The sequence below is a fragment of the Collinsella sp. CLA-ER-H10 genome (assembly GCF_040092475.1).
Lineage (GTDB): Bacteria > Actinomycetota > Coriobacteriia > Coriobacteriales > Coriobacteriaceae > Collinsella.
This window is the reverse complement of the sequence record NZ_JBBNLM010000004.1, coordinates 1-57671: the sequence shown is the minus strand read 5'-3', so window position 1 is coordinate 57671 and position 57671 is coordinate 1. Positions and strand designations below refer to the sequence as shown.

Annotated in this window: 52 protein-coding genes and 2 tRNA genes (1 of these 54 running past the window's edge); 11 read left to right on the top strand and 43 right to left on the bottom strand. The window is 59.8% G+C overall.

Annotated elements, in window-relative coordinates; all coding sequences use genetic code 11:
- The 14 genes from AAAX36_RS03190 to rpsP all read right to left on the bottom strand — a co-directional run.
- Window positions 1-29, bottom strand: the 5' portion of a protein-coding gene (locus AAAX36_RS03190) for a DNA-processing protein DprA (RefSeq protein ID WP_138374170.1). 907 nt of this gene lie to the left of the window's left edge; 29 of the gene's 936 nt are visible here — the first part of the coding sequence; its start codon is at window positions 27-29; its stop codon lies beyond the left edge, outside the window.
- A complete protein-coding gene (locus tag AAAX36_RS03185; RefSeq protein ID WP_138374169.1) occupies window positions 26-1549 on the bottom strand; it encodes a YifB family Mg chelatase-like AAA ATPase in 1524 nt (507 codons plus the stop codon). Before AAAX36_RS03185 ends, AAAX36_RS03190 begins: the two co-directional genes overlap by 4 nt.
- Complete coding sequence (locus tag AAAX36_RS03180; RefSeq protein ID WP_055285132.1) at window positions 1549-2034, bottom strand: YraN family protein; 486 nt, start codon at window positions 2032-2034, stop codon at window positions 1549-1551. The genes AAAX36_RS03185 and AAAX36_RS03180 overlap by 1 nt, the downstream gene beginning before the upstream one ends.
- Window positions 2035-2223: 189 nt before the next feature.
- Window positions 2224-3012, bottom strand: a complete 789-nt coding sequence (locus AAAX36_RS03175) for a ribonuclease HII (protein ID WP_138374168.1) — start codon at window positions 3010-3012, stop codon at window positions 2224-2226.
- 93 nt (window positions 3013-3105) lie between these two features.
- Window positions 3106-3447 (bottom strand): 50S ribosomal protein L19, encoded by a 342-nt coding sequence (rplS, locus tag AAAX36_RS03170; protein ID WP_006236098.1) that lies wholly within the window; start codon window positions 3445-3447, stop codon window positions 3106-3108.
- 209 nt (window positions 3448-3656) lie between these two features.
- A complete protein-coding gene (gene ppdK / locus AAAX36_RS03165; RefSeq protein ID WP_138374167.1) occupies window positions 3657-6407 on the bottom strand; it encodes a pyruvate, phosphate dikinase in 2751 nt (916 codons plus the stop codon).
- Between the two features lie 343 nt (window positions 6408-6750).
- Entirely contained in the window at window positions 6751-7626 is an 876-nt protein-coding gene (locus AAAX36_RS03160) for a pyruvate, water dikinase regulatory protein (RefSeq protein ID WP_349073944.1), read from the bottom strand.
- Window positions 7627-7660: 34 nt separating this feature from the next.
- Window positions 7661-9757 carry a glycine--tRNA ligase subunit beta gene (glyS, locus tag AAAX36_RS03155; protein WP_138374989.1) on the bottom strand — a complete coding sequence of 699 codons (2097 nt, stop codon included), beginning with the start codon at window positions 9755-9757 and terminating at the stop codon, window positions 7661-7663.
- Window positions 9758-9760: 3 nt separating this feature from the next.
- A complete protein-coding gene (locus AAAX36_RS03150) occupies window positions 9761-10672 on the bottom strand; it encodes a glycine--tRNA ligase subunit alpha (RefSeq protein WP_138374988.1) in 912 nt (303 codons plus the stop codon).
- 59 nt (window positions 10673-10731) lie between these two features.
- Window positions 10732-11295, bottom strand: a complete 564-nt coding sequence (gene lepB, locus AAAX36_RS03145; RefSeq protein ID WP_138374987.1) for a signal peptidase I — start codon at window positions 11293-11295, stop codon at window positions 10732-10734.
- Window positions 11296-11297: 2 nt separating this feature from the next.
- A complete protein-coding gene (gene trmD / locus AAAX36_RS03140; protein WP_349073942.1) occupies window positions 11298-12056 on the bottom strand; it encodes a tRNA (guanosine(37)-N1)-methyltransferase TrmD in 759 nt (252 codons plus the stop codon).
- 10 nt (window positions 12057-12066) lie between these two features.
- Window positions 12067-12558 (bottom strand): ribosome maturation factor RimM, encoded by a 492-nt coding sequence (gene rimM / locus AAAX36_RS03135; RefSeq protein ID WP_226812527.1) that lies wholly within the window; start codon window positions 12556-12558, stop codon window positions 12067-12069.
- Between the two features lie 34 nt (window positions 12559-12592).
- Window positions 12593-12838: a KH domain-containing protein gene (locus tag AAAX36_RS03130; protein ID WP_171021534.1), complete on the bottom strand. Its 246-nt coding sequence runs from the start codon at window positions 12836-12838 to the stop codon at window positions 12593-12595.
- A 42-nt stretch (window positions 12839-12880) separates the two neighbouring features.
- Window positions 12881-13222, bottom strand: a complete 342-nt coding sequence (gene rpsP, locus AAAX36_RS03125; protein WP_022094749.1) for a 30S ribosomal protein S16 — start codon at window positions 13220-13222, stop codon at window positions 12881-12883.
- A gap of 240 nt (window positions 13223-13462) precedes the next feature.
- On the opposite strand from rpsP, the gene dinB reads away from it, so the two are divergent.
- The gene (gene dinB, locus AAAX36_RS03120; protein WP_349073940.1) at window positions 13463-14677 is read left to right on the top strand and encodes a DNA polymerase IV; all 1215 of its coding nucleotides are present in this window, start codon (window positions 13463-13465) and stop codon (window positions 14675-14677) included.
- A 221-nt stretch (window positions 14678-14898) separates the two neighbouring features.
- On the opposite strand, the gene AAAX36_RS03115 is transcribed toward dinB, so the two are convergent.
- From AAAX36_RS03115 to AAAX36_RS03020, 20 genes are all read right to left on the bottom strand, one after another.
- Complete coding sequence (locus tag AAAX36_RS03115; RefSeq protein WP_349073938.1) at window positions 14899-15648, bottom strand: transposase; 750 nt, start codon at window positions 15646-15648, stop codon at window positions 14899-14901.
- A 228-nt stretch (window positions 15649-15876) separates the two neighbouring features.
- Complete coding sequence (gene rsfS, locus AAAX36_RS03110) at window positions 15877-16332, bottom strand: ribosome silencing factor (protein WP_195192294.1); 456 nt, start codon at window positions 16330-16332, stop codon at window positions 15877-15879.
- Between the two features lie 27 nt (window positions 16333-16359).
- The gene (gene yqeK / locus AAAX36_RS03105; RefSeq protein ID WP_193221482.1) at window positions 16360-16893 is read right to left on the bottom strand and encodes a bis(5'-nucleosyl)-tetraphosphatase (symmetrical) YqeK; all 534 of its coding nucleotides are present in this window, start codon (window positions 16891-16893) and stop codon (window positions 16360-16362) included.
- An 87-nt stretch (window positions 16894-16980) separates the two neighbouring features.
- Window positions 16981-17658 (bottom strand): nicotinate-nucleotide adenylyltransferase, encoded by a 678-nt coding sequence (gene nadD / locus AAAX36_RS03100; protein ID WP_055285119.1) that lies wholly within the window; start codon window positions 17656-17658, stop codon window positions 16981-16983.
- 3 nt (window positions 17659-17661) lie between these two features.
- Window positions 17662-19128, bottom strand: a complete 1467-nt coding sequence (gene obgE, locus AAAX36_RS03095; protein ID WP_349073937.1) for a GTPase ObgE — start codon at window positions 19126-19128, stop codon at window positions 17662-17664.
- Between the two features lie 85 nt (window positions 19129-19213).
- The gene (rpmA, locus tag AAAX36_RS03090; protein ID WP_006236075.1) at window positions 19214-19471 is read right to left on the bottom strand and encodes a 50S ribosomal protein L27; all 258 of its coding nucleotides are present in this window, start codon (window positions 19469-19471) and stop codon (window positions 19214-19216) included.
- Between the two features lie 33 nt (window positions 19472-19504).
- Window positions 19505-19879, bottom strand: coding sequence for a 50S ribosomal protein L21 (gene rplU / locus AAAX36_RS03085; protein WP_035138585.1), 375 nt, complete (start codon window positions 19877-19879; stop codon window positions 19505-19507).
- Window positions 19880-19946: 67 nt separating this feature from the next.
- The gene (locus AAAX36_RS03080) at window positions 19947-20759 is read right to left on the bottom strand and encodes a TIGR03936 family radical SAM-associated protein (RefSeq protein WP_349073936.1); all 813 of its coding nucleotides are present in this window, start codon (window positions 20757-20759) and stop codon (window positions 19947-19949) included.
- Window positions 20756-22633 carry a TIGR03960 family B12-binding radical SAM protein gene (locus tag AAAX36_RS03075; RefSeq protein ID WP_349073934.1) on the bottom strand — a complete coding sequence of 626 codons (1878 nt, stop codon included), beginning with the start codon at window positions 22631-22633 and terminating at the stop codon, window positions 20756-20758. The genes AAAX36_RS03080 and AAAX36_RS03075 overlap by 4 nt, the downstream gene beginning before the upstream one ends.
- Before the next feature lie 10 nt (window positions 22634-22643).
- A complete protein-coding gene (locus AAAX36_RS03070) occupies window positions 22644-23573 on the bottom strand; it encodes a hypothetical protein (RefSeq protein WP_349073933.1) in 930 nt (309 codons plus the stop codon).
- 18 nt (window positions 23574-23591) lie between these two features.
- Window positions 23592-24818: an FtsW/RodA/SpoVE family cell cycle protein gene (locus AAAX36_RS03065; RefSeq protein ID WP_055285114.1), complete on the bottom strand. Its 1227-nt coding sequence runs from the start codon at window positions 24816-24818 to the stop codon at window positions 23592-23594.
- Window positions 24819-24827: 9 nt separating this feature from the next.
- Entirely contained in the window at window positions 24828-26897 is a 2070-nt protein-coding gene (gene mrdA / locus AAAX36_RS03060; protein ID WP_161144679.1) for a penicillin-binding protein 2, read from the bottom strand.
- A gap of 13 nt (window positions 26898-26910) precedes the next feature.
- Window positions 26911-27477 carry a hypothetical protein gene (locus AAAX36_RS03055; protein ID WP_138112715.1) on the bottom strand — a complete coding sequence of 189 codons (567 nt, stop codon included), beginning with the start codon at window positions 27475-27477 and terminating at the stop codon, window positions 26911-26913.
- An 11-nt stretch (window positions 27478-27488) separates the two neighbouring features.
- Window positions 27489-28430: a rod shape-determining protein MreC gene (mreC, locus tag AAAX36_RS03050; RefSeq protein WP_138112717.1), complete on the bottom strand. Its 942-nt coding sequence runs from the start codon at window positions 28428-28430 to the stop codon at window positions 27489-27491.
- A 78-nt stretch (window positions 28431-28508) separates the two neighbouring features.
- Window positions 28509-29540 carry a rod shape-determining protein gene (locus AAAX36_RS03045; RefSeq protein WP_006236061.1) on the bottom strand — a complete coding sequence of 344 codons (1032 nt, stop codon included), beginning with the start codon at window positions 29538-29540 and terminating at the stop codon, window positions 28509-28511.
- A gap of 127 nt (window positions 29541-29667) precedes the next feature.
- Window positions 29668-30972, bottom strand: a complete 1305-nt coding sequence (locus AAAX36_RS03040) for a tetratricopeptide repeat protein (protein ID WP_349073931.1) — start codon at window positions 30970-30972, stop codon at window positions 29668-29670.
- An 11-nt stretch (window positions 30973-30983) separates the two neighbouring features.
- The gene (locus AAAX36_RS03035) at window positions 30984-31526 is read right to left on the bottom strand and encodes a peptidylprolyl isomerase (RefSeq protein WP_006236059.1); all 543 of its coding nucleotides are present in this window, start codon (window positions 31524-31526) and stop codon (window positions 30984-30986) included.
- A gap of 107 nt (window positions 31527-31633) precedes the next feature.
- Window positions 31634-32776 carry a zinc ribbon domain-containing protein gene (locus AAAX36_RS03030; RefSeq protein ID WP_175406049.1) on the bottom strand — a complete coding sequence of 381 codons (1143 nt, stop codon included), beginning with the start codon at window positions 32774-32776 and terminating at the stop codon, window positions 31634-31636.
- 103 nt (window positions 32777-32879) lie between these two features.
- On the bottom strand, window positions 32880-35603 hold the full coding sequence (locus tag AAAX36_RS03025; protein WP_138112721.1) for an HAD-IC family P-type ATPase: 2724 nt from the start codon (window positions 35601-35603) through the stop codon (window positions 32880-32882).
- A gap of 76 nt (window positions 35604-35679) precedes the next feature.
- Window positions 35680-35756 (bottom strand) — tRNA-Arg (locus tag AAAX36_RS03020).
- Between the two features lie 204 nt (window positions 35757-35960).
- On the opposite strand from AAAX36_RS03020, the gene aroF reads away from it, so the two are divergent.
- From aroF to aroQ, 8 genes are all read left to right on the top strand, one after another.
- Window positions 35961-36983, top strand: a complete 1023-nt coding sequence (gene aroF, locus AAAX36_RS03015; RefSeq protein ID WP_035138595.1) for a 3-deoxy-7-phosphoheptulonate synthase — start codon at window positions 35961-35963, stop codon at window positions 36981-36983.
- 3 nt (window positions 36984-36986) lie between these two features.
- A complete protein-coding gene (locus AAAX36_RS03010) occupies window positions 36987-37901 on the top strand; it encodes a prephenate dehydrogenase/arogenate dehydrogenase family protein (RefSeq protein WP_138112725.1) in 915 nt (304 codons plus the stop codon).
- 36 nt (window positions 37902-37937) lie between these two features.
- The gene (gene aroB / locus AAAX36_RS03005; protein ID WP_138112727.1) at window positions 37938-39044 is read left to right on the top strand and encodes a 3-dehydroquinate synthase; all 1107 of its coding nucleotides are present in this window, start codon (window positions 37938-37940) and stop codon (window positions 39042-39044) included.
- Complete coding sequence (gene aroA, locus AAAX36_RS03000) at window positions 39038-40357, top strand: 3-phosphoshikimate 1-carboxyvinyltransferase (protein WP_138112729.1); 1320 nt, start codon at window positions 39038-39040, stop codon at window positions 40355-40357. The genes aroB and aroA overlap by 7 nt, the downstream gene beginning before the upstream one ends.
- 1 nt (window position 40358) lies before the next feature.
- Window positions 40359-41456: a chorismate synthase gene (gene aroC, locus AAAX36_RS02995; protein ID WP_138112731.1), complete on the top strand. Its 1098-nt coding sequence runs from the start codon at window positions 40359-40361 to the stop codon at window positions 41454-41456.
- A 53-nt stretch (window positions 41457-41509) separates the two neighbouring features.
- Window positions 41510-42655 carry a prephenate dehydratase gene (gene pheA / locus AAAX36_RS02990; RefSeq protein WP_195404119.1) on the top strand — a complete coding sequence of 382 codons (1146 nt, stop codon included), beginning with the start codon at window positions 41510-41512 and terminating at the stop codon, window positions 42653-42655.
- Window positions 42656-43906, top strand: a complete 1251-nt coding sequence (locus AAAX36_RS02985; RefSeq protein ID WP_138374971.1) for a shikimate kinase — start codon at window positions 42656-42658, stop codon at window positions 43904-43906. It begins immediately after the preceding gene.
- 64 nt (window positions 43907-43970) lie between these two features.
- Complete coding sequence (aroQ, locus tag AAAX36_RS02980; RefSeq protein WP_099431841.1) at window positions 43971-44408, top strand: type II 3-dehydroquinate dehydratase; 438 nt, start codon at window positions 43971-43973, stop codon at window positions 44406-44408.
- 104 nt (window positions 44409-44512) lie between these two features.
- Here aroQ and AAAX36_RS02975 read toward each other — a convergent pair.
- The 3 genes from AAAX36_RS02975 to AAAX36_RS02965 all read right to left on the bottom strand — a co-directional run bounded on the left by AAAX36_RS02975 (window position 44513) and on the right by AAAX36_RS02965 (window position 46268).
- A tRNA-Arg gene (locus AAAX36_RS02975) sits at window positions 44513-44589 on the bottom strand.
- A gap of 54 nt (window positions 44590-44643) precedes the next feature.
- Window positions 44644-45411 (bottom strand): ABC transporter ATP-binding protein, encoded by a 768-nt coding sequence (locus AAAX36_RS02970; protein WP_006236046.1) that lies wholly within the window; start codon window positions 45409-45411, stop codon window positions 44644-44646.
- An 11-nt stretch (window positions 45412-45422) separates the two neighbouring features.
- Window positions 45423-46268, bottom strand: a complete 846-nt coding sequence (locus tag AAAX36_RS02965; RefSeq protein ID WP_022094778.1) for an ABC transporter permease — start codon at window positions 46266-46268, stop codon at window positions 45423-45425.
- Between the two features lie 160 nt (window positions 46269-46428).
- On the opposite strand from AAAX36_RS02965, the gene AAAX36_RS02960 reads away from it, so the two are divergent.
- Window positions 46429-47400, top strand: coding sequence for a glycosyltransferase family 2 protein (locus AAAX36_RS02960; protein WP_117654851.1), 972 nt, complete (start codon window positions 46429-46431; stop codon window positions 47398-47400).
- A 102-nt stretch (window positions 47401-47502) separates the two neighbouring features.
- Here the strand turns inward: AAAX36_RS02960 and AAAX36_RS02955 are convergent, their stop codons facing one another.
- The 5 genes from AAAX36_RS02955 to rfbA form a co-directional block, all read right to left on the bottom strand.
- Window positions 47503-48957, bottom strand: coding sequence for a sugar nucleotide-binding protein (locus AAAX36_RS02955; RefSeq protein WP_349073929.1), 1455 nt, complete (start codon window positions 48955-48957; stop codon window positions 47503-47505).
- Window positions 48958-49080: 123 nt separating this feature from the next.
- Window positions 49081-50100 (bottom strand): dTDP-glucose 4,6-dehydratase, encoded by a 1020-nt coding sequence (gene rfbB / locus AAAX36_RS02950; RefSeq protein WP_055310686.1) that lies wholly within the window; start codon window positions 50098-50100, stop codon window positions 49081-49083.
- A 75-nt stretch (window positions 50101-50175) separates the two neighbouring features.
- Window positions 50176-51150, bottom strand: coding sequence for a hypothetical protein (locus AAAX36_RS02945; protein ID WP_117840298.1), 975 nt, complete (start codon window positions 51148-51150; stop codon window positions 50176-50178).
- Window positions 51151-51159: 9 nt separating this feature from the next.
- A complete protein-coding gene (locus AAAX36_RS02940; RefSeq protein ID WP_022094783.1) occupies window positions 51160-51597 on the bottom strand; it encodes a DUF4869 domain-containing protein in 438 nt (145 codons plus the stop codon).
- A gap of 95 nt (window positions 51598-51692) precedes the next feature.
- Window positions 51693-52592: a glucose-1-phosphate thymidylyltransferase RfbA gene (gene rfbA, locus AAAX36_RS02935; RefSeq protein ID WP_217107898.1), complete on the bottom strand. Its 900-nt coding sequence runs from the start codon at window positions 52590-52592 to the stop codon at window positions 51693-51695.
- 156 nt (window positions 52593-52748) lie between these two features.
- Between rfbA and AAAX36_RS02930 the strand changes: the two genes are divergently transcribed.
- A complete protein-coding gene (locus AAAX36_RS02930; RefSeq protein ID WP_349073928.1) occupies window positions 52749-55220 on the top strand; it encodes a glycosyltransferase family 2 protein in 2472 nt (823 codons plus the stop codon).
- 287 nt (window positions 55221-55507) lie between these two features.
- Here AAAX36_RS02930 and AAAX36_RS02925 read toward each other — a convergent pair whose 3' ends face one another.
- Window positions 55508-57046 (bottom strand): DUF2142 domain-containing protein, encoded by a 1539-nt coding sequence (locus tag AAAX36_RS02925; protein WP_117797731.1) that lies wholly within the window; start codon window positions 57044-57046, stop codon window positions 55508-55510.
- Window positions 57047-57671 lie beyond the last annotated feature (625 nt).

The window sequence follows — 57671 nt, the reverse complement described above, 5'->3', positions numbered from 1 at the left end:
TGCAGCTCGAAGGTCCCCTCAGCTATCATTGGTCCCTCCTTCCCTGGTACATCGCCGCCTCGAGCACGTGGTCCTGCGTCACTTGCTCGCTCTCGGCGACGTCAGCGATTGTACGCGCGATACGCACCAGGCGTACGATGCCGCGGCCCGTGAGATGCGTGCGTTTGGATAGGCCAAGTACGCATTTCTCGGCAGCATCATCGAGCTCGAAGGTCGAAACGACGCCGTCAATAGACCGCGTCTCGTCATCCTCGGCCTCGGCATCCGCATCGTCCATACGGAACTCGCGCCAGGCGCGAAAGGCACGACCGCGCACAACGTAGTCACGTAACTCGGCCGACGACATACCCTCCGCACCCTCGATAATCACTTGAGGGTCGGGACGGGTCACATCGATCATCATGTCGATACGGTCGGCCAAGGGACCGCGCAGTTTAGACCGATAGCGCTCGACCATCGCCGCCGAGCAGCGACACGGTACCTCGCGATCGCCCAAAAAGCCGCAGGGGCAGGGATTGCTCGCAGCCAGCAGCTGAAAGCGCGACGGGAAGGTAAAAGCCCCGTCGACGCGTACGATCCTCACGTAGCCGCGCTCGATGGGCTGACGCAGCGTCTGCAGCACGCCAGTGGGAAACTCGGCAAGCTCGTCCAAAAAGAGCACGCCGCCATGAGCAAGGCTGATCTCACCCGGGTGCACCGGGCGCCCGCCGCCGATAAGGCCTGCGGTCGAAATACTGTGGTGGGGACTGCGGAAGGGGCGGTGCCCCGCCAACAAGCCATCAATGTTCTCACCCAAAACCGAATGGATGCACAGTGCCTCCTGCTGATCCTCAACGGAAAGCTCGGGCAGGATGCCGGTCATACGGCGTGCGAGCATCGTCTTGCCCGATCCCGGAGACCCGATCATGAGCAAGCCGAGTTCTCCTGCCGCCGCAAGCGCCATGCCGCGTTTAGCGACTTCCTGCCCCAGCACGTCTGCATAGTCGAGCTCGGGCTCAAAGGTCGCCTCGACACCCTCGGAATCCAAGTAGTGCCGTGCGGCATCGCCCATGCCGTGAGCAAGCTGAGACAGATGGTCGATAAAGCCGCAATCTACGCCCGCGAGTGGCACATGCTGGTCGGACCTGCCGGCGATAAAAGACAGCCCCATGTCGCGAGCCAATAGCTGAAACGCCACCTCGCCCTTGACGGGAAGCACCGTACCGTCCAGACCAAGCTCACCTGCGATAAGGCAGCGATCGAGGTTGTCACGGGGAATCTGCTCATCGGCCGCTAGAACCGCGATGGCGATGGGCAGGTCAAAGCCGCTACCGGTCTTGCGGATATCGCCGGGTGCCAGGTTAACGGTAATGCCCGAGCGCGGGATCTCGAACCCGGCGGAGCGCATCGCGCAGCGAATACGACCGCGTGACTCCATCACCTCCATACTCGGGATGCCGAGCATCTGAATGCCCGGAACGCCGCCGGCAAGCGAGACCTCGACCGTGACGTGAATCGCCTCGACGCCGCGGATGCAGGCCGCGTGAACGGCAAACGTCTCGAACGCCATCACGACACCTGCCAATCGAACGCGTTGTACTGATGCTCGATCTCGGCGATATGCCCGCCGCGAATGGTGACACCCACTGCATCGAAGCGGATCGCCTTGAGCGGATAGTGCTCCATGAGATAGCAACTTGCGATACGGCGATACCGACGCTGCTTTTGGGCATCCACGGCCTCCTCGGGAAAGACCCGCGTGGTGCAATCCAGGGCGACGCGCCTGGTCTTGACCTCGGCCATCACCACGACATCGTCAAGCTCATCGAGCAGCACCAGATCGGCCTCGCCCTCGGTGCAACGATAACCCTGCTCCAGCAAGGTGTAGCCGCGCTCGTTAAAGTAGTCGATGGTGATCAGCTCGCCCAGCATGCCCAGCTCACGGGGACTGAGTCCCTTGATAAACTCGGGCGTCATCGCCCCGCAGTCGAGCTCGCCGTTTTCCCAACGCTCCTTGAGCTGCTGCGTCTTGCTCTTTTTGCTTGCGGCACTCATGGGGTCTCCTTTCCCGCACACTGCATTGCCCCGATGATGAGGGCACCTTTCATGCGGGTAAGTACAGGAAGCAAACCAAAAGCTGACCAAATGCCGTCAAAAAAAGGGCCGTACGCAGCAATGCTGTTGCATACGGCCCGCTACCAGCAGGTTTATAAAACCCTAGAGGTCCCTGTCTCCACAATTGACCTAGAAAAGGCGCTCAGTCTGCAGAAAGTTTCCGCAAAAGCTCACACGATGCAGTGGACAAAGTCCATGTTTTCGAATGGCCTCGATGTGCTCGGGGCTCGCATAGCCCTTCGATTCGGCCAGATGGTACTCGGGGTACTCGGCGTCGTACTCGACCATCATCTCGTCACGCGTGACCTTTGCCATGATGGATGCCGCGGCGATACAGGCGATCTTGGCATCGCCCTTCACCACGTCGCGCTCATTGGGAACGGCGCCCAAGGGGTTGCCATCCATGAGGACGCAGTCGGGTTCAAGTCCCGTATCGGCCACCGCACCCGCAACGGCAGCGCGGATGGCGCGGGCCATACCCATCTCATCGATATCTGCAGGAGCGATATGGCAAAAGCCGATAGCAGTCGCCACCTCGGCAATCTTAACCGAGAGCAGCTCGCGGCGCGCCGGCGTGAGCTTTTTGGAATCGTTGATGCCCCAGATGCGCGGCTCCATCGGAAGGCACACGGCACACACGGTCAAGGGCCCCGCTACCGAGCCACGGCCCACCTCGTCGACGCCCACGACCACGCCATCACCGCCGAGCTCATGCATAAGCTCGTACATGCCGTTGACGCGCTCGCGCTCGGCAAGCTCCTTGGCATGGCGCTTGAGGGCGCGTTCGCAAGCCTTGATCACCTGCTGGCGCGGATCCTCGCGATAATGCTCCACGAGGGCGGGAATCTCCTCGAACGTGGCACTCGCCAGCTCGCCGGCAACCTGCGATGCCGAAACCGAGCTCGTCATATTGGCCATACCAGGCCCTCCTTGCATGCAAATCAGATAAAAAGAAGGGCCACCCGAAGGTGACCCTTACGTCCAAACGAGTGGACAGACGCTGCGATCTTCTTAGCGCTTCTCGGGGATGCGAGCAGCCTTGCCCACCTTGTCGCGGAGGTAGTACAGTTTGGCGCGACGGACGCGACCATGACGAACGACCTCGAGCTTGGCGATCTTGGGGCTGTGAAGCGGGAAGGTACGCTCAACACCGACACCGAAGGACATCTTGCGGACAGTGAAGGTCTCGCGGGCACCGGCGCCGGCCATGCGGATGACGTCGCCCTGGAAGACCTGGATGCGCTCGCGGTCGCCTTCCTTAATGCGGTAGTGAACCTTGACGTTGTCGGCGACGCGAACCTGAGGAATGTCCTCGCGGATCTGCTGACGCTCGATTGCGCGGATGTAATCCATGTGCAATTCCTTACTCTTCTAGAGGTGCCGTACCACCTTGGCCGGCACGTAGTTGAACAAACGTATTCGAGTATACACGCGCGGGTTTCTGCTGCAAGAACAATTTTTTACGCAGACAAAAAGACAAAACCCGCACATGATAACCGCCCGCCTCGCGAATGAGACGGGCGGCATGAAGGGGGCTACGCTAGGCGTCTAAACCCAAAACGTTAGGCGGAGCGCTTCGCCTCGAGCTTGGCCTGAGCGGCCGCCAGGCGCGCGAGGGGCACGCGATAGGGCGAGCAGGACACGTAGTCCACATCGGCCACGTTGAACAGGCCCTTAATGGATTTGGGGTCGCCGCCGTGCTCGCCGCACACGCCAAAGTGCATGTCGGGGTTGGTGGCGCGACCCTTCTCGACGGCCATGCGCACGAGCTCCAGCACCGCCGAGTCGATGGTCTCGAAGGGGTTGTCCTTCAAGATCTTCTTGTGCATGTACAGCGGGATGAACTTGGCCTCGGCATCGTCACGAGAGAAGCCGAAGGTCGTCTGGGTGAGGTCATTGGTGCCAAAGCAGAAGAAGTCAGCATGATGGGCGATCTCGTCGGCAACCATGCAGGCACGCGGCAGCTCGAGCATCGTGCCCACGGGAATATTGAGCTCGACGCCCTCCTCGACGGAAACCTCGGCGATCACGCGCTCGATGACCTCGCGGGTCTGGACATGCTCCGCCGTGATGGAGACGAGCGGAACCATGATCTCGGGACGCGGATCGACGCCCTCCTTGATGAGGCGAGCGGCAGCCGTGGCGACGGCGCGAACCTGCATGAGTGGCAGATCGCTAAAGACAACGGACAGGCGCACGCCGCGCAGGCCGAGCATGGGGTTCGACTCGACCATGCCATCGATACGGCGCAGGCGGGCACGCAGGACGGCAAGCTCTTCCTCGCTGGCGCCAGCGGCTTCCTTCTTGGTGATGGCGACCTCGAGCTCGCGAGGATTATCCAGGAACTCATGAAGCGGCGGATCGAGCAGGCGAACAACTACGTCGCGACCGGACATGGTCTTGAACATCGCCAGGAAGTCCTCGGTCTGAACCTTAAGCAGGTCCGCCAGGGCCTGCTGCTTCACGGCCTCATCATCGGAGAGGATGAAGCTCTGGATGATGTTCTTGCGGTCGCCCAGGAACATGTGCTCGGTGCGGCACAGGCCGATGGCCTCGGCGCCAAACTCGAGCGCGAGCGCGGCATCCTCGGGGTTGTCGGCGTTGACGCGCACATGGTTGGCGTGGCCGCCGGTCTCGTCCAGGCGAATCTCGTCGGCCCAGGACAGGATGGTGTCCAGGTCGCCGGTGAGCTCGGCCGAAACCAGATCAACGGCGCCGTCGACGACGATACCCTGGGTGCCGTCGATGGAGATGACATCGCCCTCATGCAGCACGCGGTCGCTGCCCTCGATGCGCACGACCTTCTCGGCGGCGTCGATATGGAAGCGCTCAACGCCGCAGACGCAGGGCGTACCCATGCCGCGGGCAATAACGGCGGCATGGCTCGTCTTGCCACCGTGGCTGGTCAGAATGCCCTCGGCGGCGACCATGCCCTTCAGGTCGTCGGGGTTGGTCTCCCAACGAACCAGAATGACCTTGTGGCCCTCGTTGGCGCGCGCGACGGCGTCGTCGCTCGAGAACATGACCTCGCCCACGGCGGCACCGGGGCTGGCATTAAGACCGCTGGCGAGAGCCTCGTACTTCTTGGAGGCGTCGAACTGTGGGTGCAGGAGCTGGTCGAGCTGCGCGGGATCGATGCGGCTCACAGCCTCATCGCGGGTGATCAGACCCTCCTCGACCATCTCGATGGCGATGCGCAGGGCGGCGGTGGCAGTTCGCTTGCCCACGCGGGTCTGGAGCATCCAGAGCTTGCCCTGCTCGATGGTGAACTCAATGTCGCACATGTCGCGATAGTGATCCTCGAGCGTCAGGAAGACGCGCTCGAGCTCCTTGCCTGCGGACTCGAGGCCCGGGGTGGCCTTGAGGTCGGCGATGGGCTCGGTGTTGCGGATACCGGCGACGACGTCCTCGCCTTGGGCATTAACCAAAAAATCACCGTAGAACTCCTTGGTGCCGTCGGCCGGATTGCGCGTGAAGGCAACGCCGGTCGCAGATGTCTCGCCCTTGTTGCCAAAGGCCATGGCCTGTACGTTGACGGCGGTGCCGAGTTCGTCGGAAATGCCATGCTGCTTGCGGTAGATGCAGGCACGCTCGTTCATCCAGCTGCCAAAGACGGCCTGAATTGCAAGGCGTAGCTGAAGCTCCGGGTCGTGCGGGAAAACGGGCTTGCCGTCAGCGACCTCGAGCTCGGGATACAGGGAGGCATCGACGTTCTCGGAGAAGATGCCCTTAAAGGTCTCGACGAGCTCCTGCAGATCCTCGGCCGAAAGCTCGGAGTCGACGCGGACGCCGGCGACCAGGCGTGCCTGGGTCAGCGCGTTCTCGAACAGGTCGGCGTCAACGCCCATAACGACGTTGGAGAACATCTGAATAAAGCGGCGGTAGCTATCCCAAGCAAAACGCGGATTTTGCGTCTGGGCGATGAGCCCCTGAACGGAGTCGTCGTTGAGGCCTAAGTTGAGGACCGTGTCCATCATGCCGGGCATGGAGAACGGAGCGCCCGAACGAACCGACACGAGCAGCGGATCGGAGGCGTCGCCGAGCTTCTTGCCGCAGCGGGCCTCGAGGTCCGCCTCGGCAGCAACGATCTCATCGAGTGCACCCTCGGGCCACACGTTGCCGGCACCGGAGTACTCGACGCAAGTCTGGCAGGTAATAGTAAAGCCACCGGGAACCGGCAGGCCGATACGGCTCATCTCGGCAAGGTTAGCGCCTTTGCCGCCAAGCGCGAAGTTCATGGACTTGTCGCCCTCGGTGACACAGGTGCCCTGGGCGTCGGTTCCAAAACGGTAAACCCTCTTGCAATCGCTCACGACACTTCCCCTTCCATGCGCTCTCGCGCACGACCGTGGTAACGAATCGACCCGCCGAATGCGGGCCGTGAGGGAACTATACGGCGGGTTTTGGGCAGGCTTGAGCAGAGGGTGCGCGGTTTGGTAAACGTGCTAAAACTGGCGGTAAACGGTAGGTAAAGGTGGTTACCTTATGAAGGTACCACCAAAGGAAATTGCAGGTCAGATGCAAGAAATACTGCTAAATCGCTTTATCATAAGTAGCTAATTTGGGACGGGGCTTTTTTAGCTGCCCCCGCAGGCAATCGGCCAAAGAGCTCGCGACCTCAGCCGGGGTAGCTAAAAAAGCCCCGTCCCAAATTAGCTACTTTTGTTGGGCGCGGCGGGCGGCACGGCGGGCTCTTGCCTCTTGAATCTCTTCGAGGTGAGCGATGATCTCGGAGGCGCTCTCCTCGATGGCCTTGCCGTCGGTACGCACCACAAAGCAGCCTAGGCGTTTCATGAGGGCACGAGCTTCCTCAAGCTCGCTGCGCACGCTCTCGGGCTCGGCATAGGAGCCGGCAACGGCACGAGCGTAGTCATCGCCCAAGCGGCTATCGCGAATTTCGGAAATCACATCGACGGTCGAAATCAGGCCGAACAGGCGCATCGGGTCGACCTCGTAAATCGACTTCGGCGGCTCCATGCCATGGGCCAACGGAACATTGGCAACCTTGTAGCCCTGATAAGCCAGATACATCGACAGCGGCGTCTTGGACGTGCGCGATACGCCCAGCAGCACGATATCGGCACCCGACAAATCGTCGCAACCGCGCCCGTCATCGTGCTCAACGAAATATTCCATGGCCTCGATACGATGGAAATAGCGGTCATCGGTCCTGTGAATCACGCCCGCGACGCCTTTGGGCGGCACACCGATGAGCGACGATAGCACGGCGAGCGTCGGACCGATCAGGTCGACCGAACGGATATGCAGCATGCCCAGGTAATCGAGCACGCGGGCGCGAAGCGCCGGATCGACAATGGTGTGAAACACGGCAATATCGCGATGGTCGGCATCGACGCGCGGGCCCACAAACGACTCCACCTGCTCCACCGAGGTCACCTTGGGCAGGCGCAACAAACGAAAAGCCCCTTCATCAAATTGCCCGGACGCCGCAAGCACCACCTCACAAGCGGTATCACCGAGCGAGTCGGAGATAACGATAACGGTGGGACGAGCGGTGACCGGGCAATCCATGCGGGGCTCCTTTTGCGCTTACGCGCAGGCTGGCTTACTTTTTACGAGCAAGCTCACCGATGTTGGCGATGCCGGAGAAAACGGCCTCGAAGCGGTTGAGCAGCTTAAGGCGATTATCGCGGAGCTGCTCGTCCTTGTCCATGACCATGACCTCGTCGAAGAAACGGTCGATGGGCGCGCGCAGGGCGGCGAGGGCAGCAAATGCGGCCGGATAATCCTCGGTAGCAAGGGCGGCATCGACAGCGGTCTGAGCAGCCTCGGAGGCGTCGGCGAGCGCAAGCTCGACCTCGCCCATCAGTCTGCGGTCGTACTCCACGCCCAGCTCGGGCTTGGAGATATGCGCGGCGCGAGCATAGGCGGTCGCAAGGTTGTCGAACGTCTCGGCGTCGTTCTTGCGGGCCTCGTCGAGGGCGGCGCAGCGGGCGAAGAAGACGGACGGAGCGATGATGTGCACCGCGGAGACGGCGGCAACGGTATCGGCCGGGATCTTTTCGTCGCGGGCCATGCTCACCAGGCGGCCATGGAAGAAGTCACGAACCTGCTGGGCGACCTCGGCGGCGTCGAACTCAATGCCCTGCTCGCTATAGAGCTCGAGGGCGAAGTCGATGAGCGACGTGGGGTCGATCGGCAGGCGGTCGCGCAGGATGTTGATGATGCCGATAGCGGCACGACGCAGCGCGTAGGGGTCCGAAGAGCCGGTCGGGGGCTCGCCGATGGCAAAGATACCGGCGATGGTATCGAGCTTGTCGGCACAGGCCACGATGCAGCCAGCGGTGCCCTCGGGCAGCTCGTCACCGGCAAAGCGAGGACGATAGTGATCGCGAATAGCATGAGCGACCTCGTCGTTCTCCCCCATCGCGATGGCGTAGTAACCGCCCATCACGCCCTGCTGGCTCGTGAACTCGACGACGGCGTTAGACACCAGGTCGGCCTTGCACAGGTGCGCGGCGCGAGCAGCGTCGGCGGCCAGGTGGGCGCCCAGATGGGCCTCGCGAGCGATGGCAAGCGCGAGTTGCTCAATGCGCTCGGACTTGGCGAGCACGCTACCGAGCTTCTCCTGGAAGGCGACCTTGGCCAGACGCTCGCGGAACTCGTCGAGGGAGATCTTCAGGTCCTCCTCGTAGAAGAACTTGGCGTCGTCCAGACGGGCGCGCACGACGCGCTCGTTGCCGTCAATCACGCGCTCGGCATTCTCGGGCTTGCTGTTGGAAACGACCACGAACTCACGCGTGAGCTTGCCCTCGCCGTCATAGATCGGGAAGTAGCGCTGGTTGGTGAGCATGGACTCGCAGATAATCTCGTGCGGGACCTTGAGGAACTCCTCATCGAAGGTACCGACGAGCACCGTCGGCCACTCGCAGAGGTTAATAACCTCCTCGAAGACCTTCTTGGGCGTATCGACATGGCAGCCGGGACGGGCGGCCTCGACCTCGGCGATACCGGCGAGGATGGCCTCACGACGGCGCTCGGCAGAAAGCACGCCGGCGTCCTCGAGCACCTGCTCGTAAACGGCGGGGCTGGCAACCACATGGTCACCAGGGCCAAGTACGCGATGACCGCGCGTGGTGTTGCCACTCGTCACGTCGGCAAACGACACGGGCACAACATCCTCGCCCAGAAGGCAGCAGATCCAACGGACCGGACGCACGAACGTCGCGTGCTCGTGGCCCCAGCGCTGGCTGCGGTAGTTGGGCCACTGCAGGCCGGCGATGGTCTTCTCGCACAGAGCAGTCAGAATCGGCGTAGCCGGTGCGGAGGGAATATTCTTCTCGGCGAACACATACTCGCGACCGTCGGTGTCCTCGCGACGGACCAGGTCCTCGGCAGCCACACCGCACTTGCGGGCAAAGCCCTGGGCGGCCTTGGTGGCGTTACCGTCAGCGTCGAAGGCAATGTTGGCCGCGGGGCCACGCTTGACCTCGTGAACCTCATCGGTCGCGGTGGCGACGTTAGCCACGAGCGCAGCCAGGCGACGCGGGCTCGAGATCACGCGGACCTCGCCGTGGGCCAGACCGGCCTCGTCGAGACCCTTGGCGATCATGGTGCCAAGCTGCTTGACGGCATTGTTCAGCGGCGCGGAGGGCATCTCCTCCGTACCGATCTCAAACAGGAAATCCTTAGCGTCTGCCATGGCTTACGCCACCTCGCCTTCCTGATCGGCATTCTCGTTGACTTCGGCGACCTCGGCCATATAGGCCTCGCAGCACGCCTTAGCGACGGCGCGGACGCGCAGGATGTAGTTAGCGCGCTCGACCGCGGACAGGGCGCCACGGGCATCGAGCAGGTTGAAGGCGTGGCTGCACTTCATGACGCAGTCATATGCCGGCAGCGGCAGCTTGCGCTCCAGGCAGGAGTGGCACTCGGCCTCGTAGTCGTCAAACTTCTGACGCATCATCTCGACGTTGGCGACCTCAAAGTTATAGGCACTGAACTCGCGCTCGTTCTCGAGGAACACGTCGCCATAGGTCATGGGCGTTCCGTCGGGCAGGTAGCTCCACACCAGGTCGTAGACGGAGTTGACGCCCTGAGCGTACATGGCAATGCGCTCCAGGCCATAGGTGATCTCGACGGGCACGGGATCGACCTCGATGCCGCCCACCTGCTGGAAGTACGTAAACTGCGTGACCTCCATGCCGTTGAGCCAGACCTCCCAGCCAAGGCCCCAGGCGCCGAGCGTCGGGCTCTCCCAGTCGTCCTCGACAAAGCGGACGTCATGGTCGTTGGGATCCAGGCCAATGGCGGCCAGCGAACCTAGGTAGAGCTCCTGGGCGTTGACCGGCGACGGCTTGATGAGCACCTGGAACTGATAGTAGTGCTGCATGCGGTTGGGGTTCTCGCCGTAGCGGCCGTCGGCGGGACGGCGGCAGGGCTGCGCATAGCAGGTGCGCCACTCGGCGGGACCGAGCGAGCGCAGCGTGGTCGCGGTATGGAAGGTACCGGCACCGACCTCGGAGTCATAGGGCTGCATAATGACGCAGCCCTGCTCGCCCCAGTACTGCTGGAGGCGCAGGATGATGTCTTGGAAGGAAAGCGATGAAGCGTTCATGCCTCTAATATCCCCTCGTCGAAACGATTACACGGTTAGGTACTGTACTATAGCGGTTTTTAGTCGATAGCGCCGATGCGGTTGAGCGGCCAGTAGCGCACAAGCGCCACAGCGATCAAATCAGAGCGATCGACGGGACCAAAGTAGCGTGAGTCGGCAGAGTTTTCGCGGTTGTCGCCCATCACCCACACGCACCCGTCGGGAACGGTGTAGGGATAGCTTACCTGAGCGCCGGGCGCTTGGACCGAAAGTGGCCAGCTCATGCCCGTCGTATAGTCCTCGTCGAGCGCTTGGCCGTCAACGACCACCTTGCCATCCTGCAGGTCGACCGTCTGGCCGGCCGTGGCAATAACGCGCTTGACAAGAACATCATGCTCGGAGGTGCCATCGGGGTTGTGAAACACCACGATATCGCCCTGCTTGACGGGCTGACCGAGCTCGAGGCTCACCTTTTGCGCCAGGATCTGGTCGCCAATCTCGATTGTGTCCTCCATAGAGCCGGTGGGCACCACAAAGGGCTCGACCACAAACGAGCGAATCAAGAAGGTGGCGACCAGTGCGATCGCGATGACCGCGATCCACTCAAAAGCACCCCTCAACGCGGAATGTTGCGTAGGAACCATTCTCACTCCTCGCTCTGCGAATACGAAGCGTCCAAAATCTCCTGCGCGTAAGCGCGCTCCTCGGGCGTGAGCCGCGCTGTCTCGATCAGATCGGGACGCCAGCGGCAGGTGCGCTCGATGGCGTTCTTACGACGCCAGGCATCGACCTTGGCGTGATCGCCGCTTACGAGCACTGGAGGCACGCCCTCGCCATTAAACTCGGCGGGGCGGGTGTACTGCGCGTACTCGAGCAGGCCACCGTCCTCGGCGGTCGAGAAGGACTCGTCCACGTTGCTCATCTCGTCGCCCAAGGCTCCGGGAATGAGCCGTACGACGGCATCGGCTACGACCATAGCGGGCAGCTCGCCGCCCGTGAGCACGTAGTCGCCGATCGACAGACGCTCATCGGCATACGCATATGCACGCTCATCGACGCCCTCGTAACGGCTGCACACAAACAGCAGGCGCTCGCTTTTGAGCAGGCGCTCGGCCACATGCTGCGTAAAGGGCTCGCCGCAGGGGGTGAAGAACACCACGGTGGGCCTGGGACCCTCGGAGCTGATGGCCTCAATTGCCTCGGCAATGGGCTCGACCTTCATGAGCATGCCCTGCCCACCGCCATACGGCTCGTCATCGACGGTGCGATGGCGGTCGTGCGTCCAGTCGCGCAGGTTATACGCCTTAAAATCAAAAAGGCCGGCCTTGCGGGCGCGGCCCAAAATCGACGTGGACATGACGGGCTCAAACATCTCCGGAAAGACCGAAAGGGTCTCAATCAGCATGCTGTCCTCCCTACTTGTCCATATCGATCAAGCCGTCCATAACGTGGACGGAAATTGTTCCTGTGTCGGGAAGATCGAGCACAACCTGCTCGATTACGGGAATCAGCACCTCGCCGTACCGATCGCCCTCGACAACCCAAACATCGTTGGCGGGCGTCGACATGATCTCGACAATCGTGCCGAGCGAACCAAAGCGCTCGTCGACCACCTCGCGACCCATGAGGTCGGTATAGGCGGCGTCGAGCGAATCGAGCTCGAAGTCGTCACGATTAGCCAGCACATAGCATCCGGTGATGCCCTCGGCGGCCGTCAAGTCGTCTATGCCCTCAAACGAGACCAGATCGCCATCGCCCGTATCGGTGACGGACACGACCGTGCAAAAACGGTCGCGCTTGAGCGCCGGCGGCGTCAAGGCGACACGCATACCCGGCTCCAATACAGAAGGAAGCCCCCGCAGCGGCTGCGCGAGGACCTCCCCCTTCCTTCCGTGCGGCTTGACCACACGGGCGATGTTTTTGTACTGGGACCTCAAGGTCCTAGCCCAGAACCTCTACCTCGACAGCAGTGTCGAGGCGAGCGGCCAGTGCACGGGCGAGCGTGCGAATGGCCTTGATGGTACGGCCACGACGGCCGATGACCTTAGCAACGTCATCCTCGGCAACCGAGACCTCAATCGTGGAGGCGTCGTCGCCATCGATGACCTCAAGGCTCACGGAATCCGGGTCGTCGACGATCTGAACAACGAGATATTCGACGAGATCGGCGATGCGATCTGAGAGCATTGCCTCACCCTCGAGCTGTGCAGCGTCAACCTCAGGCACGATTTACTCCTCGGCGCCCTCAGCGGCCTCAGCGGCAGCCTTAGCGGCCTCGGCCTCTTTGGCGAGCTGCTTCTTGGACTTCTTGACGACGGTCTCGGTCTTCTCGCCCTCGTTGGCGGCCTTGACCAGAGCGGCGACGGCGTCGGTGAGCTGAGCGCCCTTGGACTGCCAGTCGGCGATCTTCTCGAGGTCGAGGTTGATGGTCTTGGGGGCGGTCATCGGGTTGTAGCGGCCAACCTCCTCGATGATACGACCGTCACGCGGGGCGCGGGAATCGGCGACGACGACACGGTAGTACGGACGCTTCTTAGCGCCGTGACGAGCAAGGCGAATCTTGACTGCCAAAGGAAACTCCTCCAACCAAGCAGCTTTAGGCTGCAACTACAAACAAACAGTTGAACATAATACGCCATCGACGCGGGCAGGTGAAGTCCGTGAGACCAACTTCTTCGGTGTAGTCGAGGGCAAATCCATATCTTAGACAAGAATTCGGGATTTGCAAGCACATCCACGCACCCCACATGAGCTGCGCGGTATACTCATGACATGGAAAGACGCGAACATACATACGGTTATGAGGATGCCATGGGCGTCACGCCGCCGCCCTGGACGGGTCCGGCGGTGGGCCTGATGGACCTTGATGCGTTTTTTGCGAGCGTGGAGATGCTCGATCATCCCGAATGGCGCGGAAAGCCGCTCATCGTGGGCGGAGACGCCGATTCGCGTGGCGTCGTGTCCACGTGTTCGTATGAGGCACGTCGCTTTGGCGTGCACTCTGCCATGGCCTCGGCCGAGGCGCGGCGCTTGTGCCCGCAAGCCATTTGGACGCATGGGCATTTTGATCGCTACCGCGAGGTCAGCGCGCAGGTCATGGCGATTCTCGCCGACGAGACCCCGCGCGTTGAGCGCGTATCCATCGACGAAGCCTTTATCGATATCACATCGGGTCGCTTTGCGCCCGAAGACCCGCTGCTGGTTGCGCGGCGTATAAGCGACCGCGTGGCAGGGCTGGGAGTGACCTGCTCCATTGGCGTGGGCTGCAACAAGACGGTCGCAAAGATCGCAAGCGAGCGGGATAAGCCGTTTGGGCTGACCATCGTGCGCCCCGGAACCGAGCAGCGCTTTTTGGCCGCGCTGCCGGTATCTGCCATGAGCGGCATCGGGCGCTCGGCCGAGGAGCGACTGCGCCGCATGCGCATCTACACCCTCGGCGAGCTATCACGTGCACCGGAATCCACCTTGTCCTCTATTTTTGGCGTCAACGGCGAACGCATGCGCCAGCGTGCGCTGGGACTCGAAATCTCTGAAGTCACGAGTCTCGATGAAGAGCGCGAGGTCAAGTCGGTCAGCAATGAACGCACCTTTGCGAAAGATTTGACTGAGCGTGGGGATATTGAGGCGGCGATTGCGCTGTTGGGAGAGTCAGTGGGACGCCGCCTGCGCCGTCAGGGGCTGACGGGTGCCACGGTAACGCTCAAGCTTAAGTATTCGTATGGCAGCGGGCGTACGGCACAGCGCCGGCTGCCTCATCCGACCGACGATGAGAACATCTTCGTGGCGGTTGCACTCGAACTGCTCGACAACATCTGGCAGGATGGCATGCATGTTCGCTTAGCGGGCATCGGCATGAGCGACTTCGACCACCAAGGCGGCATCCAGACTGACCTGTTCTGCGAGATCGATGACCGCGGAGCCCAATCCAGCGACCGCCGCGACCTCTCCGTCGCCATCGACGCCGTCCGAGACAAATTCGGCGACACCGCCCTTTCCTTCGGCCGCCAATCCCGCTTCAATAACTAGTCTTTTTTGGACGGGGGGGGGTTGCTGCCTTCCGTCCGACACGGCATGGGTAGTCAATTTGGGACGGGGCTATTTTAGCTACCCCTATATATCGGTTGAGATTCATTCGGCCTAATTCATTCACCGTCAGCCAAAGGGTAGCTAAAATAGCCCCGTCCCAAATTGACTACCCCGGATGCCCGGTTTGGTGGCCGTAGCAAAATTACCCCGCCTGAAATGAGCTACTTTTCAACTTTGACTTTTTGAATCGTGCAGTGGCCGATGCCCGTGAGGCGCACGATCTGCTTGATCGAAAAGCCCTCGCTTTTGAGCTTGCGGATACAGTCATCACGCACGCCCTTTGGCAGAGCTTTGAGATGGTGAGGCTCGTAAGGTTTGAGCAACGCCTGCGCAAACTCAAGCGCGTCAGCATCACTCACGTGAGCGCCATAACGGAAGCAATAGCCATTGGGCTCGCCCGAGGTGCTAAATGCAAAAAACCTCTGGGAATTCCCGAGCAACTCGAGCACGCAATCAGTCTTACAAATACCCGGATAGCCCATATACTCGCTAAAGCTGCTCCAGCGATAGAGCGAAGCAGTGTCAATTCTGGCTTTCGCAGGGTTATCGTGAATGTAACGAACGCAGTTGAGCAGCTGATCATCATCAAGAATCGGCACGCTCTTAAATCGATCCTGGAAGAGTGGACCCTTTCTGCCTGTCTTAGAATTGAAATACATGGCATACGCCGTCGTAATCGAATGCATGCAATCACTCAGATGAGCATGCTCATCGTCAAGCAGAAGATGAATATGGTTATCCATAAGGCACCACGCGATGACATCAACTTTGAACTTCTGGCATTTCGAAGCAATCAGCCGAATCAAATAGAGTCGATCATCCTCATCCTCAAATATCAGCTGACCACCACACCCCTTTTGAACGACATGGTAAAAGCCATATTCAGAGATTTCTCGCGCAGTCCGAGTCATACGCATTCCCTCCTCTACAGATAAGAATTACGTTACCCGAGCCAGAGCAGAAAAAAAACGTACTGGGTGCGACAAATCGTGTTGTTCGGCGAACGGTAGGTGGTAGCTAAAAAAGCCCCGTCCCAAATTAGCTACTTTTGGGCAAAAGAAAGCCGGGCAGCTGCAAATGGTGCAACTGCCCGGCAAACGGATAAGGGTAGCTAAAAAAGCCCTGGCCCAAGCAAAGCTCTAGAGGAGGTTGAGGGGGAGCTGGGGGGCGTCGCCCCAGAGCTTTTCTAGGCGGTAGAAGTCGCGGGCTTCGGGAGTGAAAACGTGGACGACAACCGAACCGTAGTCCATGAGCATCCAGGTCTTCTGCTCGCGGCCCTCGATGGAGAACGGATGCTCGCCGCAAGCCTCGGCGACCTTCTCCTCGATCTCGTCGACGATAGAATCGACCTGGCGGTTGTTGGTACCGGTGGCAAGCACAAAGTAGTCGCATACGTCGGAAAGCTCGGTCAGGTCGAGCACCTGAACGTCCTCGCCCTTCTTGTCGTAGGCCGCCTGCGCGGCGGCGCGGGCGACATCCTCGGCGGCGACACCGCTCGCGGACAGCGAGGCGGCAGTGCGGTCGGACGTGGCGGCGAAGCTCTTGTGCTCCACACGTTCAAGAATCTGCTCGTCGGTCATGGTCTCGTCGGCCATGGAATACCTCTTTCTAGACAGCCCGAGCTAGCGCAGCTGGGCGTAATGGTTGTAAATCGTAATAGCCGTGGGATAAAGATAGCGCCCGGACTGGATCACATAGACCAGACCCTGCGCAAAACAGGAGAAGAACAACTCATCGAGCGTCGACTCCCCCACCATCTTGCGCAGCGCATGCGCATAGTCGCCGTGGCGGTTGGGCTCGATGGCATCGGCCACAAAGACCACCATATCGAGCGGCGTCATGTCGCAGGCACCCACGGTGTGACGGTCGACAGCCTGGAAAACGGCCGGCGACAACTCGGGGAAAAGCTGCGGAAGCTCATAGGCGGCAACAGGGCCATGCAAAAGCGGCGTCGCGGCGGAAGGAGAGCCGGCAATCTTTATGCCGTAATGCAGAGCGCGCGTGACCAGCTCGTCGTCGGAGAGCACTTTGTCCCAGTCATGGATCAGGCCGGCGGCAGCGGCATCAAAGCGGTCAACGCCGTAGACCTCGGCCAGATGAAGTGCGGTCTCGGCAACACCCAACGAATGCACATAGCGCTTGCGCTTATCCTTCATGCGAACATCGAGCAGCTCTTGAATGCGCTTGAGCAGCGCGCGCTCATCGCCCTCAAACTGATCCTCTACCGACAACGTAGACCCCCATCACTCAAAATCTTCTTGGCCCAAATCGGCATATAGCCTGCGTTTGCGAATATAGCCGAGCACGGACTCGCTCGTAAGGTAGCGCACGCTCATGCCGCGGGCAACTCGCTTACGAATGTTCGTCGAGCTGATCGCCAGCGCCGGAATCTGAATATAGCGCACGTCGAACGGCAGCCCCGACTCTTTGATTCGGGCACGCGCCGTATCGATATCAAAGCCCGGTCGTGTCGCCGCAATAAAGGTAGCAAGCTCAGCGATTCGTTCGGCATCATGCCAGGTAACAATATCGATAATCGCGTCGGCGCCCGTAATAAAGTAGAGCTTTACCTGCGGCGGGTAAAAGTCGCGAAGAGCATGAAGCGTATCGGCCGTATAGGTTACGCCCGGGCGGTCGATCTCGAACCGGCTCGCCAAAAAGGCCGGGTTCGCGGCGGTGGCGAGGACCGTCATGGCATAACGGTCCTCGGCAGGCGTCACCGGCTTGTCAAGCTTAAAGGCAGGAGAGCCCGCCGGCATAAAGAGCACAGCGTCCAAGTCGAGCGACTCGCGCGCCTGCTCGGCGGTCACCAGGTGCCCGTAATGGATGGGATCAAAGGTGCCACCCATAATGCCGAGCCTAAACTCCTGCCCGTCCTCTAGAGGAAGCTCGGGCAAACCGATTCCACCGCGCAGCGACATGGCTTACTCGCCCTCCGAGGTCTCGGCATCGTCCGCGGCATCCGCCGCATCGACAACCTCGACGCCCTCATCCGCAGCATCAGCCACGTCAATGGCTTCAACGGCAACGTCCTCGCCAGCATCCTCGAGCTCCTCGTACTCCGAGAAGTCCTCGGCGCCCTCAAAGTCAAAGGCGCGCTGGCAAATGCGGACCTCGTCGCCCGCACGGCAACCGGCCTTCTCGAGCGCGTCGTCAACACCCATACGCGCAAACTTATGCTGCAGGTAAATGACGGCTTCTTCGTTTTCCCAGTCGGTCTGGATGACCATGCGCTCGATGGCACGACCGACCACGCGGAAGGCACCGGGCTCTTCCTGAACAATGCGGAAACGCTTCTCACGCTGCAGACGACGGCGCTCCCACTCATCGTCGCGCAGAACGACCGGTTCATCGGAGACAGCCAACTCGGCGCGCAGCTTAGCCACCTGCTCGCCCACGGCAAGCATCAGCGTGTTGAGGCCGGCGCCCGTCACAGCAGACACGGCAAAGAACATATGTCCATCGTCGAGCGCCGCACGCTTAAGGTCGGCAATCTTGTCGGCCGTGCCCGGCGCGTCGCACTTGTTGGCAACGACGATCTGCGGACGCTCCGAAAGCTCGGCGCCATACTGCTCGAGCTCGCGGTTGATGATGCGATAGTCCTCAACCGGATCGCGATCCTCAAAACCACCCGTCATGTCGACGACGTGCATGATCAGAGCCGTACGCTCAATGTGGCGCAAGAACTGGTGACCCAGGCCCTTACCCTCGCTCGCGCCTTCGATAAGACCGGGGACGTCAGCAACGACGTAAGAATATTCGCCGGCACGCACCATGCCGAGGTTCGGCACGAGCGTGGTAAACGGGTAGTCGGCAATCTTGGGGCGGGCGGCACTCATGCGCGCAATGAGCGATGACTTACCCACCGAGGGGAAGCCCACGAGCGCGGCATCGGCCATGAGCTTCATCTCGAGCTCAATCCAGTGCTCCTCGGCCGGCTCGCCCAGCTGAGCGAACGCGGGCGCGCGGCGCACCGACGTCACAAAGTGCGTATTGCCCAGACCGCCGGCGCCACCGGGCGCCACGACAACGCGCTCGCCGTCGTGCACCAGGTCGGCAATCTCGAACATCGGGGTCTGCGTCTCGGGGTCGAGCTCGCGCACCACGGTGCCCATGGGAACCTTCAGGATCAGGTCCTCGCCGCTTTTACCGTTACGACGGGCACCCTGCCCGTGCGTGCCGCGCTCGGCGCGGAAGTGATGCTTAAAGCGGTAATCGATCAACGAAGACAGCTGAGCATCGGCCTGGATGACGACGTTGCCGCCACGACCGCCGTCGCCGCCATCGGGGCCGCCCTTGGGGACAAATGCCTCACGCCTAAACGACATGCATCCGGCTCCGCCGTCGCCGCCGCACACGTTAATGCGGCTGATATCGGTGAACTGTGACAACAGAATCGCCTCCTACAAAAAAGAGGGAGACCCTTGAATCCTAAAACTCAAGTGCCTCCCACATATGTGCTCTATGAAGGGTGAATTACGCGTTCGCGAGCGGGCGTACGCTGACCCTGTGCTTGATACCCTTGTGGAACTCAACGGTACCGTCGACCAGCGCGAACAGCGTGTCGTCCTTACCACGGCCAACGTTCTCACCCGGGTGGATGTGCGTGCCGTGCTGACGGACGAGAATCGTGCCCGTGGTTACCGTCTGGCCGGCATAGCGCTTCGTGCCAAGGCGCTGACCGCGGGAGTCACGGCCATTACGGGAGGAACCGAGTCCTTTTTTGTGTGCCATTGTGTATACCTACTCTTTCGTTACGAGTGTAATCTACTCGGCGACGGGAGCCTCGGCAACAGCCTCAGCCTCTGCCTTGACAGCCTTCTTGGCGCGGGAGGTAGCCTGAACCTTCACGATCTTCAGCTTGGTGAGCTGCTGACGGTGACCCTTCAGACGACGATAGCGCTTGCGCTTGTGGAACTTGAAGACCAGCTGCTTCTCGCCCTTGAACTGCTCAACGATCTGAGCGGTAACCTTGGCCTTGGCCAGCTTGTCGGGATCGGTGACGATCTTCTTACCATCGTTGAGGAAGATAACCGGCAGGGTGACCTTGTCGCCCTCATTGCCCTCGATCTTCTCGACGGTGATGACATCGTCGGTGGCGACCTTGTACTGCTTGCCGCCCGTGTTAACGATTGCGTACATGTTTACTTGCCCTTCATGCATCAGTTAGTGCAACAGCCGAATATAGTAGCAGGCGAAAATACCCCCGTCAACGAGTATGTGGAGCAAATCCACAAGTTCGCACAGGTATGGGGCTGACGAGTCGGCCCTCGTCGTCCTCGCATGCTTGATTCTGACGCTCGACATCGTAGGAGCAGATGGTCACGAGGTCTTGCATACCGGTGGAAACAATAGGTGCATCCACGCCCGGGGTCAAGCCCTGCAACAAAACATCAGCAGCAGAAAGCAAAATTTCCGGACGCATGGAGCCCTCGTTGTCGGCATGGGTGTCGAGCATGAGCACCAAATGGTCCGGGCGCTCCCCCGCCGTGAGCTCATAGCCCACGAGCGTGTGATCCAAATCCAAGCGCTTGCTCTTTTTGCCGCGCGCGTAGTCGATGCCGTGGCCCGCGCGCAGCGTGTCGATCGCACGACGCACCTCGTCGGCGCTTACGGGCGCCTCGGGATCCAAGTGCAGGTCGATGCGATACGACAGGCGCGTGAGCTGCGCCGTCAACGCCGGCGTGCGCGCGTCGATGTACGCCGCCTCGATGGGCGCCAGATCGGCCGGAGACGCCGCAGCCAGGCGCCCAAACGCCTCGTCGAGCGCCACGAACTCGGTCATAAACAGGTCATACCACTCGCAGGTCGACGACGTACCCACCGGCAGCGCCGAAGAGAAGCCCACGCGCATGTGCGGAGAGAAGCCCTGCGTGACGGCATAGGGAAGTCCCGCACGGCGCACGATGCGCTCAATGGTATGGATTACTTCGAGATGGCCCAGGTACTTAAGGCGATCGCGCTTGCCATAGCGAACACGAAGCCTAAAGAGCGAGGGGTTGTCGGTCAGGCGCTCACTCATGCGCGATCACCCATCAATACATTCTTGGCGTGGAGCGTGGGGCAGATCCCGCAGCCGGTGCACGACGTGCGGGTACAGTCGGGAGTCGTGACGCCCTCGAGCGAGCGACGGTACTCGCGCTCGAGGAAGCCGCGCGTGCAGCCGGGGCTCACGTGCTCCCACGGCAGGCGCCAGTCCAACTCGTAGGGCAGGTGCACGAGCTCATTGAGGTCGATGCCGTTTTTGGCAGCAGCTTCCTTCCAGTTATCGAGCGAGAAATGCTCTACCCAGGCGTCAAAGCGAGAGCCCGAGCGCCAAGCATCGATGATGACGGGCGTCATGTCACGACCGGCGCGGGAAAGCGCGGCCTCGATGAGCGAGGTCTCGGCATCGTGGTAATGCACGCGGACGGCACGGTTGCGAACGCTCGTGATAAGCAACTTCTGGCGACGCTTGACGTCGTCGTAGTCGAGCTGCGGGCACCACTGGAACGGCGTGGCAGCCTTGGGGATAAAGACCGAAACCGAGATGGACACCGAGATCGAGCCGCGACGAGCCTTGGGCACCACGGAACGACCGAGCTCCAGCACGTGATCGGCCAGATTGGCGGTGGCCACGATGTCCTCATCGCGCTCGCCGGGAAGGCCCATCATAAAGTAGAGCTTCATGCGGTTCCAGCCGGCCTCGAAGGCCGCCTTGGCCGCACGGTCCAGGTCCTCCTCGGTCACGTTCTTGTTAATGATGTCGCGCATGCGCTGGCTGCCGGCCTCGGGCGCGAACGTCAGGCCGCCCTTCTTTTCGCCGGCGACCGACTCGGCCATATCCACGCCAAACGAATCCAGGCGCTGCGACGGAATAGACACGCGTATACCCGTATCCTCCAGGCGACGGTTGAGCCTGCCGAGCACGTCGCGAATGCAGGAGTGGTCGGTCGTGGAAAGCGAGGTCAGCGACACCTCGTCATAGCCGGTCTTTTCCAGACCCTGAATCACCGACGAGACGATCTGGTCGGCCGAGCGCTCGCGCACCGGGCGATACGTCATGCCGGCCTGACAAAAACGACAGCCGCGGGCGCAGCCGCGCAGGATCTCGATAGACAGGCGGTCGTGAACCAGCTGCGCATAGGGCACGCACGACTGCGACAGCGGATTCGTGGCGCCGAAATCCTCAACGACGCGCTTGTAGACCACGGTCGGCGCATCCTTGCCTTCACGCGGCACGGTGTAGCCATGCGGCGAGCAGGGCTCGTCGTGACGAACCTCATAGAGCGACGGCACGTAGTTGCCGGCAATGGATGCAAGCTGCTCGACAATCTGCGCGCGCGGGACCCCTTCGTCACGCAGGCGGCGATGCAGCTGGCAGGTCTCGAGCAGCGATTCCTCGCCCTCACCGATGAGGATGGCATCGAAGAAGGCCGCGTACGGCTCGGGGTTGTACACCGAGGGACCGCCGGCGATGATGATTGGGTCGTCTTCACCTCGGTCGGCCGCTAACAGCGGAATGCCAGCGAGGTCGAGCGCCTCGAGGAAGTTCGTCACCGCCATCTCGTGCGGCACATGCAGACCGACGATATCAAACGAAGCGACCGGCGCTGCACCCTCGAGCGATAGCAGCGGAATACCCGCCTCGCGCATGGCGTCGCCCATATCGGGCCACGGCACATAGCCGCGCTCGCAGGAGATGCCCTCGGCCTGGTTAAGGATGTTGTAGAGGATGGCGATGCCCTGGTTGGGCAGACCGACCTCGTACACATCCGGATAGATCAGGCAGCAACGGTAGTCGGCATCGGCCTTGGAAAGCGTGCCCCACTCGTGATCGATATAGCGGCTCGGCTTCTCGACCTTGGCGAGCAACGGCTCAATTAAATGAAAACAATCTTGGTACGGAACGCGCAACGGAAAACCCCTAAGCAGCGAGATCGGATGCGTCTTGGTAGGACGCCATAGGACGGGTAGCGCCCGCGACCGTGGTCACCAGATCGCGAACGCGGGAGAACGTGGCAGTGACCACCTCGTTGGCACGGCTGTAGTCGACATCGCGCTCGTAGAGCGAAACAAGCGCACGGCCCATGCCGTAGGTGCCCGCGGCAGCAGTGAGCGCCTTGACGGCAAACCCAATATGCGGCGTCTGTTTGACGAGCGCGCGGGTGACCGCGCGGATCACAAGACCGCCGGCAAGCACGCCCGCGACCTCGTAGCCGCGCTCAGGCTTAATGCCGCGTCCAAAGACGGCAGCGAGCTCAAAGAGCATGCCCACCTGCGCCAGCGCCATAACGGGATAATCGGCACCTGGCAAAAACACCAGTGCACCGGTCGCCATATTGGTGAGCGCGCACGAGGTGATGATACGATTGGCCGCCGCGATGCGCATGAAGGCAAAGTTCGCCGAAAAAGCCGTTTCCTTGTCGGTGCGGTCGAGAATCCAGCGGGCAAGCGTCTCGAGCAGATACGTCTTATCGGTTGCCGCTACCACGCCGAGCATGGGCGTAGACTCCTCGATAAACGGCACCTCCACAGCAGACTCGGCAAGCACGCACACGGGTGCGCCGGCGATCACGAGCTCCTGCACGGCACTCTCCAAGCGATCGGAACCACACGAGAGCACCAGTACCACATCGGTATCGGTCTTTGGAGCAATTCGCTCCTCCCCCAGACGCTCGACGCGCACAATGCCCGAGGTCGTCTGCGGCACAAAGGCGTCACGCACCGTCTCGGCCAGAAAGCGCGAGGCGGACGAATCCAGATAGACCGAAACGCGCACCGGCGTATCGGAATCCTTCTTAACGGACGCGCCCATCTTAAAAGCGCGGGTCAGCTTATCTACGGGAATTTTCATAGCAAACCCCTCCAGCGGTTACGCGGCGCCCGAACGATGCCGCCATATGGATTGTACGATACCCACCGTCAGCAGCTGAATCATCATCGAAGACGAGCCAAAGCTAATAAACGGTAGCGGAATACCGGTAATCGGCATGATGCCGATGCACATGCCGATGTTTTCGAAGGTCTGGAACGCCCACATGCCAACGATGCCCACACACGAAAGACGTAAAAACAGCGACTCACACTTAAAGGCGACGCGAATCGTCGAAAAGATCAGCAGCACGTAGAGGCACAGGAGCAAAAAGGAACCACAAAAGCCAAAGGTCTCGGACAGAAAGGCGAAGACGAAGTCGGTGTGGAACTCAGGCAGAAAGCCGCCGGCTGACTGCGTCGCATGGCCCAAACCCTTACCAAAGAAGCCGCCCGAGCCAACGGCGATAAGCGACTGCTGCAGGTTGTAGGCATCGTCCGAATCGGCATTATCGGGGTCGATAAAGACCGTCAGACGGTTCATCTGATACTGCTTGATGAGCACATCGTGGCCGAGCAGCGAATCAAAGACCGAATCGAGCGCCAGGACGAGGGCCACCAGGCCCACGAGCAGGGCCAGGGTCGACAGCACCCATTCGCGGCGTGCACCGCTCATGCAAATGACGATGGCGCCCGAAACCAGCACGACCAGGCCCGAGCCCAGGTCGCCCATGGCGACGACGGCCAAAAACGGAATGGACAGCATGCCGCAGAGCTTGACGTAGTCGCGAACGGTATCGATGCGACCGTTATACTGCGAGCCAAGCGTAGCAATAAAGAAGATGGTGATGAGCTTGGCAAGCTCAACCGGCTGGAATGTCAAGCCGATACCGGGAATCTTGATCCAGCCCGTCATGCCCAGACCGCCCGTATAGGACAGACCCGGAATCTTGGGCGAGAAGATCACGATCAGGTCGATGACGAGCAACGCCGTCGAGAAATTGGAAATACCGCGCAGGTCGGTACGCCAGACCAGCACCGCCAGCACCGCCCCGATGCCAATTCCCAGAAGATGGCGTGAAAACGATGCATCGGCCTTAAACTGCGAAGCCGACCAGATAATGATGGCACCGTAGGCGACGAGCGCCACAGTAGCCACGAGCACACCGATATGCACCTTTTGGCGAAACGTGCCGCGCGAGGCCGAAAGTTGCTTGTTGACGCGATCCAGGCTGCTGCGAGAGCCGGTCTTGGTTGAACGGAACAGATCCGCCGGAGAAAAATCCATCGCAACCTCCTATCGAACCGAAGAATCGCCCGAGGCCGAAGAGGTATCGGGCTCGTCATAAATCACGCCGAGCACGTCGCGCACGACATGCATCGCGGTATCTGAGCCGCCGCCGCCCTGCTCCAGGACAGTAGCGATAACATACTTGGGGTCATCGGCCGGTGCATAGGCGCAGAACCAAGCATATTCGTCCTCGCCGCTTTTCTCGCCCGTGCCCGACTTGCCGTATACCTGCGGCGTCAGGGTGCCAAAGTGAGCCGCCAGGGACGTCGATGCCGTGTAAATCACGTCGTGCATGCCGTTGCGAACAAGAGCCAAATCCGAATCACTGTTGATCTTGGCCTCCAGGCGCTTCTTCTTGCCCTTGCCGTTGTACTTATAGGCATCGCCGTCGCCATCGCGCGACACGGCAGACAAAAACACGTGGGGCACGTACTGTTTGCCGCCGTTGGCAAGACCCATATAGGCGCACGCCATCTGCAGGGGCGTCACCAGGATGTCGCCCTGGCCGATGGCAATGTTAGTCATATCACCGGCATTCCACTTGCGGTCCTCGGCAGAGGCGTCGGTGAAGTACGACTCTTTCCACTCGGCATCGGGAATACGGCCCGCGCCCTCACTCGGCAGATCGATACCGCAGGTCTTGCCTAGACCCCAGCGACGAAAGACCTCCTGCAGGCCCTCGGAATGTTTCTCGTCATAAAAGAACGCCTTGCCCATGTCGTAGAAGACGGGGTCGCACGAGTTGGCGATACCCGACTGCAGCGTCATGGTGCCGTGGCCGGAATGCAGCCAGCAGTACTTGCCCCACGACTTGCCCAGACCCGTCCAATAGCCCGTGCAGTTGGTCGTCTGCCCCGACGTGTAGGTTCCAAACTCAAGACCGGCCAGTGCCGAGAGCGGCTTGATGGTCGAAGCCGACATGTACTGTCCGCTAATGGCGCGGTTGAGCAGCGGGTGCGAACCCTTGTCATCATTGAGCTCGGTCCACACGTCATTTGAGACGCCGCCGATAAAGACGGACGGATCGAACTTGGGCTCGCTCGCCATGCCCAGGATCTCGCCATTGTTGGGATCGAGACACACCACAGCGCCGTTGCCGGCATTGCTGTAGCCAGTGGTCTTGGCAAGCTCGATAGCGCTCGCCAGTGCCGTCTCGCAGGCCTGTTGGATCTTAAGGTCGAGCGTGAGCTTAATGTCGGAGCCGGCCTTCGCGGGCACGGCGCCGGCCTGACCGGTCACATTGCCCGAGGCATCGACCTTGACGGTCTGCTCGCCACGAATACCCTGCAGCAGGTTTTCGTAGTAGCTCTCAACGCCCGCCTGGCCCACGATATCGCCCGACTGGTACGTAATCTTGCCAGCAGAAGCATCATCATCCCCAGAGGTTTTCTTATTCTGGGCCTCGAGCTGCTCGGAGGTAATGGTGCCGGTATAGCCCAAGATATGGCATGCCGTCTCGCCATATGGATACTGGCGCTCGGTACGCTCGGCAATCTTGACGCCCGGGAACTCGCCGGCATGCTCCTGAATATAGGCAACCGTGGAGCGACGGACGTCCGTCGCGATGGTATGCAGGCTCTGAGCGCCCTCTGTATTGTCCTGAATATTGCGAAGGACCGCCACGTAAGGCATTCCAAGCACGTTGGCAAGATGGCGAACCAGGACCTCATCCTCGGCAAGGTCGCGGTAGGCCACGACAGCAAGTGAGGGACGGTTCTGGACAAGCGCCACGCCATTGCGGTCGAGGATGCGGCCGCGCACAGCAGGAGTGGTAACGGTGCGAGTCTGATTACTATTGGCCTGCTTCTCGTAATAGTCCGACGAGACCATCTGCATGCCCCACAGCTTGACGGCGAGCGCCGCAAACATCGCGCCCACACCCGTGGTGAGGATGGAAAAGCGGCCCTTAAAGGCGGTCACCGCGGTATTGCCCTCGCCCTCGGTGGCGCGCGGGGTCGTTCCATGCTGCGTATCGTAGGTAAAACGGGAATCGCCGCGACGCATGATGACCAGTGCGACCACGATGGCCACAACTAGCACGATACCGGCGATAATAACCGTCAACTGGGAAGACATCTACGGGCCTCCCCTATTTGAGCTTGCGGGTCTTGGGCTTAAAGCGCATACCCGTCTGGCGTCCGCCACGTGCGGAGAATCCATAGCCGGACTGTGGCACGACGCCGGACATCAAAAACGGAATGGCAACCAGACCCGTCAGGATCGAGGACGGCAGCGCATGGCCGAAGATCGCCACGACAAAGCTCGTCTCCAAACCCATAAACAGCAAGATGATGCTGTAGATCACATTAATGACGAGCGCGAAGGCGCCCACAGTGACGCCGCGCGCACTTGGGGTACCGCCCGTCTGACCGACGGCGCTGTGCACCAGGGCAAAAGAACCCACGGTCAGCAGGAGCGACATAATGCCCACCGGCACGGCAGCGGACAGGTCATAAAACAAGCCGCTGCAAAAACCGCACACGACGGCACGGGTCGGGTCGCCCGAGAACACACTCAGGCACACCAAGATAATCATGAAGTTGACGCGACCACCCGCAATGGAGATCTGCGGTGCCAGGCCTGCCTGCAGCAGCACGCACACGATGGCGGCGATCACAAACGTGCGGGAGCTCATCCCCTGCTCGTGTAGATCCATGGACATGCCCCCTATTCGTTCGAGCCAGAATCGGTCGTCTCGGACGTGTCGGAACTGTCATCCGAGCTCTCGTCCTTCGTCTTGGTTGCAGCATCGCGCGACGTTCCCTGCGGCGTGCTGTTGGCCGTGCTCACGTCCTCATCCGAGGCCGACTGTTCATCGGTCAGCGAGGTAATGACCAGCACTTCCTCGTTGTTCTCGGCCGTGGTCTGAGCGCGCACCACAATGGTGTAGTACACGTCGTTTGCCGATTTCTCAACCGACGAGACGGTGCCGAGCGGTAGACCCTTGGGGAACACACCGCCGATGCCCGAGGTCACGACGATGTCGCCAACCTTAACGTCGGAGTCGACGCTCACGTACTCAAGACGCAGCGTGCCGTCAGCCTGACCCTGCAGCATGCCCTGGGCGCGCGTGTCCTGTACCATGGCGGACACACCCGAGTTCTCGTCGCCAATCAGGCGCACGGTGGACGTCTTGGCCGAGACTTCGATGATCTGGCCGATAACACCGGCAGAACTCGTCACGGGCATGTTGATGGTAAGGCCGTCGGCAGAGCCCTTGTCGATGGTAACGGTCGAGGTCCAGGCATCGCCGGAAGCACCAACGATACGAGCAGCGGTCGATTTGAGGTTATAGGTCGACTGCAGGCCGACCAGCCCCTCCAGACGCTCGGCGGTCTTTTGAGACTCGGAGAGCTCGGCAACCTTAGAGGTCAGTTCCTCGTTTTGCTTCTTAAGCTCGTCGAGCGTGTCCTGCGACGCCGTAAGGTTAGAGAACACGTTGCCGATGGCATTGAAGGGAGCCGCCACAGCCGAACCCACAAAGCGCACCGGCGAGGTAATCGTCGTTACGCCCGAACGCACGGCATGAATCGGCCCAGCCTCGCCCTCACGAATATAAAACGTGAGCAGCAACACCGAAATCAGGCTGAAAACAATCAACGGGCGCATACCCGTTGATTGTCGCTTGGTATTCAGATTTGTGGAGAAACCCGAAGATCGTGCCAAATGGAATCCACCTTTTGGAAATTAAGCATTGGTCTGGACGAAGCCGCCATCAAACGCATTGGCCTCGAGCACGCGGGCACAGCCGTTAACAACGTTATCGAGCGCCGTGGGGCTGACGTTGACCGAAACGCCGGTCTCATCGCGCAGGCGCACGTCGAGACCGCGCAGCAGCGCGCCGCCACCGGTCAGCAAAATGCCGTAGTACATAAGGTCCGAGGCAAGATCGGGAGGCGTAGCGTCGAGCGCGTCCTTGACGGCCTTGGCCATCTCGTCGAGCGGCTTGTTGAGTGCGCGACGAATCTCCTCGCTCTCGATGCGCACGGTCTTGGGCAGACCGGTGATCACGTCGCGGCCGTTGACCTCGACGTCGAGCTCGTCCTTGAGCGGCACGGCGGAGCCGACCTTGATCTTGATGTCCTCTGCCGTACGCTCGCCGATGGCCAAGTTGTAGGCATCGCGAACATGCGTGAGGATGGCCTGATCGAACTCGTCGCCGGCAATACGGATGGACTGCGAGACGACGATGCCGCCCATAGCGATAACGGCAACCTCGGTGGTACCGCCACCGATGTCGATGACCATGGAGCCGGTAGGCTCCTCGACGGGCAGGTCGGCGCCGATAGCGGCGGCCATAGGCTCTTCGATCAGATAGGCCTGGCGAGCGCCGGCCTGGATCGTGGCCTCAAAGACGGCACGCTTCTCGACCGACGTGACACCGGAGGGAACGCAGACGACAACGCGCGGACGCGGGGTCCACGGATAGCGCTTCTCGGACGCCTTGTCGATAAAGTAGCGAAGCATAGCCTCTGTAACATCGAAGTCGGCGATGACGCCGTCCTTCAGGGGACGAACGGCCACGATGTTGCCGGGCGTACGGCCGAGCATGCGCTTTGCCTCGATACCGACCGCCAGGATGCGCTCGTCGTTCTTGTCGATGGCGACTACAGAGGGCTCGCGAATGACGATGCCCTTGCCGCGCACGGAGACAAGCGTATTGGCGGTGCCGAGGTCGATGGCAAGATCGCCCGCATAGCTACCGAAGAACATATCCATCAAAGAAAACAACGCAACTCCTGATGTGTTGGATGATTGCTGGAAAACTACTAGCTCATCATACTAGCGCAAGCCCGGCACCTCACTTGCGGTGAAGCGCCGGGCAAAGCTAAATCCCATAAGGTCACTACTGGTTGTCAGCAGCCGAGAAATCCATATCGAGCGAGGAAACGGCCCAGCCGATATGGTTGTCAGAGCGCACGAATTTGACGGTGTACTCCTGCTCGCCGCCCTTGGACAGCGATGCCTTCACCTTAGCGGTCGTCTCGGTCATGGACTGATCCATGCCTTCGACGGACACAGTGGCACCCTGCGGAATCGAGGAGATGATCATCGACTTAGCGTCCTCGGACAGGCTCGAGGCCAGGCAAGACTCGGCCTTTGCCGTGTCACCGTCGCCGGCAGCCTGGAACAGATCGGAAACGACAGACTCCTGGGACGGGAAACCAAAGCCGCGCGTGTAGGCAAAGCCCAGACCGCCCACGGCGATCAAAATGAGCAGAAGCAGCACGATGAAGACTTTGAGACCCGTGTGGCGGTGGCGACGACGGACCTTGGCCTGCTTACGATCCTGACGGTCCTGCTGGACCATCTCGGACTCGGACAGCGTAAAGAAGCCGGTGTCCGAGGGATCGGGCATAAACTGACCGGTCGCGCCCGTAGGATCGAGCGGATCGACGGCAGGAGCGTCCATCGCGGGCGCCGGAGCCGTGGCCATAGCCGTCTGGGCAGACAGCGCGGCAAGCGAATCGTGCACGCGGGCAAGCTCATCGGCCTGCTCGGAGGTGAGCTGGTAGATACCATCGGCAGTAGCGGCGTTAAAGGCGTCGAGTGCGTCGAAGGGACGGCCGGCGGCAGAAAGCGCCTGACCCATGCCGGCGTTGAGCGCACGCGTGTCGTCGCGGGGGCCGGCAAAGTCGATAGCCGTACGGTAGGTCTCCACGGCATCCGCCGGACGGCCGAGCTTAATGAAGCAACGACCGAGCTCGCCGAGTGCGGCGGCAGGAGCCGGATTGGCGCCGTCGATGGCAGCCTGACGGAAAGCAGTACCCGCGTTGGCATAGTCGCCCGACTGGAACAGCGCGTTACCCAGGCCCAGATAGGCCTTGAACGGCGTGGCATAAGAAGCGTCCTGCGTAGCGGCAGAGAACGCCTGAGCGGCCGTCGTGTAGTCGCCCACGGCGGCGAGTGCCTTACCGCGGTTGGTGAGCAGCGCGCCGCGCTTGCCATAGGTGCCGTCGTTGAGGGCGGCGGCATAGGCCTCGGCGGCCTCGGCATACATGCCCAGGTGCATCAAGGCGTTGCCGCGAAGGTGATCGGCCTCGCCCATAATCTCATCGGGAGTTTTTGCCGCCCCAAGCATCTGGGCTGCAGCGGAAAAATCACCCGCGCGGTAAGCGGCACGGCCCTGTTGGATCAGCTGGCTATTCAAGGAAATCCCCTTTACTCGTGAACGATCTCGACATGGACGATCTCGTCGCCGGCACGCAGCTGCGAAATCACATCGAGACCCTCGACCGTGGTACCAAAGACGGTGTAACCGGAATCGAGGTTATGCTGGGCACCCAAGCAGAAGTAGAACTGCGAACCCGCGGAATCGGGATCCATGGAGCGTGCCATGGCAAGAGCGCCATCGACATGGCTGTTGCGCGGATTGGTGGCAAACTCGCCCTTGATGCAGTAGCCGGGGCCACCGGTACCGGGCATGCCGTCGGGGCCCTCAAGACCGGCAGCGACGTCGGCGCCGGACATATCGCGGGTATTGGGGTCGCCGCCCTGAATGACAAAGCCGGGCACATAGCGATGGAACTTAAGGCCATCATAGAAACCCATCGTGGAAAGCTCGCAGAAGTTCGCGACATGAATGGGAGCGCCCTCGCCGTCAAACTTGACCTTGATGGTACCCTTCGACGTCTCGATAACGGCGCACTCGTCGCCGGCAAGCTGATACTCAGGCGTGTAGAGCTCTTTCTTAAAACCAAACATGTGGTTCCTTCCTCGTGCGTTTAAAGCATATTTGTACGAATTGTAGCAATAAGCATGCGCTTACATCAATTGCGCACGTAGGTTATGCCGACTATGGTGAACTAATTTTAGGAACGCTGCTGCGGCTTCCAGGAACCCACATTGGCGTCGTACTGGTTCAGCGCGCTGTTGCCACTCTGCGCGATGGGCGCCAGGATCTCGCTTTGGTGGGAACTCATCGACTCGCCATCGGGAATGGCCAGCGAGATGTCCCAGCTCTGGCAAATCACGTCGACGCGCTCATACATCCACTCGGCAAGCTGCTTTAAGTGGGCGATGTCGTCCGCATAGACCGTATCGTCCTGATACTTAAGGTTGTTGAGCTCATCTTGCGTCTTTTTAATCTGGTCGCGCAGGGCATAGGCACTCTGCGACAGCTCCTGACGGGTGGACAGCGGCGTTCGGAGATAACCGTTGTTAAAGGAATCGATGACCTCGCCGATCTGGTCCTCGTCACCGTAGGACACGATGGCCTGATACAGACCGTCGAGCCTGGTATAGAGCTGATCATCGGTGAGCACGGTTTCTTCCTGGACCACCTCGGCAGAATCGTCTTGCTTGGTATCGTCCTCAGTCGCCTCGCCCTTTTGGCGCGTAGGGAAGGTCGTCTGCGCGGCCTGGCCAAACTGGTCATAGAAGCCGGGCATAACGCCCATGGGATCGGCCGTCACGAACCAATAGGCACCGCCGCAAACGACGGCAAGAACCGCGATGACGACGAGCGGCTTGGGGATATGACGCTTGTGCTTGTGATAGGCGTCCTCGTCGGGGTGCACCTTGCGCTTGGGTTTTCGAGGATCGTCGTGCAGGGAAACCGGCGTGGGAATATCGACCTTGGGAATACCGAAATCCTTATCGAAAGCCGGCAGCACGCAGGTCTCGTTAGGATCGGCGGCGTCCGAAAGCACCGCAGCGGCAGAGGCCGGCGCATGAGGCACCTCGGTATCGATCTGCTCTTGCGTTAGGCGCGGAAAGCCCGCCGTGCGGCCCGCTGCCAGGTCGGATGCGGCCGCGTCCTCAGAGAGGATACCCGGAGCGGGGCGTCCGCATTTGGGGCACGTACGATCATGCGGAGAAAGACGGGCACCGCAACCCTCACAGAACACGAACTCGGTGTGCTCGGGACCATCGCCCGGACCCACATAGGCGTTGCAGTAGGGGCAGAACGAGGCGCCGTCCTCGATAGTCTTAAGGCAATGCGGGCAGATCACGGCATCCTCTTTTCGAAGCAATTCAAACAATCGAGGTTAGAGCATAACATCGCCACGGCCCCACAGGAACAAGGCACCAATTCAACATCGCCAGGGCGCGTAGCTACTTCTTCTTTTTGCTTGGCATCGAGACTTTGATGCCTTGGGCGGACTTCGTCACGCGGGAGCGCTTGGCTCCGGCACTCCTCTTTTTCTTGGGCTGGGCCTGGGCCACGCCCTCGAGCGCGCGGGCCTCGGCCTCGCGAACGGTGCGATCTTCGCGGCGCTGCGCCATGTCGGCGGCGAAGCGCTTGGCAAAACGCTCGGCCGTCGAACCCGTCGAGCTCACCTTGCCGCCACCGCGACCCAGGCGGACGCGCACACCGCGGCCAAAACCAGTTGCGGCATGACGACGACGCGGCTTGAGCGAATCCATCATCGTGGCGAGCTTAAAGAACACCGAGCAGGTAAAGACCACGATGACAGCCAAGATAACCATCTGGCCCATCGACAGGTTGGCAATAGACAGCAGCTCCGGGAATCCGATAACGCCCACCAAGATGCCGGCGACTACAAACACAAAGAGCACCACTCGTAAGGGTGTGAGCGGCTGCGAGATGCGCCAGATCAGACTGACGCTCGCCGCGCACGACGTAAGCAGGCACATCGTAGACAGCGTGAGCTGGCTAAAGCCAAACACGCGCGCCACAAAGATATCGAGCGCCGCAGCCAAAATGACCGCAATCGACGCCGGCAGTGCACGCTTGAGTACGTTGGTCAAAAACGCACCCTTCACGCGAGCATTGTTGGGCTCAAGGCCCAACACAAAGCCCGGCGCGCCGATGCAGAAGAAGTTGATGAGCGTCATCTGGATGGGCTCGAAGGGGTACGGCGGCAGCGCGATACACAGCGCCGCCAGACCCATCGAGAACAGCGTCTTGGTCAGGAACAGCGAGGCCGAACGCTGCAGGTTGTTGATGGAGCGACGACCCTCGGCCACCACGGCGGGCATCGAGGCAAAGTCGTTGTCGACGAGTACGATCTCGGCCACGTTGCGCGCGGCATCGGAGCCGGCCGCCATGGCAACGGAGCAGTCGGCCTCCTTGAGCGCCAGCACGTCGTTGACGCCGTCGCCCGTCATGGCCACGGTGTGCTCGCGGCGCTTGAGCGCCTGCACGAGCTCGCGCTTCTGCTGCGGGGTCACACGACCAAAGACATGGTAGCGGTCCACTGCGGCATCGAGCTTGGCCGGCGTATCGAGCGTCGTGGCGTCCACATAAGCGTCCGCCCCCGGCACGCCCACCACGCGCGCGATCGACGACACCGTACGCGGGTCGTCGCCACTGATCACGTTGAGGGTCACGCCCTGCTCGTTAAAGTAGCCGATGGTCTCGGCCGCCGAGGTACGAATCTCGTCGCGGATGGTCACAAAGCCCACGGGCTCGGCCTCTCCCACCATATCGCCATCGGGCGTAAAGCCGTCCACGCGCGCCACCACGAGCACGCGGCAGGTATCGGCAAGCTCGGCGACACGGTTTTCGACCTGCGAAAACACACGCTCCGAAAGCACAAACTGCGCGGCGCCCATCACATAGGAGCCCTGCGCAAACGAAGCGCCACTCCATTTTTTTGACGACGAGAACGGAATGACCGACAGCGGTTCAGACACCTCGACCGGGCGATCGGCGTAATAGTTGAGCAGCGCCTGGCAGGTCTCGTTGGCATCGGCCGAAGTCGCACGTGCGACGTTAGCCAGCGCAAAATCGAGCACCGTGGTATCGACGGGAACGGCCGCCTCGTCCGGGCCGGCGCCTAGGCTCACGCCCTCAACCGGCAGCGGATACGTGCCCTCGACCTCCATGCGGCCCGACGTGATGGTGCCCGTCTTGTCCAGGCACAGCACGTCGACGCGAGCGAGCGTCTCGATGCAGTAGAGCTGCTGTGCCAGCACCTTGCGGCGGGCCAAGCGCACCGTAGCGATGGCGAGCACCGACGAGGTCAGCAGCACCAGGCCTTGCGGGATCATGCCCAGCAGGGCGCCCACCGTGGACAGCAGCGCCGACGAAGGCACATGACCAGCCAACAGCTCGGAGAAGCACCACGAAAGCGCGCTATCGCCCGGGGTTCCCGCGGCATCCCACAGCTCGCTCACACTCGAGGCAAACAACGCCAAACCGAGCGGGATCATGATGATGCTCGCAAAGCGCACGATGGCGTTAAGCGCGTTCATGATCTCGGAATTGACCTTTTTGACGTACTTGGCCTCGTTATTAATTTTGGCCACGTAGTTGTCGGCGCCGACATGGATCACGCGGGCGCGCAGCAGACCCGAGTCGATAAAGCTGCCGCTCATGAGCTCGGAACCGGGCTGTTTCTTGATAAGGTCGCTCTCGCCCGTCAGCAAGCTCTCGTTCACGAGCGCCTCGCCCGAAACCACCACGGCATCAGCGGGAATCTGGTCGCCGCGCCCCAGGCGGATGATGTCGTCGAGCACGATCTGGTCCAGGTCGAGCTCCACCTCGGCGCCGTCGCGCACCGCGATGGCCTTCTTGGAGGTCAACAGCGTGAGCTTATCGACCATCTTCTTGGAACGCATGGACTGGATGACGCCAATAGCGGTATTGAGGAACACCACGAACAGGAACGTCAGATTCTTAAACGAACCGGTCAAAATGACCAGGAACGCCAAGATCACGTTGATCAAATTGAACAGCGTGCAGAGGTTCTCGATGATGAGCTCTTTGACCGACTTGGTCTTGAGCTCCATGTTGCGGTTGATCTTACCGGCGGCGATGCGCTCCTCGACCTCGGCGGTCGAGAGTCCGCGCTCGATATCCGTTGCTGCCATACCACGTCCCATCACGTCGCGTCGGTATAAGAAAAACCGCCCGGACCATGCGAGGTTCGGACGGTCTTACGTTCGATGGTGCCCCATGTTGGATTCGAACCAACGGCCTTCTGCTCCGGAGGCAGACGCTCTAATCCCCTGAGCTAATAGGGCCAACGCTTGGCATTATACCCAAGTGCACCACGGGCTATCAAAATAAAAGAAAAAGCTTTGCAATTCCGAGGAAGACGCGGCGCAACGGCCCACTTTAGAAGGCAAAAGCGAGTCAGATAGTATAAACTCTCATGCACCATATATACACGGCTCGCGATGCGGGCCGTTTTTGCAAAAGTTATCCATCGAGGTGAGAGGCACACCATGATTGCAATTTTAAAGCAGAGCGCCAGCGACGAGGCCGTCGGCCATATCGTCAGCTGGATTGAGAAAAAGGGCCTGAAGACCGATGTCTCGCGCGGCGAGAATGAGACGATTATCGGCCTGGTGGGCGATACGACCAAGATCGACCCGTTCCTGCTCGAGTCCATGGATGTCGTCGAGCGCGTGCAGCGCGTCTCCGAGCCGTTCAAGCGCGCCAACCGCAAGTTCCACCCCGAGGACTCCGTCATCGACTGCGGTCACGGCGTCAAGATCGGCGGCGACCAGTTCCAGGTCATCGCCGGTCCCTGCTCCGTCGAGGGCGAGAACCTCATCCGCATCGCACGCCGCGTGAAGGCCGCCGGCGCCACGATGCTGCGCGGCGGTGCCTACAAGCCCCGCACCTCCCCCTACGCCTACCAGGGCATGGGCCCCGCCGGCCTCGACCTGCTGTGCGAGGCGTCTGCCGAGCTCGACATGCCGATCGTCACCGAGATCATGGACCCGCGCGACGTGCAGGTCTTCTTGGACAAGAAGATTGACGTCATGCAGATCGGCGCCCGCAACGCCCAGAACTTCCCCCTGCTCAAGGAGGTCGGCAAGACCCAGACCCCGATTCTGCTCAAGCGCGGCATGTCCGGCACGATCGACGAGCTGCTTATGGCAGCCGAGTACATCATGAGCGAGGGCAACGACAACGTCATCCTGTGCGAGCGCGGTATCCGCACCTTCGAGACCCGCACCCGCAATACCTTCGACCTCAACGCCGTGCCGGTTCTGCACCACCTGTCGCACCTGCCCGTCGTCGCCGACCCCAGCCACGCCACCGGCTACACCCGCTACGTTGAGCCCATGGCGCTCGCCGCGACCGCCTGCGGCGCCAACGGCCTGGAGATCGAGGTCCACGACGAGCCCAGCCGCGCATGGTCCGACGGCGCTCAGGCCCTCACCCCCGACCAGTTCGACGACACCATGCGCCGCATTCGCGCCATCCGCGAGGTCGTCTGCCAAGAGACCATGGAGTAGCCCATGGGTACGGTGAGAAACGCGCGCGTTAACCAGGGCGGCCCCAAGTGCGCCGGTATCGTCGGCCTTGGCCTCATCGGCGGTAGCTTTGCCCGCGGCTATGCCCAGGCGGGCGTCCGCGTGCTGGCCTGGGACCCCGATGACGATGTCATGACGGCCGCCAGCATGGGCACTGTCGCCGGAGAGCTCAACGACGAGACACTCGGCGAATGCGACATCATCGTCCTGGCTTGCTACCCCGAGGCCTGCATCGAGTGGCTCGAGGCGCATACCCAGGCCCTCGCCGACGCCACCGACACCGAGGCCATCATGGGTCCCGTGGTGATCGACACCGTGGGCGTCAAGGGCATCGTGTGCGAACGTGCCTTTGAGCTTGCCCGTGAGCACGGCTTTTACTTTGTGGGCGCACACCCCATGGCGGGCACGCAGTACTCGGGCTACGCACACTCCCGCGCCGACCTGTTCCAGGGCGCGCCACTCGTGCTCGTGCCGCCCGCGGTGGACGATGCGCTCAAACTGGAGCTTTTGGGCCAGGTGCGCGAGATGGTGCGCCCCTTGGGCTTTGGCAAGTTCAGCGTGACCAGCGCCGCCGAGCACGACCGCGTCATCGCCTTCACGAGCCAGCTTGCGCACGTGGTATCCAACGCCTACGTCAAGAGCCCCACCGCCCAGGTCCACCACGGCTTTTCGGCTGGCAGCTACCGCGATCTCACCCGCGTGGCGCACCTCAATCCTCAGATGTGGTCCGAGCTTATGATCGACGACGCCGATGCGCTCGCCTTCGAGATCGACCATCTTATCGAATCGCTCGGCGCCTACAGCCGCGCCCTTAAGGACCGCGACCAGCGCTATCTGGAGAATCTCCTTGCCGAGGGCGACCGCATCAAGCGCGCGCTCGACGACGAGACCTCCCACTAGACCACCTATCACGCCAGGTCGAAAGGACCGAAGCTTATGGCGATTACCATCGATATCGACACTGCACGCCCCTACCAGGTGCATGTTGGCACGTTTTTGCTGGAGCAGGCGGGACCACTCGTGCGCGCCACTGCCGGCGGTACCAAGGCCGTCATCGTGACGGACACCAACGTGGGCCCGCTCTACCAGATGCCCGTTAAGCAGAGCCTGGAGGCGTCAGGCTACGAGGTGGGCATCTGCACCTTCGAGGCCGGCGAGGCCCATAAGCGCGCCGAAACCTATGTTGCCATTTTGGAGTTTGTGGCCGAGCACGAGCTTTCGCGCTCCGACGTGATCGTGGCACTCGGGGGCGGCGTCGTGGGCGATGTGGCGGGCTTTGTGGCCGCGACCTACATGCGCGGCTGCAAGTTTGTGCAGATCCCGACGAGCCTGCTCGCCATGGTGGATTCGTCGGTGGGCGGCAAGACCGCCATCGACCTGGCTGCCGGCAAGAACTTGGCCGGCGCCTTTTGGCAGCCGAGCGTGGTTATCGCCGACGTGGGGTGCCTGGCCACCCTCACGCCCGAGCAGTTCGCCGACGGCTGCGGCGAGGTCGTCAAGCACGCCGTGATCGCCGACCCGGAGCTTTTCGCCGAACTGGAGAAGACCCCGCTCACGCTGGAGCTGCTCAACCGCGATGTGGCCCGCGTAGCACTCATCATCGCCCGCAACATCGACATCAAGCGCGCCGTGGTCGTCGCCGACGAGCACGAAACCAACCAGCGCAAGCTGCTCAACTTTGGACACAGCGCCGGACACGCCGTCGAGGCCTGCGAGCACTTTGAGCTCGGACACGGCAACTGCGTGTCGATCGGCATGGGCATCATCACGCGCGCCGCGGCCCTGCACGGCGTTTGCGATGCTGCACTGCCCGGCCGTATTGAGGAGCTCTGCGCCCGCCACGGCCTCAAGACCCGCTGCGACCTCAATGCCGATGCCGTCTTTGCCGAGGCGCTCCACGACAAGAAGCGCGCGGGCGACACCATCGACCTGGTGATTCCGCACGGCATTGGCCGCTGCAGCATCGACCGCACGCCGCTTTCCACTTTCCACGAACTCATTGCCGAGGGCCTCGGCCAGAAGGGAGACGCATCCGCATGCTAGCCCGCATCACCCCGTCCCCGCTTAAGGGCACCGTTCCCGCCATCGCGTCCAAGTCGATGGCGCACCGTCTCATCATCTGCGCTGCCCTTGCCAACGGAGAGACGCATGTGACCTGCAACACCACCTGCGCCGATATTGAGGCCACGGTCCGCTGCCTCACGGCGCTCGGCGCCCGCATCGAGACCGTCGAGGACGGCTTCCAGGTCCACCCCACCATGAAGAGCATTGAGTTCGGCCTGCTCAAGGCCCTTGCCGGCGGCACGCTCGACTGCGGCGAGAGCGGCTCCACGCTCCGCTTTATGCTGCCCGTCGCCTGCGCGCTGGGGGCAGAGGCAACCTTTGTGGGACAGGGCCGCCTAGGCGCACGCCCGCTGTCCCCGCTCTCGGACGAGATCATTGCCGCCGGCTGCGACCTACAGGGTCTGGGCGGTTTTCCGCTCAAGACAAGCGGACGCATGCGCCCGGGCACCTTTGTGCTGCCGGGCAACGTAAGCTCGCAGTATATCTCCGGCCTGCTGCTGGCAGCCCCGTTGCTCGCCCAGCCCTCCTGTGTGCAGGTGACTGGCCTCATTGAGAGCCGCCCCTACATCAACCTAACGATCCAGGCCATGAAGGCCTTTGGCGTTGAGGTCAACGTCGAGCGCATTCCGGCCAAGGACGGCCAGCCCGAGGTCACGAACTTCCGCGTGAGCAGCGGCTCGTACCGCACGCCCGGCAGCGTGGCCGTCGAGGGCGACTGGTCCAACGCTGCCTTTTGGCTGTGTGCCGGCGCTATCGGCACCGACCCCATCACCGTCGAGGGCGTGTCCCTGAGCTCCGCACAGGGCGACCGCAACGTGCTTGCCGCGCTTTCGCGCTTTGGCGCCCGCATCGTGCGCTCCACCAACGCCGCCACCGTGCAGTCCGACAAGCTCGCCGGCTTTGAGATGAGCGCCCACGACATTCCCGACCTGGTGCCCGTTATCTCGGCCGTGGCCTCGCTGGCACAGGGCCGCACCTTTATCCGCGATTGCGCCCGCCTGCGTATCAAGGAATCCGACCGCCTGGCCACCACCACCCGCGAGCTCACCGCGCTGGGCGCGCAGGTGCGTATTGCCGGCGACGACCTCATCATCAAGGGCGTCGATGCCTTTACCGGCGGCGAGGTCGATTCGCACAACGACCACCGCATCGCCATGATGGCCGCCATCGCCGCGAGCCGTGCCACCGGCGAGGTCGTGATCCACGGCGCCGAGGCCGTCAACAAGTCCTATCCCGATTTTTTCGACCACTACCGCCTGCTGGGCGGCAAGGTCACACTCGAGGAGGAATAGCATGTCCTCGACCTTTGGCAACGTCTTGCACTTAAGCATCTTCGGCCAATCGCACTCCCCCGCTATCGGCTGCTCGCTCGATGGCATCCCGGCGGGCATCGCCGTGGACCAGGAGAAGCTGCAGGCCTTCCTCGACCGTCGCGCCCCCGGCCGCGACGAGACCGCAACCAAACGCCGCGAGGCCGACGCCGCGCATATCATCGCCGGTGTGATCGATGGACATACCACCGGCGCGCCCATCGCCGCGATTATCGAGAACACCAACACGCGCTCCAATGATTACACCGAGCTGCGCCGCAAGCCCCGTCCCGGACATGCGGACTTCCCTGCGCGCGTGAAGTATCACAACATGCACGATGTCGCTGGTGGCGGGCATTTTTCCGGCCGCCTAACGGCCCCCTTATGCATCGCCGGCGGCATTGCGCTGCAGGCACTTGAGGCCCGCGGCATTCAGGTCATGGCGCACGTCGCGCAGATCGGCGGCATCTCCGACCTGCCGATGGACGATATGGTCTATCGCGAGGCCGACCGCAAGGCAATCCTTACGAACGATCTGCCGTGCATTGACGCCGCCGCAGCCGGCCGCATGCGCGAGGAGATTCTTGCCGCGCGCGACGAGCTCGACAGCATCGGCGGCATCGTGGAGTGCGGCATTTACGGGCTTCCCGCGGGCATCGGCGACCCCATGTTCGACGGCATCGAGAACCGCATCGCGCAAATCGCGTTTGGCATTCCCGCCGTAAAGGGCGTGGAGTTTGGCATGGGCTTTGCCGTGGCCGCCATGCGCGGCAGCGAGAACAACGATCCGTATCGCATCGACGCCGAGACCGGCGAGATCGAGGTTGAGTCCAACAACGCCGGCGGCATCCTGGGCGGTATTTCGACCGGCGCGCCCGTCATGTGGCGCATGGCCGTAAAGCCAACGCCCTCGATTGGCCGCGAGCAGCAGACCGTAGACATGGACGCCATGGAAAATGCCGAGCTCTCGATCCACGGCCGCCACGATCCCTGCATCGTCCCCCGAGCCGTCCCCGTAGCCGAAGCAGCCGCAGCGCTGGCCATCTGGGACGCCCTCCTCGAGGACGCAGGCCAGCTCTAACCCGACTCACCTGGGTTGCCTGCCAACTCAGCCGTTACGTGAAAGGGGCCTCCATGGACCTTGCTGACATCCGCCAGGCCATCGATGGCATCGACACCACGCTCCTCAACAGCTTTGTCGAGCGAATGGACATTGCCACCGAGGTAGCCAAGTCAAAAATCGAGATGGGCAAGGCCGTCTTCGACCCCGCCCGTGAGCGCTCCAAGCTCAACAACCTCGCCAGCCGCGCGCCCGAGCGCTACAAGGCGCAGACCATCACCCTGTTCCGTCTCCTCATGAGCATGAGCAAGGCCGAGCAGCAGCGCTACATCAACGAGCTCAAGGGCATCACGGTGTCGCAAAAGGCCCATGCCATGGCCGCAGCCTTTGACACACCCTTCCCCCAGACGGCAACCGTCGCCTGCCAGGGCGTCGAAGGTGCCTACAGCCAAATCGCCGCGTGCAAACTCTTCGACGTGCCCGACATCGCGTTTTTCGAGACCTTCGAAGGCGTTATGCGCGCTGTGCGCGACGGCTTCTGCGAGTTTGGCGTGCTGCCCATCGAGAACTCCACCGCCGGCTCGGTCAACGCCGTCTACGACCTGCTCGCCCAGTTCGACTTCCACATCGTGCGCTCGCTTCGCCTCAAGATCGACCACAACTTGCTCGTCAAGCCCGGCACTAAGCTCGCCGACGTGCGCGAGGTCTACAGCCACGGCCAAGCCATTGCCCAGTGTGCCGGCTTTATCGAGTCCCACGACCTGCACGCCACCAAGTACCCCAACACCGCCATGTCGGCCGAGATGGTCGCCAGCTCCGGGCGCACCGATGTTGCCGCCATCGCATCGCGCAGCTGCGCGACACTCTATGGCCTGGAGGTGCTGGAGTCCAACATCCAGGACTCGGACAACAACTACACACGCTTTGTCGTCATCAGCCGCGAGCCACGCGTCTATCCCGGTGCCAACCGTACCTCGCTCATGATCACCACGGCCAATGAGCCGGGTGCCCTCTATCGCGTGCTCGAGCGCTTCTACGCGCTCAACATCAACCTCATCAAACTCGAGAGCCGCCCCATCCCCGGCCACGACTTTGAGTTTATGTTCTACTTTGATCTGGACTGTCCCTTTGGCAGCAAGGCCCTCGACGACCTGCTCGATTCGATCGACGACGTATGCGAGAGCTTCACCTACTTTGGCAGCTACACGGAGGTGCTCTAGATGACCGATACCGCCGCAACCCGCCCCTACGGCGTGCTGGGCCGCGTGCTGGGCCACAGCTACACCCCGACCATCTACAAGGAGCTGGCGGGGCTTGAGTACGTGCGTTTTGAGCGCGAGCCCGAGGATCTTGAGGCTTTTATGACGGGCGACGAATGGGAGGGCACCAACGTGACCATCCCCTACAAGCGCGCCGTCATGGAATACCTGGACGAGCTGAGCCCGCTCGCCGAGCGCATGGGCAACGTCAACACCATCACGCGCCTGCCCGACGGCCGCCTGCACGGCGATAATACTGACTACTTCGGTTTCCAGTGCCTGGTCGAGGAGTTGGGCGTTGAGGTTGCCGGCAAGAAGGCCCTCGTGCTCGGTGCCACCGGCGGCGCCGGCACCACGGCAAGTATGGTGCTGGGAGACATGGGCGCCATCGTCGTACCCGTGGGTCGCACGAGCGAGGTCAACTACGACAATATCGCGCAGCAGTCCGACGCCTCCCTACTCGTCAACTGCACGCCCGCCGGCATGTTCCCCCATTGCCCCGACGCGCCTTGCACGCTCGAAGGCCTCGATGCGCTCGAGGGCGTCATCGACATTGTCTACAACCCCGCCCGCACGGGCCTGATGCTCGAGGCCGAGCGCCGCGGCATCCCCTGCATCGGCGGCCTGCTTATGCTTGTTGCCCAGGCGGCACAAGCTGTCGAGCGCTATACCGGCAAAGCCACCCCGCGCGAGAGGATCCTGGACGTAACGGAGCGCCTGTCACGCCGCGAACAGAACATCGCGCTGATCGGCATGCCGGGCTCGGGCAAGACCCGCGTGGGCGAGCAGATCGCCCAGCTCACGGGCCGCGAGCACATCGATCTCGATCGCGCCCTCGAGGAGCGCCTGGGCATGCCCTGCGCCGACTTTATCATCAAGTGCGGCGAGGCGGCCTTCCGCGAGCAGGAGACGGCAGCGCTGGCCGACATCTCCAAGCGCAGCGGCTTGGTGCTCTCCACCGGCGGCGGCGTGGTTACGCGCGACGAGAACTACCCTCTGCTGCACCAAAACAGCCAAATCGTGATGCTCAACCGCAAGCTCGACGAGCTCGCCCACAAGGGCCGCCCCATCACCGCGCGCGACGGCATCGACAAGCTGGCCGAGCAGCGTATGCCGCGCTACCGCGCCTGGGCCGACTACATCATCGACTCACGCGACTGCGCCGCCAACACCGCCCATGCCCTCCTCGACACCCTCCCACCCGCTCTCTAACCAAAACCACCACAAAGGGGGCAGGCACCTTTGTGGTGGTTTTTCAACTGCAAAGGAAGCAACCATGAAAGCACTCGTCATTAACGGCCCCAACCTCAACATGCTCGGCATTCGCGAGCCAGGCATCTACGGCAGCGACAACTACGATCGCTTAGTGCAGATCTGCCAGGAAGCGGGTGCCGCACAGGGCTTCGACGAGGTCGAGGTCTTCCAGTCTAACCACGAGGGCAGCATCGTCGACAAGATCCAGGAGGCTTACGGAAAGGTCGACGGCATCGTCATCAACCCGGCCGCCTACACGCACACAAGCGTGGCCATCCTGGACGCGCTCAAAGCCGTCGCCATCCCGGCTGTGGAGGTCCACATTAGCGCAGTCGAGACCCGCGAAGACTTCCGCCAGGTGAGCTACGCCCGTCTGGCCTGCTTCGCCACCATCACCGGAGAGGGCCTGAAGGGCTACGCCCACGCGTTGGAGCTGCTGAAAGAGCATCTCGAAAAGTAAAATGCCAACCCCAACAAACAGCAGCGGCTTGCTCGCGCTCGGCTCCAGCAACACACAAGATGAAAAAAGCCCAGACCACCAAGCGGTCTGGGCTTAATAAACGATGGTGCTCCATGGCGGATTCGAACCGTCGACCTTGGGATTAGAAGTCCCCTGCTCTATCCAACTGAGCTAATGGAGCAAATAACCGCACGCCCAAGCAAGCACAAGCCTGTCAGGCGCAAGTAATTATAACCTAGTTGAACTGCTCGCGGTACGCCTTGCAGACCTCATCGACCGGGCCGTCCATGCGAAGGTCACCCTTCTCAATCCAAACGGCACGCTGGCAGATGCGCTCAACCTGCTCCATAGAGTGCGAAACGAACAGAACCGTCACGTCGCCGCTCTGGATAAAGTGCTGGATGCGGGCCTCACACTTTTGCTGGAAGAACACATCACCGACGGACAGCGTCTCGTCAACGATCAGAATATCGGGCTCGGTAATCGTCGCGATTGCAAAGGCGATACGCGCCACCATGCCCGAAGAGAAGTTCTTAAGCGGCATATCGACAAAGTTCTGCAGCTCAGCGAACTCGATAATGCCGTCAAAGTTGGCGTCGATGAACTCCTTGGTATAGCCGAGCAGGGCGCCGTTCAGATAGATGTTCTCGCGGGCGGTCAGCTCGGGGTCAAAGCCGGCGCCAAGCTCAATCAGCGGCGCGATGTTACCGTGCACCTTAACGCTGCCCTCGCTAGGCTCAAGAACGCCAGCGATAATCTTGAGCATCGTAGACTTGCCGGAGCCATTGGTGCCGACCAGACCCACAACCTCGCCGCGATGAATATCAAACGAGATGTGCTTAAGCGCCCTAAACTCCTCAAAGAACAGCTCGTGCTTGGCAAGCTTAATGAAGTACTCCTTGAGGTTGGTCAGCGACTCGGACGCCATGTTAAAGATCATGGTGACGTCGTCGACCTCGACAGCCAGAGGCTGCTCGCTGTAATCAACAACAGATTCAGTCATCACAGCACTCCTTAGATGTAGAGGATAAATTTGCGCTCGGACTTATGGAACACGGTATAGCCAATAATAAGCGCAAGAACCGCCCAAGCGACGCACATACCAAACGTCATAAGCGAGGGCGTAGTCTGGAACAGGAAGATATCGCGCATAAACTGCAGGTAGTTGAACATGGGGTTCGCATACATCAAGATACGCACGAGATGCGGCATTTGCGCAATATAGTCAGTCGTCCAGAAGATGGGCGTAATGTAAGTCCACGCCGTAATGACGACGCTCCACAGATGCATAACGTCGCGGAAGAAGACCGTAAGGGCAGAGAGCATCATGCCCAGGCCCATGCAGAAGCACATAAGCAGCAGCAGGCAAACCGGCAACAGAATCAGGTGCCAAGAAGGCATAACGCGGAACCACAGCATGACGATGGCGACGGCGACCAGCGAGAAGGCAAAGTTGACCAGCGAGAAGAGCACCTTCTGCACCGGGAAAACCCAGCGGTGCACCTTAACCTTCTTGAGCAGAGGGGCAGCGCCCACGATCGACGTCAGGGCCTGGTTAGTAGACTCAGACATGACGGCAAAGGTGATGTTACCCACGATCAAGTACAGCGGGTACATCTCGGGCGTCATTGAGCCATTGCGGCCCTGGCCAAAAATCGTCGAGAACACGATGGCCATGACGATCATCATCAGCAGCGGGTTGAGCACCGACCATGCGACGCCCAGAACGCTACGGCGATACTTGATCTTAAAATCCTTGGTAACCAGCTGACGAAGGATAAACGCGTCCTTCTCAAATTCGTTCTTAGCAAACGTCGCAGGCAGACTGCGAGTTTCTTGTTGCTTTGTCTGATCCGACACGGATGCAACTCCTTTACTCGTAATCGTTGACAAACGAACAGTATAGACCCGACGGCCATGCAAACGATTCGCGCAACAAAACTGGAGAACTAACCCACATCTTAGGATGCCAGGCCCAAACGGCTATACTTTCTAGGATTGAATGTATAAGGAGCATTAAGTGAATTCTGAATCCATCGCCGTCATCATCCCTTGCTACAACGAAGCGCTCACGATCGGCAAAGTCATCGACGACTTTCACCGCGAGCTTCCGCAGGCGACGGTCTATGTCTATGACAACAACTCGTCGGACGATACCTCACGCATTGCCACCGAGCACGGCGCCACAGTCCGCTTTGAGCCCCGTCAGGGAAAGGGCAACGTGTGCCGCCAGATGTTTCGCGATATCGACGCCGATTGCTACCTGATGGTCGACGGAGACGACACCTACCCCGCCGAGGCGGCCAAGGCCCTCTGCGAGCCCATCCTTAACGGCACGGCCGACATGACCGTAGGCGATCGCCTTTCCAACGGCACCTACGCCGAGGAGAACAAGCGTGCCTTCCACGGCTTTGGCAATAATCTGGTCCGCGCCATGATCAAGTGGATCTATGGCTACAGCTTCGATGACGTCATGACAGGCTACCGCGCCATGAGCCGCCCGTTCGTTAAAACCTTCCCAGTGCTTTCCGAGGGCTTTCAGATCGAAACCGAGCTCTCGATCCACGCCGTCGACCACCGCTGGCGCATCAAAGATGTGCCCATCGAGTACCGCGACCGTCCCGAGGGTTCCGAGTCCAAACTCAACACCGTGAGCGACGGCATTAAAGTCGTTGCGATGATCGGCACGCTGTTCAAGGACTACCGCCCGCTGAAGTTCTTCAGCCTCGTTGCGCTTCTGTTCGCGGTATTCGGCCTCGCCCTGGGCATGCCCATCGTTGTCGAATATTTCCAGACCGGCCTCGTCCCGCGCTTCCCCACCGCTGTGCTCGCCGCCTCGTTTATGTTCCTGTGCGGCCTGAGCCTTGCGACCGGCTTCATCCTAGATTCTGTAGCAAAGGTCGAAAAAAAGCAGTGGGAGGTCAACGTGTACAGCAAATACGCCTACGACGACCAGCCCGGCCACCCTACTTCCATGCCAAGCGAGAGGTAGATCTTCCGCAAAATACTATTGGCACCACTGCGCAGATAGCCACCAACAAGAAAAGCCGCCGTTAAAGAACGGCGGCTTTTACTCTCGAAAAGTTAATAGCGGCTAGAGCGTCTTGATGTACTCCCCCAGCTCTTCCTCCCAGTCGGGCATGTGGAAGCCGGCAGCCTCGAGCTTGGACAGGTCGAGCGCGGAGTGGACCGGGCGCGGGGCGACGGGGCCCTCGGCGCTCGCGTAGTAGTCGGCGGTCGATACCGGCACGACCCTGTCCCCGTTGCCGTTGGCGGCCTCGAAGACGGCGCGGGCGATATCGGCCCAGGACTTGACGGTGCCGGAGCCGGTGCAGTCGTAGGTGCCGTAGGGGGCGTGCGTCCCCAGCACGTGGAAGATGGCCTCGGCCATGTCGCGCGTGAAGGTCAGGCGGCCCAGCTGGTCGTCAACGACCGTGACCTGCTCGAGCCCGTCCTCGGGGTCGGCGACGCGGTCGGACAGGCCCTTCATCGTCTTGACGAAGTTGCGGCCCTCGCCGATGACCCAGCTGGAGCGCATGATGTAGTGGCGCGGGCACCCGGCCACGGCGATGTCGCCGGCGGCCTTGGTCTGGCCGTAGACGGACAGCGGGCTGAGGGGCTCGTCCTCGTCATGCACCTCGGCGGTACCGTCGAAGACGTAGTCGGAGGACACGTGGACGAGGGTGATCCCGTGCCCGGCGCAGGTGCGTGCGAGAAGAGCGGGACCGGCGGCGTTGGCCTTCCAGGCGGTCACGCGGCCCTCGGGGGTCTCCGCCCTGTCCACGGCCGTGTAGGCGCCGCAGTTGATCACGGTGCCGTAGAGCGACCAGTCGTATTTTGAGTAGGCGTCCGGGTCGGACATGTCGAAGGTGTCGATGTCGCAGAAGTCGAAGCCCTTCGCCACGCCGCGCTCCTCGGCGAGCGCGCGCACCGCATGGCCCAGCTGGCCGTTGCAGCCGGTGACGAGCGTCCTCTTGGGCGCCATGGGGACGACGTCCCTGAGCATCGGGTGGTTGAGGTCGGCATCGGAGATGGTGGCCTCGTCGAGAGGGATGGGCCACTCGATGGCGAGCTCGGGATCGGCGAGGTTCACGAAGGTGTAGGTCCTCTTGAGCTCCAGCGACCAGTGGGCGTCCACCAGGTAGGTGTAGGCGGTGCCGTCCTCCAGGGCCTGGAAGGAGTTGCCCACGCCGCGCGGGACGTAGATGGCCTTGCTCGGGTCCAGGGTGCAGGTGAACACCTTGCCGAAGGTCTCGCTGCCCTCGCGCAGGTCCACCCAGGCGCCGAAGACGCTGCCGCGCGCCACGGAGATGAACTTGTCCCAGGGCTCGGCGTGGATGCCGCGGGTGACGCCGCGGCTGTCGTTGTAGGAGATGTTGTTCTGGACGACCCTGAGGTCCGGGATGCCCAGGGCGGTCATCTTGGCGCGCTGCCAGTTCTCCTTGAACCAGCCGCGCGAGTCGCCGTGGACGGCGAGGTCGACGACCTTGAGGCCCTCGATGCCGGTCTCGGCGACGGAGAGGTCCTTCTCGAATGCGATGTCTGCCATGTGGGAAAAGCTCCTATCGAAGAGGTTGTATAACCGGGGGCGCCCGCGCGGGGACGCAGGATCATCCCCATGCCCTGCATCCCCGCGCGGGCGCCCCGCGGTGCGGTTCGCCGGAATGCAGTCTTACTGGCCCTGCGCGCGGTAGCGGGCCTCGGTGGCCTCCTTGGCGGGGCGCCACCAGGACTCGTTGGCGACGTACCAGTCGATGGTCTGCTTCAGGCCCCCGGCGAAGTCGGTGTGCGCCGGCCTCCAGCCCAGCTCGCGCTGGAGCTTGGTGGAGTCGATGGCGTAGCGGCGGTCGTGGCCGGGGCGGTCGGCGACCCAGTCGAAGTCCTCGGGGTCCTTTCCCATGGCCTCGAGGATCATGCGCAGCACGGTGATGTTGTTCCTCTCCCCGTCGGCTCCGATGAGGTAGGTCTCCCCCATGCGCCCCTTCGTGAGGATGTCCCAGACGGCGCTGGAGTGGTCCTCGGTGTGGATCCAGTCGCGGACGTTCTCGCCGCGGCCGTAGAGCTTGGGGCGCACGCCGTCGACGATGTTGGTGATCTGCCTGGGAATGAACTTCTCCACGTGCTGGTAGGGGCCGTAGTTGTTGGAGCAGTTGGAGATCGTGGTGCGAAGCCCGTAGGTGCGGGTCCACGCTCGGACGAGCATGTCGGAGGAAGCCTTGGTCGAGCTGTACGGAGAGGACGGCTTATAGGGCGTCTCCTCAGTGAACTTGGCGGGGTCGTCGAGCGCCAGGTCGCCGTAGACCTCGTCGGTGGAGACGTGGTGGTAGCGGACGCCGTACTTGCGGACGGCCTCCAGGAGGCGGAAGGTGCCCTCGACGTTGGTGCGTAGGAAGGGCTCGGGGTCGGCGATGGAGTTGTCGTTGTGGGACTCGGCGGCGTAGTGCACGATGGCGTCGTGGCCCGGGACGATGCGGTCCAGGAGCTCCGCGTCGCAGATGTCGCCCACGACGAGCTCCACGCGGTCGGAGGGCAGGCCCGCGATGTTCTCGGGGTTGCCGGCGTAGGTCAGCTTGTCCAGGACGGTGACGTGCACCTCGGGGTGGTTGTTGACCACGTAGTGCACGAAGTTGCTGCCGATGAAGCCGCAGCCGCCAGTGACGATGATATTCTTGGGTTCGAAAATCTCAGACATGAAAATCCAATCTGAAGCATGTACAGCTTCTTTAGTATGCCGCAGGAAGTGACGCCGCGACGCTATTCAACAAAACTATCGGACATTTCGGCATGCGATAAGAGCCATAACCTTCGCAGAATTACCTCCTGTACAAAACGCCTCCGAAATGCAGTCTTTGTCGTAGTGAAAAACCGAATCCCCAGTTATTTCACGTAAGTACTTATAGAAGAAATCCTCCCAGCTTTTAAACTTCTCACTGTTTACAAAGGCTTCTGGGGTTTCCAAAACCGTCTTAACATCTAGCCCTGAAATTACGCCGGAGCTCAGCAGAAGCCATTCGAACGACTCGGGAAGACAAACCGTAACAGTATCGCGGTGAATGTCTTGCAGCTTAAGGACGCGGTCCGCATAGCACCCAAATGCCGCCCCGTCCGCGACAACAAACACGCGATCGTCGAGATGCTGATCCAACCAGCCCAAAATCGCGCTGTTCGTCATGGCCGAAGTACAGGTAAGCTCACTGTCAGCAAAATGCCGTTTAAAGAACTGGAAACCAGACTTACTGTCCTCGCATAGAAGGATAGAAAAGTCCTGTTTTGGCGCCGACCGGGAAATAGCATAACGATGATTCCCGCGATCTTGATAAACAGGGACGAAAGAATGGTATTTTCCGCTCGTCTTAATCTTGTAAATCTCATCCACGCTATACGGAAGATTGGGGAAATCAGCCCTTGAGATCAGCACGAAATAATTCGAGGAATACAGCACATGATGGGCAAACTCATCAGAATGGATCTCTTTTAAGCCCTCATCGACAAATACAATCGAGTCATGAACGGACGAAAGCTGGTTTCGCCAATCATAATCGGTCAGGGCGACACAGGGACAATCGCATTGCAAGGAAACACCCGACTGCTCGCCCGTTCGCATGTAGTCTGCGACCATGTCAAACAGTGTCGTCTTACCCGTGCCACTATCCCCACGCACAATAGTAATGTTCCGTTTAATGGTAAATGTGTACTTGGTTCCCCTGCGGCGGGAAATCTTAACGAGATGCGAACCGTTCATAAGCAGCACCTACAGATACGGAATCGACTCGTGAATCAAATCGGCCATGTTGTGAACGATTCGGCCGCTATTCACGACTTTAATTTTAAAATCCTCGCGACCAAAGTCCATCACATGATAGAGATTCACAACGAGCTTGCGGTCTTTCGCCATGTCGAGAATCCACTTGGCACAGTTGTCACCACAGGTAGAAGCGTTAAAAATATGCTTACGATCAAATCTCATAAGCAGCAGCGTTTTCACGCCACCAGAAAGCTGGAGTGGGGAGATGGATCCAAGCACAGGGCTTTCGATGACGTTTTCGGAGACAACAACCGATCGATCGACATCTTTAATTATCGAGACTGCATAGGGATCCGTAATCCAAGAAGACCGGTAAGAGTTTTTGAAATATGTCGCTGTGTTGTAAATCGCTTCTGGCATATCGCCAAAGTAGACGCTTAACACATCCACTCCCAATCACATTGTCTTTATGGTCAACGTAATCATAACGAAAGGGGCCACCAGATAAACGGTGACCCCTAAAAGAAAACAAGCTTGCGCTAGTACTCGCGTGGGCTATTGACGATCTCGCCGGCGGCGACCTTCTTCAGGTGCTGCCCGTAGACCGACTTGCCGTAGGCCTTGGCGGCCTCCTCCAGCTCGGCGGTCGTGATCCAGCCGTTCTCCCAGGCAATCTCCTCGGGGACCGAGACCGGCAGGTCCTGGGAGTGCTCCACGGCGCGGACGAACTCCGCGGCCTCGTGCAGGCTCTCCATGGTGCCGGTGTCCAGCCACGCGTAGCCGCGGCCGAGGGTGACCACGGACAGCGTCCCCTCCTCCAGGTACATCTGGTTGAGCGTGGTGATCTCCAGCTCGCCGCGGGCCGACGGCTTAACCTCATGCGCCTTGGCGGCGACGTCGCCCGGGTAGAAGTACAGGCCGGTGACGGCGTAGGAGCTCTTGGGGCGCTCGGGCTTCTCCTCGATGGAGACGGCCCTGCCCTCGCCGTCGAACTCCACGACGCCGAAGCGCTCGGGGTCGTCCACGTGGTAGCCGAAGACCGTGGCGCGGCCCGACTGCGCGTTCTCGACGGCCTTCTTCAGGTGGCGGCTGAGGCCGTTGCCGTAGAAGATGTTGTCGCCGAGCACCAGCGCGCAAGGCTCGCCGGCGATGAACTCCTCGCCGATGGTGAAGGCCTGGGCCAGGCCGTCGGGGCTCGGCTGCTCGGCGTAGGAGAGGTTGACGCCGTAGCGCGAGCCGTCACCGAGCAGGCGCTCGAAGTTGGGCAGGTCGGTCGGCGTGGAGATGACCAGGATGTCCCGGATGCCCGCCAGCATGAGGGTGGACAGCGGGTAATAGATCATGGGCTTGTCGTAGACCGGCAGCAGCTGCTTGGAGGTCACGAGCGTGAGCGGGTATAGGCGGGTGCCGGACCCGCCGGCGAGGATGATGCCTTTCATAAAAATCCTCTCGATTGACAATCGTTGAGCAAAAGCCGCTGATTACAGATGCATAGTTAATTAAATTATACGCACCGGCAGCAACCTCCCCGTCTTCTTATTTAAATCGGACAGCAGAAACACGCAACTCTTTCTGCATTTCTAGCGAGGCAACAAATGAAAAAGTACAATGAGCAGTGTCCAACAAACGAAAGGCAAACAATGCGAGTCGAAACAACCGGAGTATGCAGAGGAAACTGGAAAATCTACCAGCAGCTTAAGATTGAAGGCATCCATAAAGGCTCCAGCGTAACAGCCCAGGCGGCTACAGACGATAACCGCCGCTCACCTTTATCCCTCCTAAAATTCCGGGACAATAGTTGTGACTCGAACTCATACGTCCTTGTAGTCCCCGATCCCGATGCTCGCACCATCAAAATTGAGTTTAGCGAAATCGGCCAAGACGGTCGCACCCTGAGCAGCGACTCCCTTTCGCTCAATTGCAAGAACATCAAATGGGAGTCGCGCCTTAACTACAAAATTAAACCTGACATGTGCAGCAAACTCCGAAACTACGATGACGTTTCAGAGTTTGACATGGCAACGATTGATTTCTGGCAGTGCATCGAAGATTCAAGCGACTATATCCTTAGGTGCACGGTGAGAACTCCTTATCGTAGCGACTCGCAAATCAAACTTCGTTGTTTCGATCGAACCCTTAATGAAGTTAATTTGAGCATCGTCAATTTCGACTCGAATGTAACAAGCGTTGGATTTACGTCTGAGAAAAAGCAGCTTGAAACGCAGCTCTCAATTCGAATGCCAAAGGCGTTCGATCGTTACTACTTTATTATTGACGATCAAAATCACCCATCATTCAGTGCATTCGACTGCTTAACACCCGATAAGCTAGGCTTGCTTCTTGAGGAGACCAACTTTCTCTTTACCCATGCGCAGTTTGACCCTGAATACCCCGAATGGTTCACGGATCATAAGGCAACTATCGGCGCTCTGGAGAAGCAGAGAAAAATCGTCTTCAACAGCGCTCCGAAGTTCAGCATTATTGTCCCTCTATACAACACACCCATTTCGTTCTTTAACGATATGGCCGAATCCGTAAAAAACCAGTCTTATGCAAACTGGGAGCTCATCCTAGTTAATGCAAGTCCTGACAATCAGGAACTAAAGGCTCGCGTTGAGCAGGAGACGGCCCACGACAACAGAATTAAATCAATTAACCTTACCGAGAATAAGGGCATTTCCGAAAACACAAACGCCGGCGTTGCCATCGCTTCGGGTGATTTCGTTAGCTTCTTTGACCATGACGATATTCTTGAACCGGACTTGTTGTTCTCATATGCCGAGGCAATTGAAAACAATGATGACGTCGATCTTCTTTATTGTGATGAAGATAAACTCATGCCCGATGGAATGCTAGCGCAGCCGTTCTTTAAGCCGGATTTCAATATCGATCTGCTCAGAAACAATAACTATATCTGCCATATGCTTACCATCCGTAAGTCTCTGCTTGACACTCTAGAACCGAACACGAAAGAGTTCGATGGAGCACAGGATCATAATCTGACTCTCCACGCCGTGGAAAAGGCAAGGAAAGTTCATCATGTTGCAAAGGTTCTATATCACTGGCGCCTAAGCGAGACCTCCACCGCAGCAAATGCCGATAGCAAGCCGTATGCCACTATCGCAGGTATCAAAGCGGTCCAGAGTCATTTGGACAGGCTTGGGCTCAATGCGAAGGTCGAACAAGCGCGTCGTCCCTTTACATATAAAGTAACCTACGCTGTGCCAGATTCCCATCCACTCGTGTCAATTATCATTCCAACTAAAGACCACGCCAACATTCTGGACAACTGCATTAAGTCAATTGTTGAGAAATCAACGTACGACAATTTCGAGCTTGTCATAATCGAAAACAACAGCACAGAAAAGGAGACGTTCGATTATTACGATAAGTTGCAAGCAAAATATCCTGACATCGTTCGTCTTGTAACTTGGAAGCACGAATTCAATTTCTCCAAGCTCATGAACTTTGGCGTTGCTCACGCCAAGGGCGACTATCTCTTGCTGTTGAATAACGATACTGAGGTAATTACGCCCAATTGGATTGAGACTATGCTTGGCATCTGCGCACGTGAGGATGTTGGCGCAGTTGGTGCAAAACTCTACTATCCCGACAACACCATCCAGCACGCGGGCTTATGCGTCACTGGTGGCGTGGCAGGACATCTTTGCCAAAGCATGCCAAGGGATAACTGGGGCTACTTTGCACTCAACGATGCACAACAAGACTTCAGCGCCGTCACCGCAGCTTGCATAATGACCAAGCGTGATGAATATGAGAAAGTCGGAGGTTTCACGGAAGAGCTTCAAGTTGCATTTAATGACGTTGACTTTTGCTTAAAGCTACGCGAGATCAACGACCTAATTGTATACACACCCGAAGTCGAGCTCTATCACTACGAGTCGATTTCTAGAGGCGTTGAAAACAATACGGAGAAGCAGATTCGCTTCCACAAAGAGGTCGCGTACATGAATTATCGATGGGCTAAGTATTACGTCAAAGGCGATCCTTATATGAATCCAAACTTCACCGTCGGGGAACCCGCGAATCGTTATTATCATTTATAGATAATGAGTATTTACTCATTTGGGCGCTGTTGAATATCGCGAAACTGCGCCGTCGATATCGCGCTTGGGCACCGGGCCCGACATGGGCTCCGGTGCCGTTTTGCTACCTGCGGTCCGCCCCGCGGCACGGCCTCATGTTGGCCTCTCGCATGCCAACCCAGCGCTCGGTCAAAGTCTCTGCTTGGCTTGGAAAAGCATAGCTTTCGGGGACCCTGCGGCGTCCGAATCATCGCCTGCTATCTAAACTGTTAGATAGCAGAAAAAACCCGAGAGCATTACGCAAAGGCCTACACACAGGATGCAATACTAATAAAACGAATAAGATATAAACAATTCATCACGCACATGCCAAAAGAGACGACAGAAAGCGAAGATGAGTTGAATTTAAACAAGCGCGTTCTCGACCCAAACAACAAAGCTGGTAGAACAGGAAGAAAATATCGTCCTTGAACACCCTGTATTACATTCTCGTAATTGAACGTCCAGCCCAACCACATAGATACAATGGAACCAAGGGCAGCCAAAGCAAAAGCGATAATAAACAGAATGGAACAAATGGGGCTGAGAAAAGAGGGCTCATCTTCGGAATCCAAACAACAAATAAACCCAAACAACAAATAAGGAATCATAAAAAAGGCTGGAAACTGCAAGTTTTTCTGGAGCCATCCAAGCGAATAACCTAAGGTGGATCCCCAATAGAAATCTCCTAGGGAATCTAATGTCCTAAAAAAGACCTCGAAGCTATTCTTTGGATGCATGATGATGTCACTGAGCGTATAAAACCGCCCGATCTCTTGGCCACGAGAGGCATCTGAAGACTGAGACACCAATGTACTCATTGATGCTATGCGCAGCACTAGAACGGAGGCTATAACAGCAAAGATCAGTATGCACTTACCGATACGTCCGACTTTCACATCTTGGAACTGCGAAAGGGGCACAAGCAAACCAAGTAATATCATCCCAGAATAAACAACCTTACACGGAGCCAAAAACGCCGAAATAATTAAATAAATGACGATTTCTTTACAACCTATTGATTTCTGCTCTCCAAAAAAACCGCGCATTAGACAAGCGAATACTAAAAGCGAGTACGCAATAATTCCTGAATCATAAGAGTATGAAGCAGCCAAGTGAAGCGTCATAGGCAGAAGCGAAACAAAAACAATAACCGATTTGCCCTTAGGTGCAATCCTGTATGCCTGGAACGCACAAAAGCAAAAAACCAGAGCCGAACCAATGCGCCCCATATAGAACACAGGATAGGCACCAAGTCCGAAAAACAGACCGATTTGCAGCCCAACGATAGATCCTATTTTCGCAGAAACGTTCTCACTACTGACGCTAAATGAGAACTCATTGAATGGAGTCCACTTCCCATTCTCAAACAGAGCATAATTCTGAATAATCGAATCAAATGAAGAGGAGTCAATGGCGTTACTCTGGCGACCCTTATAAAGGGAAAGATCGATATCCCGTACTAGAAAACCACCATCATTTGTCACATGCGCATTGAATGGAAGACTATCAACCATCCAATAAGTTGAAAAAAAATGATGGCCTTCATCCGGAACCGTAAACGGAGGAAAGATAAAGATAAAAATAATTAGAAATGCTATAAGCAGCGCCAAGAATACCCATTCACTTTTAAGACGATGGTACACCTTAGCATATGCAGCGCAAAGGCCAAGAATTAGAATCAACGAGATGGTAATTGTAAGCAGTACAAGTAATCTCGGATTATTTAGATACCAATAGACTGAATAGAATGCGAAAAAAACGGCAAACAAAACAAATAAAGGCTTACATCTTATGGAACTTGTCATAAAAATCCTTATAATCGAGAAACTAATAGAACGCAATTAAAAATACTGGTATCAGTATACTAGCAAGCACATTGGCATCCAAAAAGAATGGCGGAATTCAATCTCATGGATCGCGCCGAAAATGTTGGTGCAAGGGTGACCCCTTAGTGCCCGTTTAACGAAAAACGGCCTTCGTCCCGGAACCAGAAATCACCACAACAACAGGTTCCGGGAAAAGACGAAGATCGCTATGTAAATCTTGTCAGACCCGGCGCCGGACATACTCGCCATGCCCCGTTTCAGCGACGGCGCCATCGACATGCGGGAGCTGCTCCCCAGACTCGCCAAACAGGTCGTGAACGCCGCGATGGACGCCGAGGCCGACCAGCTGAGCGGTGGCGGGGCGAACAGCCGAAACGGCTACCGCGAGAGGTCGCTCGCACCTGCGCCGGCACGCTGACGCTGCGCATCCCGAAGCTCCGCTCCGGCAGCTTCTTCCCGGACGACGTGATCGAGCGCTGTTAGCGCCGGAATAATTTAGCCAAATATAGTCGGCCGAGATTGACCAATCCCGGCCGACCCATTTTAGCCAACACGCCCGCATCTATGACTTTCCTATCGCATTCCTACATCCCCTCGGGCTGGA

What these genes read in the sequence shown, in the direction of transcription:
- aroQ (WP_099431841.1), top strand. Translation starts at nt 43,971, where the DNA reads ATGAAAGCACTCGTCATTAACGGCCCCAACCTCAACATGCTCGGCATT.
- AAAX36_RS03175 (WP_138374168.1), bottom strand. Translation starts at nt 3,012, where the DNA reads ATGGCCAATATGACGAGCTCGGTTTCGGCATCGCAGGTTGCCGGCGAG.
- AAAX36_RS03150 (WP_138374988.1), bottom strand. Translation starts at nt 10,672, where the DNA reads ATGAACGCTTCATCGCTTTCCTTCCAAGACATCATCCTGCGCCTCCAG.
- rsfS (WP_195192294.1), bottom strand. Translation starts at nt 16,332, where the DNA reads ATGGCCGACGAGACCATGACCGACGAGCAGATTCTTGAACGTGTGGAG.
- AAAX36_RS03055 (WP_138112715.1), bottom strand. Translation starts at nt 27,477, where the DNA reads ATGGATCTACACGAGCAGGGGATGAGCTCCCGCACGTTTGTGATCGCC.
- yqeK (WP_193221482.1), bottom strand. Translation starts at nt 16,893, where the DNA reads ATGAAGGATAAGCGCAAGCGCTATGTGCATTCGTTGGGTGTTGCCGAG.
- mreC (WP_138112717.1), bottom strand. Translation starts at nt 28,430, where the DNA reads ATGCGCCCGTTGATTGTTTTCAGCCTGATTTCGGTGTTGCTGCTCACG.
- AAAX36_RS03180 (WP_055285132.1), bottom strand. Translation starts at nt 2,034, where the DNA reads ATGAGTGCCGCAAGCAAAAAGAGCAAGACGCAGCAGCTCAAGGAGCGT.
- glyS (WP_138374989.1), bottom strand. Translation starts at nt 9,757, where the DNA reads ATGGCAGACGCTAAGGATTTCCTGTTTGAGATCGGTACGGAGGAGATG.
- AAAX36_RS02930 (WP_349073928.1), top strand. Translation starts at nt 52,749, where the DNA reads ATGAAAAAGTACAATGAGCAGTGTCCAACAAACGAAAGGCAAACAATG.
- AAAX36_RS02955 (WP_349073929.1), bottom strand. Translation starts at nt 48,957, where the DNA reads ATGGCAGACATCGCATTCGAGAAGGACCTCTCCGTCGCCGAGACCGGC.
- AAAX36_RS02985 (WP_138374971.1), top strand. Translation starts at nt 42,656, where the DNA reads ATGACCGATACCGCCGCAACCCGCCCCTACGGCGTGCTGGGCCGCGTG.
- mrdA (WP_161144679.1), bottom strand. Translation starts at nt 26,897, where the DNA reads ATGTCTTCCCAGTTGACGGTTATTATCGCCGGTATCGTGCTAGTTGTG.
- AAAX36_RS02925 (WP_117797731.1), bottom strand. Translation starts at nt 57,046, where the DNA reads ATGACAAGTTCCATAAGATGTAAGCCTTTATTTGTTTTGTTTGCCGTT.
- dinB (WP_349073940.1), top strand. Translation starts at nt 13,463, where the DNA reads ATGGGCGTCACGCCGCCGCCCTGGACGGGTCCGGCGGTGGGCCTGATG.
- nadD (WP_055285119.1), bottom strand. Translation starts at nt 17,658, where the DNA reads ATGTCGCTGCGCGGTGGAATCGGTTTGCCCGAGCTTCCTCTAGAGGAC.
- rpmA (WP_006236075.1), bottom strand. Translation starts at nt 19,471, where the DNA reads ATGGCACACAAAAAAGGACTCGGTTCCTCCCGTAATGGCCGTGACTCC.
- AAAX36_RS02970 (WP_006236046.1), bottom strand. Translation starts at nt 45,411, where the DNA reads ATGACTGAATCTGTTGTTGATTACAGCGAGCAGCCTCTGGCTGTCGAG.
- AAAX36_RS03070 (WP_349073933.1), bottom strand. Translation starts at nt 23,573, where the DNA reads ATGAAAATTCCCGTAGATAAGCTGACCCGCGCTTTTAAGATGGGCGCG.
- AAAX36_RS03160 (WP_349073944.1), bottom strand. Translation starts at nt 7,626, where the DNA reads ATGGATTGCCCGGTCACCGCTCGTCCCACCGTTATCGTTATCTCCGAC.
- AAAX36_RS03115 (WP_349073938.1), bottom strand. Translation starts at nt 15,648, where the DNA reads ATGACTCGGACTGCGCGAGAAATCTCTGAATATGGCTTTTACCATGTC.
- AAAX36_RS03025 (WP_138112721.1), bottom strand. Translation starts at nt 35,603, where the DNA reads ATGGCAGCAACGGATATCGAGCGCGGACTCTCGACCGCCGAGGTCGAG.
- trmD (WP_349073942.1), bottom strand. Translation starts at nt 12,056, where the DNA reads ATGCTGATTGAGACCCTTTCGGTCTTTCCGGAGATGTTTGAGCCCGTC.
- AAAX36_RS03065 (WP_055285114.1), bottom strand. Translation starts at nt 24,818, where the DNA reads ATGGATTTTTCTCCGGCGGATCTGTTCCGTTCAACCAAGACCGGCTCT.
- lepB (WP_138374987.1), bottom strand. Translation starts at nt 11,295, where the DNA reads ATGGTTCCTACGCAACATTCCGCGTTGAGGGGTGCTTTTGAGTGGATC.
- AAAX36_RS03010 (WP_138112725.1), top strand. Translation starts at nt 36,987, where the DNA reads ATGGGTACGGTGAGAAACGCGCGCGTTAACCAGGGCGGCCCCAAGTGC.
- rfbA (WP_217107898.1), bottom strand. Translation starts at nt 52,592, where the DNA reads ATGAAAGGCATCATCCTCGCCGGCGGGTCCGGCACCCGCCTATACCCG.
- rplS (WP_006236098.1), bottom strand. Translation starts at nt 3,447, where the DNA reads ATGGATTACATCCGCGCAATCGAGCGTCAGCAGATCCGCGAGGACATT.
- AAAX36_RS03130 (WP_171021534.1), bottom strand. Translation starts at nt 12,838, where the DNA reads ATGCTCTCAGATCGCATCGCCGATCTCGTCGAATATCTCGTTGTTCAG.
- rfbB (WP_055310686.1), bottom strand. Translation starts at nt 50,100, where the DNA reads ATGTCTGAGATTTTCGAACCCAAGAATATCATCGTCACTGGCGGCTGC.
- pheA (WP_195404119.1), top strand. Translation starts at nt 41,510, where the DNA reads ATGGACCTTGCTGACATCCGCCAGGCCATCGATGGCATCGACACCACG.
- AAAX36_RS03185 (WP_138374169.1), bottom strand. Translation starts at nt 1,549, where the DNA reads ATGGCGTTCGAGACGTTTGCCGTTCACGCGGCCTGCATCCGCGGCGTC.
- AAAX36_RS03080 (WP_349073936.1), bottom strand. Translation starts at nt 20,759, where the DNA reads ATGAGTGAGCGCCTGACCGACAACCCCTCGCTCTTTAGGCTTCGTGTT.
- AAAX36_RS02945 (WP_117840298.1), bottom strand. Translation starts at nt 51,150, where the DNA reads ATGAACGGTTCGCATCTCGTTAAGATTTCCCGCCGCAGGGGAACCAAG.
- rplU (WP_035138585.1), bottom strand. Translation starts at nt 19,879, where the DNA reads ATGTACGCAATCGTTAACACGGGCGGCAAGCAGTACAAGGTCGCCACC.
- AAAX36_RS03045 (WP_006236061.1), bottom strand. Translation starts at nt 29,540, where the DNA reads ATGGATATGTTCTTCGGTAGCTATGCGGGCGATCTTGCCATCGACCTC.
- aroF (WP_035138595.1), top strand. Translation starts at nt 35,961, where the DNA reads ATGATTGCAATTTTAAAGCAGAGCGCCAGCGACGAGGCCGTCGGCCAT.
- aroB (WP_138112727.1), top strand. Translation starts at nt 37,938, where the DNA reads ATGGCGATTACCATCGATATCGACACTGCACGCCCCTACCAGGTGCAT.
- aroA (WP_138112729.1), top strand. Translation starts at nt 39,038, where the DNA reads ATGCTAGCCCGCATCACCCCGTCCCCGCTTAAGGGCACCGTTCCCGCC.
- AAAX36_RS03035 (WP_006236059.1), bottom strand. Translation starts at nt 31,526, where the DNA reads ATGTTTGGTTTTAAGAAAGAGCTCTACACGCCTGAGTATCAGCTTGCC.
- aroC (WP_138112731.1), top strand. Translation starts at nt 40,359, where the DNA reads ATGTCCTCGACCTTTGGCAACGTCTTGCACTTAAGCATCTTCGGCCAA.